At 39.1% G+C, this 56924-nt stretch carries 64 protein-coding genes, 2 tRNA genes and 1 pseudogene (2 of these 67 only partly in view); 23 read left to right on the forward strand and 44 right to left on the reverse strand.

What is annotated here, in order from left to right:
• The 9 genes from gyrA to BSEPE_RS06025 all read right to left on the reverse strand — a co-directional run.
• A protein-coding gene (gyrA, locus tag BSEPE_RS05985; protein ID WP_066045118.1) for a DNA gyrase subunit A crosses the window boundary here: on the reverse strand, positions 1-1826 show its 5' portion. It extends 754 nt beyond the left edge of the window; 1826 of the gene's 2580 nt are visible here — the first part of the coding sequence; the start codon lies at positions 1824-1826; its stop codon lies beyond the left edge, outside the window.
• Between the two features lie 107 nt (positions 1827-1933).
• Positions 1934-3001, reverse strand: coding sequence for a 3-deoxy-7-phosphoheptulonate synthase (locus BSEPE_RS05990; RefSeq protein WP_066045120.1), 1068 nt, complete (start codon positions 2999-3001; stop codon positions 1934-1936).
• Complete coding sequence (folE2, locus tag BSEPE_RS05995; RefSeq protein WP_066045121.1) at positions 2995-3792, reverse strand: GTP cyclohydrolase FolE2; 798 nt, start codon at positions 3790-3792, stop codon at positions 2995-2997. Before folE2 ends, BSEPE_RS05990 begins: the two co-directional genes overlap by 7 nt.
• Positions 3793-3800: 8 nt before the next feature.
• A complete protein-coding gene (gene queD, locus BSEPE_RS06000; protein WP_066045123.1) occupies positions 3801-4172 on the reverse strand; it encodes a 6-carboxytetrahydropterin synthase QueD in 372 nt (123 codons plus the stop codon).
• 80 nt (positions 4173-4252) lie between these two features.
• Positions 4253-6490, reverse strand: a complete 2238-nt coding sequence (parC, locus tag BSEPE_RS06005; protein WP_066045125.1) for a DNA topoisomerase IV subunit A — start codon at positions 6488-6490, stop codon at positions 4253-4255.
• Between the two features lie 36 nt (positions 6491-6526).
• Entirely contained in the window at positions 6527-9331 is a 2805-nt protein-coding gene (gene gcvP, locus BSEPE_RS06010; protein WP_066045127.1) for an aminomethyl-transferring glycine dehydrogenase, read from the reverse strand.
• A 131-nt stretch (positions 9332-9462) separates the two neighbouring features.
• On the reverse strand, positions 9463-9801 hold the full coding sequence (locus BSEPE_RS06015; RefSeq protein WP_066045128.1) for a histidine triad nucleotide-binding protein: 339 nt from the start codon (positions 9799-9801) through the stop codon (positions 9463-9465).
• Positions 9802-9812: 11 nt separating this feature from the next.
• Complete coding sequence (locus BSEPE_RS06020) at positions 9813-10940, reverse strand: NAD(P)/FAD-dependent oxidoreductase (protein WP_066045130.1); 1128 nt, start codon at positions 10938-10940, stop codon at positions 9813-9815.
• A gap of 2 nt (positions 10941-10942) precedes the next feature.
• Positions 10943-11371, reverse strand: a complete 429-nt coding sequence (locus BSEPE_RS06025) for a hypothetical protein (RefSeq protein ID WP_066045132.1) — start codon at positions 11369-11371, stop codon at positions 10943-10945.
• 41 nt (positions 11372-11412) lie between these two features.
• Here BSEPE_RS06025 and BSEPE_RS06030 point away from each other — a divergent pair, with 41 nt between their 5' ends.
• From BSEPE_RS06030 to BSEPE_RS06055, 7 genes are all read left to right on the forward strand, one after another.
• Positions 11413-11994 carry a malonic semialdehyde reductase gene (locus BSEPE_RS06030; protein ID WP_066045134.1) on the forward strand — a complete coding sequence of 194 codons (582 nt, stop codon included), beginning with the start codon at positions 11413-11415 and terminating at the stop codon, positions 11992-11994.
• Positions 11995-12273: 279 nt separating this feature from the next.
• On the forward strand, positions 12274-15330 hold the full coding sequence (locus tag BSEPE_RS06035) for a type I restriction endonuclease subunit R (protein ID WP_066045136.1): 3057 nt from the start codon (positions 12274-12276) through the stop codon (positions 15328-15330).
• Positions 15323-16630: a restriction endonuclease subunit S gene (locus BSEPE_RS06040; protein ID WP_066045138.1), complete on the forward strand. Its 1308-nt coding sequence runs from the start codon at positions 15323-15325 to the stop codon at positions 16628-16630. The genes BSEPE_RS06035 and BSEPE_RS06040 overlap by 8 nt, the downstream gene beginning before the upstream one ends.
• Entirely contained in the window at positions 16627-17283 is a 657-nt protein-coding gene (locus BSEPE_RS08155; protein WP_231893490.1) for an AAA family ATPase, read from the forward strand. Before BSEPE_RS06040 ends, BSEPE_RS08155 begins: the two co-directional genes overlap by 4 nt.
• Positions 17284-17342: 59 nt before the next feature.
• The gene (locus tag BSEPE_RS08160; RefSeq protein ID WP_231893491.1) at positions 17343-17690 is read left to right on the forward strand and encodes a hypothetical protein; all 348 of its coding nucleotides are present in this window, start codon (positions 17343-17345) and stop codon (positions 17688-17690) included.
• Between the two features lie 103 nt (positions 17691-17793).
• The gene (locus BSEPE_RS06050) at positions 17794-18816 is read left to right on the forward strand and encodes a virulence RhuM family protein (protein ID WP_066045140.1); all 1023 of its coding nucleotides are present in this window, start codon (positions 17794-17796) and stop codon (positions 18814-18816) included.
• Positions 18817-18825: 9 nt separating this feature from the next.
• The gene (locus BSEPE_RS06055) at positions 18826-20433 is read left to right on the forward strand and encodes a type I restriction-modification system subunit M (RefSeq protein WP_066045143.1); all 1608 of its coding nucleotides are present in this window, start codon (positions 18826-18828) and stop codon (positions 20431-20433) included.
• A 350-nt stretch (positions 20434-20783) separates the two neighbouring features.
• On the opposite strand, the gene BSEPE_RS06060 is transcribed toward BSEPE_RS06055, so the two are convergent.
• Genes BSEPE_RS06060 through BSEPE_RS06080 form a run of 5 tightly spaced genes read right to left on the reverse strand, consistent with a single transcriptional unit; the run spans position 20784 to position 23473 of the window.
• Positions 20784-21002: a hypothetical protein gene (locus BSEPE_RS06060; RefSeq protein WP_066045145.1), complete on the reverse strand. Its 219-nt coding sequence runs from the start codon at positions 21000-21002 to the stop codon at positions 20784-20786.
• Positions 21003-21011: 9 nt separating this feature from the next.
• Positions 21012-21479 (reverse strand): hypothetical protein, encoded by a 468-nt coding sequence (locus BSEPE_RS06065; RefSeq protein WP_066045147.1) that lies wholly within the window; start codon positions 21477-21479, stop codon positions 21012-21014.
• A gap of 12 nt (positions 21480-21491) precedes the next feature.
• Positions 21492-22400, reverse strand: coding sequence for an MBL fold metallo-hydrolase (locus tag BSEPE_RS06070; protein ID WP_066045150.1), 909 nt, complete (start codon positions 22398-22400; stop codon positions 21492-21494).
• Positions 22401-22403: 3 nt separating this feature from the next.
• Positions 22404-23021, reverse strand: coding sequence for a DUF4395 domain-containing protein (locus BSEPE_RS06075; protein ID WP_066045152.1), 618 nt, complete (start codon positions 23019-23021; stop codon positions 22404-22406).
• 11 nt (positions 23022-23032) lie between these two features.
• Positions 23033-23473, reverse strand: a complete 441-nt coding sequence (locus tag BSEPE_RS06080; RefSeq protein ID WP_066045154.1) for a hypothetical protein — start codon at positions 23471-23473, stop codon at positions 23033-23035.
• A 183-nt stretch (positions 23474-23656) separates the two neighbouring features.
• Between BSEPE_RS06080 and BSEPE_RS06085 the strand changes: the two genes are divergently transcribed.
• The gene (locus BSEPE_RS06085) at positions 23657-24217 is read left to right on the forward strand and encodes an undecaprenyl-diphosphatase (protein WP_066045156.1); all 561 of its coding nucleotides are present in this window, start codon (positions 23657-23659) and stop codon (positions 24215-24217) included.
• Positions 24218-24318: 101 nt separating this feature from the next.
• Here BSEPE_RS06085 and BSEPE_RS06090 read toward each other — a convergent pair whose 3' ends face one another.
• The 10 genes from BSEPE_RS06090 to kdsA all read right to left on the reverse strand — a co-directional run bounded on the left by BSEPE_RS06090 (position 24319) and on the right by kdsA (position 34593).
• Complete coding sequence (locus tag BSEPE_RS06090) at positions 24319-26502, reverse strand: YgiQ family radical SAM protein (protein ID WP_066045158.1); 2184 nt, start codon at positions 26500-26502, stop codon at positions 24319-24321.
• 2 nt (positions 26503-26504) lie between these two features.
• Positions 26505-27071 carry a Crp/Fnr family transcriptional regulator gene (locus tag BSEPE_RS08080; RefSeq protein WP_066045160.1) on the reverse strand — a complete coding sequence of 189 codons (567 nt, stop codon included), beginning with the start codon at positions 27069-27071 and terminating at the stop codon, positions 26505-26507.
• Positions 27064-28245 (reverse strand): BaiN/RdsA family NAD(P)/FAD-dependent oxidoreductase, encoded by a 1182-nt coding sequence (locus BSEPE_RS06100; RefSeq protein ID WP_083502989.1) that lies wholly within the window; start codon positions 28243-28245, stop codon positions 27064-27066. Before BSEPE_RS06100 ends, BSEPE_RS08080 begins: the two co-directional genes overlap by 8 nt.
• Complete coding sequence (locus BSEPE_RS06105; RefSeq protein WP_066045162.1) at positions 28242-29492, reverse strand: TlpA disulfide reductase family protein; 1251 nt, start codon at positions 29490-29492, stop codon at positions 28242-28244. The genes BSEPE_RS06100 and BSEPE_RS06105 overlap by 4 nt, the downstream gene beginning before the upstream one ends.
• A complete protein-coding gene (locus tag BSEPE_RS06110; protein WP_070104571.1) occupies positions 29482-29739 on the reverse strand; it encodes a hypothetical protein in 258 nt (85 codons plus the stop codon). The genes BSEPE_RS06105 and BSEPE_RS06110 overlap by 11 nt, the downstream gene beginning before the upstream one ends.
• Entirely contained in the window at positions 29732-30439 is a 708-nt protein-coding gene (locus BSEPE_RS06115; RefSeq protein WP_066045164.1) for an MBL fold metallo-hydrolase, read from the reverse strand. Before BSEPE_RS06115 ends, BSEPE_RS06110 begins: the two co-directional genes overlap by 8 nt.
• Positions 30436-30735, reverse strand: coding sequence for a YciI family protein (locus tag BSEPE_RS06120; protein ID WP_066045166.1), 300 nt, complete (start codon positions 30733-30735; stop codon positions 30436-30438). The genes BSEPE_RS06115 and BSEPE_RS06120 overlap by 4 nt, the downstream gene beginning before the upstream one ends.
• Positions 30735-31469: a 4-hydroxy-tetrahydrodipicolinate reductase gene (dapB, locus tag BSEPE_RS06125; protein WP_066045168.1), complete on the reverse strand. Its 735-nt coding sequence runs from the start codon at positions 31467-31469 to the stop codon at positions 30735-30737. The genes BSEPE_RS06120 and dapB overlap by 1 nt, the downstream gene beginning before the upstream one ends.
• A 71-nt stretch (positions 31470-31540) precedes the next feature.
• A complete protein-coding gene (gene recQ, locus BSEPE_RS06130; RefSeq protein WP_070104572.1) occupies positions 31541-33739 on the reverse strand; it encodes a DNA helicase RecQ in 2199 nt (732 codons plus the stop codon).
• A 20-nt stretch (positions 33740-33759) separates the two neighbouring features.
• Positions 33760-34593: a 3-deoxy-8-phosphooctulonate synthase gene (kdsA, locus tag BSEPE_RS06135; protein ID WP_066045170.1), complete on the reverse strand. Its 834-nt coding sequence runs from the start codon at positions 34591-34593 to the stop codon at positions 33760-33762.
• Positions 34594-34671: 78 nt separating this feature from the next.
• Here kdsA and trpC point away from each other — a divergent pair, with 78 nt between their 5' ends.
• The 5 genes from trpC (at position 34672) to BSEPE_RS06160 (ending at position 37224) form a co-directional block, all read left to right on the forward strand.
• Positions 34672-35469 carry an indole-3-glycerol phosphate synthase TrpC gene (trpC, locus tag BSEPE_RS06140; protein WP_066045172.1) on the forward strand — a complete coding sequence of 266 codons (798 nt, stop codon included), beginning with the start codon at positions 34672-34674 and terminating at the stop codon, positions 35467-35469.
• Complete coding sequence (locus tag BSEPE_RS06145; protein WP_066045174.1) at positions 35466-35876, forward strand: OsmC family protein; 411 nt, start codon at positions 35466-35468, stop codon at positions 35874-35876. The genes trpC and BSEPE_RS06145 overlap by 4 nt, the downstream gene beginning before the upstream one ends.
• The gene (locus BSEPE_RS06150; RefSeq protein ID WP_066045176.1) at positions 35869-36087 is read left to right on the forward strand and encodes a hypothetical protein; all 219 of its coding nucleotides are present in this window, start codon (positions 35869-35871) and stop codon (positions 36085-36087) included. The genes BSEPE_RS06145 and BSEPE_RS06150 overlap by 8 nt, the downstream gene beginning before the upstream one ends.
• A gap of 64 nt (positions 36088-36151) precedes the next feature.
• Positions 36152-36244: transfer RNA gene (locus tag BSEPE_RS06155), tRNA-Ser, on the forward strand.
• A gap of 200 nt (positions 36245-36444) precedes the next feature.
• Positions 36445-37224, forward strand: coding sequence for a thiazole synthase (locus BSEPE_RS06160; RefSeq protein WP_066045178.1), 780 nt, complete (start codon positions 36445-36447; stop codon positions 37222-37224).
• 32 nt (positions 37225-37256) lie between these two features.
• Here BSEPE_RS06160 and BSEPE_RS06165 read toward each other — a convergent pair whose 3' ends face one another.
• The gene (locus tag BSEPE_RS06165) at positions 37257-37496 is read right to left on the reverse strand and encodes a type II toxin-antitoxin system RelE family toxin (protein ID WP_066045180.1); all 240 of its coding nucleotides are present in this window, start codon (positions 37494-37496) and stop codon (positions 37257-37259) included.
• Positions 37493-37741 carry a type II toxin-antitoxin system CcdA family antitoxin gene (locus BSEPE_RS06170; RefSeq protein WP_066045181.1) on the reverse strand — a complete coding sequence of 83 codons (249 nt, stop codon included), beginning with the start codon at positions 37739-37741 and terminating at the stop codon, positions 37493-37495. The genes BSEPE_RS06165 and BSEPE_RS06170 overlap by 4 nt, the downstream gene beginning before the upstream one ends.
• An 84-nt stretch (positions 37742-37825) precedes the next feature.
• On the opposite strand from BSEPE_RS06170, the pseudogene BSEPE_RS06175 reads away from it, so the two are divergent.
• Positions 37826-38011: pseudogene (locus BSEPE_RS06175) on the forward strand (thiazole synthase); the annotation flags it as partial.
• Positions 38012-38064: 53 nt separating this feature from the next.
• Here BSEPE_RS06175 and BSEPE_RS06180 read toward each other — a convergent pair.
• From BSEPE_RS06180 to BSEPE_RS06190, 3 genes are all read right to left on the reverse strand, one after another.
• Complete coding sequence (locus tag BSEPE_RS06180; RefSeq protein WP_066045185.1) at positions 38065-38427, reverse strand: cytidylyltransferase; 363 nt, start codon at positions 38425-38427, stop codon at positions 38065-38067.
• A gap of 84 nt (positions 38428-38511) precedes the next feature.
• Positions 38512-39570 (reverse strand): hypothetical protein, encoded by a 1059-nt coding sequence (locus BSEPE_RS06185; RefSeq protein ID WP_066045187.1) that lies wholly within the window; start codon positions 39568-39570, stop codon positions 38512-38514.
• A 156-nt stretch (positions 39571-39726) separates the two neighbouring features.
• Positions 39727-40089, reverse strand: coding sequence for a DUF805 domain-containing protein (locus BSEPE_RS06190; RefSeq protein ID WP_066045188.1), 363 nt, complete (start codon positions 40087-40089; stop codon positions 39727-39729).
• A gap of 202 nt (positions 40090-40291) precedes the next feature.
• Here BSEPE_RS06190 and BSEPE_RS06195 point away from each other — a divergent pair, with 202 nt between their 5' ends.
• The 6 genes from BSEPE_RS06195 (at position 40292) to BSEPE_RS06220 (ending at position 45104) form a co-directional block, all read left to right on the forward strand.
• Positions 40292-41254, forward strand: a complete 963-nt coding sequence (locus BSEPE_RS06195; RefSeq protein WP_066045191.1) for an integron integrase — start codon at positions 40292-40294, stop codon at positions 41252-41254.
• Between the two features lie 7 nt (positions 41255-41261).
• Positions 41262-42335, forward strand: coding sequence for an aminotransferase class I/II-fold pyridoxal phosphate-dependent enzyme (locus tag BSEPE_RS06200; RefSeq protein WP_066045193.1), 1074 nt, complete (start codon positions 41262-41264; stop codon positions 42333-42335).
• Positions 42325-43032 carry an alpha/beta fold hydrolase gene (locus BSEPE_RS06205; RefSeq protein ID WP_066045195.1) on the forward strand — a complete coding sequence of 236 codons (708 nt, stop codon included), beginning with the start codon at positions 42325-42327 and terminating at the stop codon, positions 43030-43032. The genes BSEPE_RS06200 and BSEPE_RS06205 overlap by 11 nt, the downstream gene beginning before the upstream one ends.
• Before the next feature lie 37 nt (positions 43033-43069).
• A complete protein-coding gene (gene purE, locus BSEPE_RS06210) occupies positions 43070-43558 on the forward strand; it encodes a 5-(carboxyamino)imidazole ribonucleotide mutase (RefSeq protein ID WP_066045197.1) in 489 nt (162 codons plus the stop codon).
• Positions 43559-44671 carry a 5-(carboxyamino)imidazole ribonucleotide synthase gene (locus tag BSEPE_RS06215; protein ID WP_066045199.1) on the forward strand — a complete coding sequence of 371 codons (1113 nt, stop codon included), beginning with the start codon at positions 43559-43561 and terminating at the stop codon, positions 44669-44671.
• Between the two features lie 130 nt (positions 44672-44801).
• Positions 44802-45104, forward strand: coding sequence for a DUF3846 domain-containing protein (locus BSEPE_RS06220; RefSeq protein WP_066045201.1), 303 nt, complete (start codon positions 44802-44804; stop codon positions 45102-45104).
• Here the strand turns inward: BSEPE_RS06220 and BSEPE_RS06225 are convergent.
• Genes BSEPE_RS06225 through lpxK form a run of 5 tightly spaced genes read right to left on the reverse strand, consistent with a single transcriptional unit; the run spans position 45101 to position 48141 of the window.
• A complete protein-coding gene (locus BSEPE_RS06225) occupies positions 45101-45484 on the reverse strand; it encodes a glutaredoxin family protein (RefSeq protein ID WP_066045202.1) in 384 nt (127 codons plus the stop codon). The two genes, BSEPE_RS06220 and BSEPE_RS06225, sit on opposite strands and share 4 nt — an antisense overlap.
• Positions 45481-46344 carry a bifunctional methylenetetrahydrofolate dehydrogenase/methenyltetrahydrofolate cyclohydrolase FolD gene (gene folD, locus BSEPE_RS06230; RefSeq protein ID WP_066045204.1) on the reverse strand — a complete coding sequence of 288 codons (864 nt, stop codon included), beginning with the start codon at positions 46342-46344 and terminating at the stop codon, positions 45481-45483. Before folD ends, BSEPE_RS06225 begins: the two co-directional genes overlap by 4 nt.
• Entirely contained in the window at positions 46341-47075 is a 735-nt protein-coding gene (gene kdsB, locus BSEPE_RS06235; protein WP_066045205.1) for a 3-deoxy-manno-octulosonate cytidylyltransferase, read from the reverse strand. The genes folD and kdsB overlap by 4 nt, the downstream gene beginning before the upstream one ends.
• On the reverse strand, positions 47075-47236 hold the full coding sequence (locus BSEPE_RS07900; RefSeq protein WP_083502990.1) for a Trm112 family protein: 162 nt from the start codon (positions 47234-47236) through the stop codon (positions 47075-47077). Before BSEPE_RS07900 ends, kdsB begins: the two co-directional genes overlap by 1 nt.
• Positions 47233-48141, reverse strand: coding sequence for a tetraacyldisaccharide 4'-kinase (lpxK, locus tag BSEPE_RS06240; protein ID WP_066045207.1), 909 nt, complete (start codon positions 48139-48141; stop codon positions 47233-47235). Before lpxK ends, BSEPE_RS07900 begins: the two co-directional genes overlap by 4 nt.
• Positions 48142-48197: 56 nt before the next feature.
• On the opposite strand from lpxK, the gene BSEPE_RS06245 reads away from it, so the two are divergent.
• The 3 genes from BSEPE_RS06245 to BSEPE_RS06255 are packed head-to-tail and all read left to right on the forward strand — an operon-like array spanning position 48198 to position 50660.
• The gene (locus BSEPE_RS06245) at positions 48198-49433 is read left to right on the forward strand and encodes a lipoprotein-releasing ABC transporter permease subunit (RefSeq protein WP_066045209.1); all 1236 of its coding nucleotides are present in this window, start codon (positions 48198-48200) and stop codon (positions 49431-49433) included.
• Positions 49426-50097: an ABC transporter ATP-binding protein gene (locus tag BSEPE_RS06250; protein ID WP_066045212.1), complete on the forward strand. Its 672-nt coding sequence runs from the start codon at positions 49426-49428 to the stop codon at positions 50095-50097. The genes BSEPE_RS06245 and BSEPE_RS06250 overlap by 8 nt, the downstream gene beginning before the upstream one ends.
• Complete coding sequence (locus BSEPE_RS06255; protein WP_066045215.1) at positions 50094-50660, forward strand: hypothetical protein; 567 nt, start codon at positions 50094-50096, stop codon at positions 50658-50660. Before BSEPE_RS06250 ends, BSEPE_RS06255 begins: the two co-directional genes overlap by 4 nt.
• Positions 50661-50666: 6 nt before the next feature.
• Here the strand turns inward: BSEPE_RS06255 and BSEPE_RS06260 are convergent, their stop codons facing one another.
• The 10 genes from BSEPE_RS06260 to infA all read right to left on the reverse strand — a co-directional run.
• Positions 50667-51509, reverse strand: a complete 843-nt coding sequence (locus BSEPE_RS06260) for a lysophospholipid acyltransferase family protein (RefSeq protein WP_066045217.1) — start codon at positions 51507-51509, stop codon at positions 50667-50669.
• A 152-nt stretch (positions 51510-51661) separates the two neighbouring features.
• Complete coding sequence (locus BSEPE_RS06270; RefSeq protein ID WP_066045221.1) at positions 51662-52513, reverse strand: AMP-binding protein; 852 nt, start codon at positions 52511-52513, stop codon at positions 51662-51664.
• Positions 52489-52914 carry an AMP-binding protein gene (locus BSEPE_RS06275; RefSeq protein WP_157059394.1) on the reverse strand — a complete coding sequence of 142 codons (426 nt, stop codon included), beginning with the start codon at positions 52912-52914 and terminating at the stop codon, positions 52489-52491. The genes BSEPE_RS06270 and BSEPE_RS06275 overlap by 25 nt, the downstream gene beginning before the upstream one ends.
• Before the next feature lie 37 nt (positions 52915-52951).
• A complete protein-coding gene (locus BSEPE_RS06280) occupies positions 52952-53173 on the reverse strand; it encodes an acyl carrier protein (protein ID WP_066045225.1) in 222 nt (73 codons plus the stop codon).
• A complete protein-coding gene (gene panD, locus BSEPE_RS06285; RefSeq protein WP_066045227.1) occupies positions 53173-53541 on the reverse strand; it encodes an aspartate 1-decarboxylase in 369 nt (122 codons plus the stop codon). The genes BSEPE_RS06280 and panD overlap by 1 nt, the downstream gene beginning before the upstream one ends.
• Before the next feature lie 13 nt (positions 53542-53554).
• A complete protein-coding gene (locus tag BSEPE_RS06290; protein WP_066045229.1) occupies positions 53555-54688 on the reverse strand; it encodes a sodium ion-translocating decarboxylase subunit beta in 1134 nt (377 codons plus the stop codon).
• Positions 54689-54704: 16 nt separating this feature from the next.
• Positions 54705-56537 carry a sodium-extruding oxaloacetate decarboxylase subunit alpha gene (gene oadA, locus BSEPE_RS06295; RefSeq protein WP_083502992.1) on the reverse strand — a complete coding sequence of 611 codons (1833 nt, stop codon included), beginning with the start codon at positions 56535-56537 and terminating at the stop codon, positions 54705-54707.
• 2 nt (positions 56538-56539) lie between these two features.
• Positions 56540-56785, reverse strand: coding sequence for an OadG family protein (locus tag BSEPE_RS06300; RefSeq protein ID WP_066045231.1), 246 nt, complete (start codon positions 56783-56785; stop codon positions 56540-56542).
• 20 nt (positions 56786-56805) lie between these two features.
• Positions 56806-56890: transfer RNA gene (locus BSEPE_RS06305), tRNA-Leu, on the reverse strand.
• An 8-nt stretch (positions 56891-56898) separates the two neighbouring features.
• On the reverse strand, positions 56899-56924 hold the 3' portion of the coding sequence (gene infA / locus BSEPE_RS06310) for a translation initiation factor IF-1 (protein WP_066046156.1). The gene runs 193 nt beyond the window's last position; the window shows 26 of its 219 coding nt (coding positions 194-219); the start codon falls outside the window, past its right edge — the gene reads right to left on this strand; it ends in the stop codon at positions 56899-56901.

Genomic DNA, 56924 nt, shown 5'->3' on the forward strand with positions numbered 1-56924 from the left:
ACTTTGAGCCAATGCACCTTGCCCGTTGATGAAAAACACAGTACGGTGTCGTGAGAATTGGCAACGAACAATTGATCAACAAAATCTTCGTCCTTCATCTTTGTTGCCGCTTTACCTTTGCCACCGCGTCGTTGTGCTTGATAGTCGCTGAGCGATTGTGCTTTCACATAACCGCCGTGTGACAAAGTAACCACGCGTTCTTCTTGTGCAATTAAGTCTTCCAAAGTCAGATCAATCTTATTTTCTAAGATTTCAGTCATTCTGTCATTAGCAAAATTATCACGCACTTCAATTAACTCTTCACGAATCACTTGCATTAACTTTTCAGGGGTTTGTAAAATGTCCAATAAATATTTGATTACTTCTAATAATTCGTTAAATTCATCAAAAATTTTGTCTTTTTCTAACCCAGTTAAACGATGCAATTTTAAATCAAGAATCGCTTGCGCTTGTTTTAATGACAATTGATATTCGCCACTGGTCTGCAAACCCAAATCCGCTGGCAATTCTTCTGGCTTAAATAATGCCATATCGCGATCGCCAATTAAATCCTTAATAACGCTGCCTTCCCAAGTTTTTGCCATTAATTGCTCTCTTGCATCGGTTGGGCTTGGTGCAGCTTTGACTAAATTGATAATCTCATCAATATTGCTGAGTGCAACGGATAAACCTTCTAAGATATGCGCACGATTTCTGGCTTTATTCAACTCAAAAATAGAACGACGGGTAACCACATCACGACGATGGGCAATAAAGGCATCTAAAACCCCTTTGAGGGTCATTAACTTCGGCATACCCTTGTCAATTGCAACCATATTAATACCAAAAACCGTTTGCATTTCGGTCAATTTATAAAGATTATTAAGCATCACTTCAGGCACTTCGCCACGACGCAATTCAATCACCATACGCATACCGTCTTTATCAGATTCATCTCTCAAACCGGTAATACCATCAATCCTCTTCTCTTTAACCAATTCTGCAATCTTACCAATCAACTTGGCTTTATTCACTTGATAAGGGAGTTCGGTAACAACAATACTTTGCTTATCTTCGCCTTCAACATGAGAAACCGAACGCAAATAAATCTTGCCCTTGCCTGTCTCATACGCTTGACGAATACCTGATGCACCATTGATAATACCTGCCGTCGGAAAATCTGGCCCTGGCATAACTTCTAACAATTCATCAAGGGTAACATTTTCATTGTCAATGACTTTCAAACAGGCGTTAATTGACTCGCCTAAATTGTGTGGCGGGATATTGGTCGCCATACCTACCGCAATACCCGATGAACCATTCACCAATAAAGTTGGAATACGGGTTGGGAGTACACTTGGCTCTGATTCTGAACCATCATAGTTGTCAATAAAATCAACAGTTTTCTTATCTAAATCGCGTAATAATTCGTGTGAAAGTTTGGACATTCGAATTTCTGTATAACGCATTGCCGCCGCACGGTCGCCGTCAACAGAACCAAAGTTACCCTGACCATCAATCAAAATACTGCGCATTGAGAACGGTTGTGCCATACGGACAATCGTGTCATACACGGCCGTGTCACCATGTGGATGGTATTTACCAATCACATCACCGACAATACGGGCTGATTTCTTGTAAGCTTTGTTATAGTCGTTGCCAAGTACGCTCATCGCATACAAAACACGACGATGCACGGGTTTAAGCCCATCTCGAACATCTGGCAAGGCGCGACCAACGATGACACTCATTGCGTATTCCAAATAGGAATCACGCATCTCATTTTCAATAGTAACTATAGGGAAATTAGGTTCAAAAATTTCAGGATTTTCAGTGTTCTCAGACATACAAAAATAGCGTGATTAAATTGGTATTTATTGTACCCTAAATAGGTTAATTTTACAAATAAAATAGTCTGATTTGCACCACAAAAAAGTTATTGAAAATCAATGATTTATCTATTTCTTTTCTGGACTGCGTTCGACAGTGTTCTGAGTAATTTTTCAGTGTCATTCCAATCAATACAAGCATCGGTAATACTGACGCCATATTTGAGTGATTTTAAAGGTCCAACTGACTGATTGCCTTCATTTAAGTGGGATTCAATCATCACCCCTGAAATCTGCTTAGAGCCTTCACTAATTTGCTTGGCAATGTCGTCGCCAACTTTGATTTGATTTTTAAATTTCTTTTCGCTATTTGCATGTGAAAAATCAACCATCAATTGCTGTGGTAAATTTGCGACTGCCAATTGTTGAGCTGCCACTTTGACACTCTTACTGTCAAAGTTTGTGGCGCTCTTACCGCCACGCAAAATAACATGACAATTCGGATTACCAGAAGTGGTATAACGATTAATCAAACCTTTTTTATTAATCGACCAAAACATATGCGAACTACTGGCAGAAGTCACTGCATCAATAGCCACCTGAACGCCACCATCTGTGCCATTTTTAAAACCAACAGGACAAGATAAGCCCGATGCCAATTCACGGTGTGTTTGGCTTTCTGTGGTGCGTGCACCAATGGCACCCCAAGAAATCAAATCAGAGATGTATTGAGGGGTAATCAAGTCTAAATACTCAGTCGCTGTTGGTAGGCGTAATTTTGCTAAATCTAGTAACAATTTACGCGCCAAATCAAAGCCTTTTTCCATGTGATTGCTGTTATCTAGGTCAGGGTCATAAATCAACCCTTTCCAGCCAACCGTGGTGCGTGGCTTTTCAAAATACACGCGCATTACAATAAATAAATCGTCTTTGAGTTCATTTCTGAGTTTCGCCAATTTCTCAGCGTATTCTATCGCTGCTGTGGTATCGTGAATAGAACAAGGTCCAACAACAACAAGCAGGCGCTTATCTTTGCCTTTCATAATATCGGCAATCGTTTGTCGCGCTTCAACAATAAAATCAGATTCAGGCTTTTTTACTTCATGTCGCTTAATATACACCATTGGCGGGGTAATTGATTCCGCCTTAGTGATGCGAATATTGCTGATTTTTTTTAATATTTTTTTTAGCATTTCTCGTTTTCGATAACTGCGTAGGCCGAATGATTGTGAATTGATTCAAAATTTTCCGACTCTAAGCGGTAATAATCAATATTGTCATTTACATTCAAACCCACTGCAATATCACGCACCAAGTCTTCAACAAATGCAGGATTATCGTAGGCTCTTTCAGTGACAACCTTCTCATCTTCTCGTTTTAAGATTGCATACAATTCACACGATGCTTTTTCTTCTGCCAAGTCGATTAAATCCTCAATATGCAAAGATTTTCCTTCTGCAATTCTCGCCTTAATAGTAATATGCGAGCGTTGATTATGCGCACCATACTTAGAAATACTTTTTGAACACGGACAAAGACTGGTCACTGGCACCACTACTTTCACCATTACTTCGGTCTTGCCTTCGCTCAAAACACCGTACAAAGTCACCTGATAATCCATCAACGATTCCACACCTGAAGAGGGCGCTTTCTTATTGCGGAAAAATGGAAAATCAACCGCCACATGGACCCTATCTGTATCTAATTTTGCATGTACTTTATCAATAATCCGACCAAAATTACCGACATTAAATTCACAAGGACCGGCATTTAAAATCTCAATAAAGCGCGACATATGCGTGCCTTTTACCTGCTTCGGTAAAGTCACTGTCATAGTAAAATTACCCACCGTCGGATTTTTATTACCATCACGGTCGATGTAAATAATTGGGTGTGAAATATCTTTGATACCGACTTTATCAATAACAATTTGTCGTGTGTCTGCGTTATTTTGCGTATCAGGTAAATTACAAGTAGTAGTCATAGGGGTCCTTATTGTTCTGAATAAGCAACAGATGCTCTCGGTGTTTCCCAGATAATCACTTCAGAAACACGCACGGCTTGATTGTTAATTAATTTTCCCACTTCATGATACATATATTTTGCAATATTTTCAGCGGTTGGATTGAGTTTATCAAAAGGTGAAATCTCATTCAAATATTGATGATCCAGCCTTTTAACCACCTCTTTGGTTTGTTTTTTAATCACGCGAAAGTCAATCGCAATGCCATTCGCATCAAGTTCTTGTGCTTCAACAGACATCTCAACCCCCCAATTATGCCCGTGCAAGCGCGCACAATCACCAGGATAGTCTCGTAAGGAATGGGCTGCACCAAAATCGGTAACAATTTTTAAGACGAACATCGTATTCGGAAAAATTGGAAAAACAATTATTATACCTGCTACTTAGGCGTTATTACACCTTGAATTACTAAGTTGATTGCTTAATCAACCGCTTCAATTTTAGATAAGTTTTGATAGCCTTTTGGTAATAAGTTGCCACGCCTTGCACGAGTACCAATGTAATTGGTCAAATCTTGAAACTTAATGGTTAAATGGCGCTTACCGGCGGTTACTTTTAAGTTTTGAGTTTCTAATAAAACACAGATGCTGATGACAAATTCTGTACCATCTTTCATTTCTTTTGATGGGATTTGAATGAGTTTATTGCCTTTGCCTTTTGATAGGATTGGCAATTCTGAGATTGGGAATACCAACAAGCGCCCACGATTAGTGGTAACGGCAACGAATTGGTTTTCTAAATCATCAATCTTAATGATGGGCATTACTTTAGAAACACCCGGCAATGACAAAGAGGCTTTTCCTGCTTTTTTCTTTGACAATAAATCACCAATAGTGGCAATAAAACCATATCCAGCGTTTGAGGCTAACAAGATGTGTTGCTCGTCATTGCCCATAATAACATCAACAAACTCGGCATCTGTTGGTGGTGTAAGTCGCCCTGTCAGTGGCTCGCCTTGTCCTCTGGCACTTGGCAAGGAATTGGCGCTGAGTGAATAAGAACGCCCTGTTGAATCCAAAAAAATTGCATTTTTATTGCTGCGCCCTTTGGCACTGGTCAAGTAACTGTCGCCCGATTTGTAATTTAAAGCACCAGAATCAATATCGTGTCCTTTGGCACTACGCACCCAACCTTTATCACTGAGTACCACGGTAACATTTTCAGCAGGTAGCATATCATCTTCGCTAAAAGCTTGTGATTGCGTGGTGCTTGGTTTTATGCTTGAGCGCCTGTCATCGCCAAATTCTTTAACGATGGCTTTGAGTTCGTTTTTAATGTAGGTTTTTAAGCGGGTTTCACTTGATAACAGAAGTTCTAATTTTTCTTTTTCATCGGCTAATTCTTTTTGCTCGCCTTGGATTTTTATTTCTTCCAACTTGGCAAGATGACGGAGTTTTAATTCTAAAATTGCCTCCGCTTGTATCTCGCTGAGCTTAAAGTGCGCTATTAATACTGGCTTTGGTTTGTCTTCAGAGCGAATAATGGCAATGACTTCATCAATATTTAAGAACGCAATCAATAACCCTTCTAAAATGTGTAATCTGGCAAGAATTTTATCCAAACGATGGGTTAAACGATTGGTAACGACTTGCGTGCGATAAGTAAGCCACTCTCTCAACATTGGCAATAATGGCTTAACCTGTGGCCTGCCATCCAAACCAATGACATTCATATTCACACGGTAGTTCTTTTCCAAATCCGTGGTGGCAAATAAATGCGACATCAATGCATCAGCATCAACACGATTTGAACGCGGAACAATAACAATACGGGTTGGATTTTCGTGGTCTGATTCGTCACGGATATCCTCCACTAATGGTAATTTTTTCTTACGCATTTGATCGGCGATTTGAGTGATAACCTTAGAGCCAGAAGTTTGATACGGCAAATTTTCAACCACAATCTCACCTTTTTCCTTCTGATAAGTCGCACGCATTTTAATACTGCCGTGACCGGTTTCATAAACCTGCCTAATGTCAGCTACAGAAGAGACAATATCTGCACTGGTCGGATAATCTGGCGCTGGTATGATGCGCATAATTTCATCTAAATCGGATGATGGTTTGTCCAGTAATTGAATACAAGCATTGACCACTTCGGTCAAATTATGTGGTGGCACATCGGTTGCCATACCTACGGCAATACCCGATGTGCCATTAAGCAATAAGTTAGGCACTTGCGCAGGAAGTTGCTTGGGTTCTTGCAGTGAACCATCAAAATTATCTGCCCACTCAACGGTGCCTTGATTGATTTCAGACAATAATAAATCCGCATAACGAGAAAGTTTACTTTCGGTGTAACGCATTGCTGCAAAGGACTTCGGGTCATCTGGTGCACCCCAATTCCCCTGTCCATCAATGAATGGATAACGATAAGAAAATGGCTGTGCCATTAGCACCATCGCCTCGTAGCACGCACTGTCGCCATGCGGGTGGAATTTACCTAAAACATCACCGACGGTTCTGGCAGATTTTTTGAATTTTGCTGTTGATTTAAGTCCTAATTCGCTCATCGCATACACAATGCGTCGTTGCACAGGTTTTAACCCATCGCCCACAAACGGCAACGCACGATCAAGAATGACATACATTGAATAATCAAGATAAGCGCGCTCACTAAATTCTGCGACGCTTTGTTGTTCAAGACCGATTTGGCTCATTTTTTCCTAAAGAAATATACAAAAGTTCGGATTATTTTAACTTAAATTTTCAAACGCTTCGGTAGTAATACACGAACAAAATAAATTTCTGTCGCCGTACACATTGTCAATTCGCTTCACTGGTGGGAAATACTTATTGGCCAATAGCGACTCAACTGGGTATAAAGCATCTGTTCTTGTATATGGGTAATGCCACTCTCCTGCCATTTCTACGGCGGTGTGCGGTGCATTTTTCAGTGGATTATTGTCCTTATCCCACTCGCCAGAAATCACCTTTTGAATTTCACTATGAATACTGACCATTGCGGTAATAAACCTATCTATTTCGCGTTTTGATTCGCTCTCTGTTGGCTCAATCATCAGCGTGCCTGCGACGGGAAATGACATGGTCGGCGAATGAAAACCATAGTCCATTAAGCGTTTGGCAATGTCTTCTTCGCTGATACCACTTTGTTCTTTTAACGGGCGAATATCAATAATGCACTCGTGTGCTACCATACCTTGATTGCCACGATAGAGGATTGGAAAATAGTCTTTTAATTCATCGGCAATATAGTTAGCGCTAACAATCGCAATCTCAGTCGAGCGTTGCATACCTTGCTTACCCAGCAACTTAATATACGACCAAGAAATTGGCAAAATTGACGCTGAACCATACATCGCTGCTGACACAGCATTTGAATCTTTAATCAATGGGTCACCTGGCAAAAACTCCGCCAAATGTGCTTTAACACCGATAGGACCCATACCAGGACCGCCACCACCATGTGGAATGGCAAAAGTTTTGTGTAGATTGATATGCGACACATCCGCACCAAACTCGCCCATACGGGTAATGCCGACCATCGCGTTCAAATTCGCACCATCCAAATACACTTGTCCGCCTTTAGCGTGAATAATATCGCAAATATTTTTAATCTCTACTTCGAAAACGCCGTGAGTTGATGGATAAGTTACCATAATCGCTGACAAATTATCCGCATGCTTTTCTGCTTTTTGCTGTAAATCGTCAATGTCAATATTGCCAGACTTATCACATTTCACAATCACCACCTTCATTCCTGCCATTACCGCACTAGCAGGGTTTGTACCGTGTGCCGAGGAAGGAATTAGGCAAATATTACGCTGTGAATCGCCACGAGAATCATGATAGGCGTGAATAGCAAGTAGCCCTGCGAATTCGCCCTGCGAGCCTGCATTTGGCTGTAATGACACAGCATCGTAACCCGTCACTTGTGCTAATGCGCGTGCCAAATCTTTAAATAATTGTTGATAGCCCTGCGTCTGTTCTACAGGTGCATACGGGTGTAATTGCGAAAATCCTGGTAGTGAAATTGGATACATTTGTGTCGCTGCATTGAGCTTCATCGTGCAAGAGCCGAGTGCAATCATTGAATGATTAAGGGCAATATCTTTATTTTCCAAGCGCTTCAAATAACGCATCATTTCCGTTTCCGAGTGATACAAGCTGAATACAGGATGTGTTAAATACTCAGAATCTCTGGACATAGTCGCATCAAGATTTACTGAACCATAAGCCACATCAGTAATTGAAAATACCAATAACAACGCCGATAACTCCTCATCTGTCGTAGTTTCATCCACTGCAATTGTCAATTGATTATCACCCAACAAGCGTAAATTAATGCCTTTTTCTTGTGCTCGTGTAAACAGCGTTTGTGCTTTATCTGTATTAATCGTAATCGTATCAAAAAACGCATCGCTTACCAAATCAAAACCTACACTTGTCAAACTTTTTGCCAGCGTTGTGGCTTTCAAATGCACCTTGGTCGCAATGTTTTTCAGCCCTTTTGCACCATGATAAATGCCATACGCCGCCGCCAACACTGCCAACAAAACTTGTGCTGTACAGATATTACTGGTCGCCTTGTCACGACGAATGTGTTGCTCTCGCGTTTGCAACGACATACGCATTGCAGGATTACCCAGTACATCTTGCGATACGCCAATAAGTCGCCCTGGCACCATTCGTTTAAATGCATCACGGGTCGCCAAAAATGCAGCGTGTGGACCACCAAAACCCATCGGCACACCAAATCGTTGTGAATTGCCAATGGCAATATCCGCGCCCATTTCCGCTGGCGTTTTAATCAAAGTTAGTGCCAAAAGATCGCAGGCTACAATTGTCAAAGCCCCTTGCGCTTTTGCCTTGGCAATATCATCGCTTAAATCACGCACTTCGCCATTCGTCCCTGGTGATTGCATCAATACCGCAAAACAATCGGCAAAATCATTACCCTTAATATCTTCTACCAGCAACTCAATTCCCAACGGCTTCGCACGCGTTTGCAAAATTGTAATCGTCTGCGGATTGGTATTACTGTCAACTAAAAAATTATTCGATTTATTCTTACGATTGGCGCGTTTCGCCATCATCATCGCTTCCGCAGCAGCTGTTGGCTCATCCAACAACGAGGCATTGGAAATATCCATCCCCGTTAAATCCATAATCATTTGCTGGAAATTGAGCAACATTTCCAAACGCCCCTGAGAAATCTCCGCCTGATATGGCGTATAAGCCGTATACCAACCTGGATTTTCCAAAATATTCCGTTGAATAACGCTCGGCATCAAAGTCCCATAATATCCCTGCCCGATAAAGTTCGTTGCAATGGTATTCTGCCCCGCCAATTCAGTTGCTAATGCCAGCGTATCTCGTTCACTCATACCCTCATCCATGTCCATCCGATTGCCAAACAAAATCGACTTAGGTACCGTTTTAGATATCACAGCATCAACTGATTCCTGCCCAATAGCAGATAACATTGAAGCAATATCTGCCTCACTTGGCCCAATGTGCCTGTCTAAAAAATCACTCATAAAATAAGGGGATTTGTAAAATTCAAAGCGTAAATTTTAACCTTTTTTAGATAAAAAATACCCATTAAAAATTAACGGGCACTATTAGCAAAAAAATATTCTACAAGGAAAATGCAAAAGACGCTGTTAAATTAGCCTGGCGGCCAGTTTAACTGACGCCCACCTAAACAATGCAAGTGAATATGGTAAACCGTCTGACCGCCTTGTTCGTTGCAATTCATCACCACACGATAGCCATCTTCTGCAAAACCCAAATCTTTGGCAATTTTGCTAGCAGTTAAAGTTAATTTACCAACTAAGGTCGCATTATCTGCATCATTTAATGTGGCAATGTGTTTTTTAGGGATGACTAAAAAATGATGAGGCGCCTGAGCGCCGATGTCATGAAAGGCAAAGACATCGTCGTCCTCGTATATTTTTTTGGCGGGAATATCGCCTTTAATAATTTTACAAAATAAACAATCTGACATATTCTATCCTTTTACCTGTATTGGCGTAGGTACCACCAGCCAAATAGTTTTTTAGCAATGTGCATTAGGCGACAGTTTGGTAGCATTAAACCGCCTTTTTCTGTGCGGGAGATATACATACCTTTGTTGTTTGAATCAACGATACACATTAATTCAATTGCAAAAGTGTGGCTTGCCACTTCACCATTTAAAACATTAATAACATTTTTAGCAGCGGTAGCGGCTTGTAAATCTGCCATATGGGCTTGTTTTGGCATCCATTCTGGACCTGGAAAGGAACCTGAATCACCTGCGACGAAGACATTTTTTAGAGAAGTTTGACAGAATTTATCGGCCTTAACTAAACCACCTTCGCTACGACCTAATTCAGTATTATCAAACCATTTATTACCTGTCATTCCTGGCATAAATAAGATTAAATCGGCAGCAAATTCACCGCCCTCGGTCACGACTTTATCTACTGTAAATTGTTTCATCTTATGACCAAGATGCGTGTTAATATTACGATTTTTCATCTCTGACAATAAACCTGCAACCGCTTTTTCACCCAATCTTGCACCTGGTTTTTTTGTGGGCGTGAAAAAAGTCAGGTTAAACTTATCACGCCTGCCTTGTTGGCGAAGTTGCGTGTCCAAGCCAAACAAAAATTCAAACATCGGCCCGCCACGCATCGCACTTGGCTCTTTTGGATTACCTGCAAAACCAATGGCAATATTACCACCATCCATCGCTTTCACTTTATCACGGATTTGCTCCGCAGCACTCAAACCTTCACAAGGGGTGATGGCGTTTTCAATCCCAGGTAATTTTTTAATAAAACGACCGCCTGATGCAATAATCAAAGCATCGTCATCCACTCTAGCGCCATTTTTTAGTAAGACCATTCTGCCATCATTTTCTAAGCCGACAACCTCATTTTCCACATGACGAACATTCATGCGTCTAAAGAAATTATCCAATGGCACAATAATATCTTTTTTAGTCGCCGCGCCCGATGGCACCCAAATCAAACTCGGCATATAAACCAATTCTGCTTTTGGAGAAATTAAGGTAATTTCTGCTTGTTTGTCAGATTTTCTTAGTGTTCTAACGGCAGTTAAACCCGCAAAACCTGCGCCAATAATAGTAATTTTTTTCATCTTTAATCCTTTTCCACATTATGGCAAAAATGCCCCGCATCTGGTTCCTCTACACTGCGTGCAATATTATCAACGAACGCTTGTAATTCATCAAATTCTAACACCGTTAAAATCTTTGTAACAATTGATGGCTCAACCCGCAGTGTGCACATACTACCGTCCTTCAATTGCGTCTGCATACCTGCTGCATCCATCAATAAACCATCGCCTTCTTGCTCAAGTATGTCTTCCATTTTTTCTTGCAACTCATCATAAAGTATTTGTAATTCATCCAACACTTTGTCACTAGTATCGTCGGCAATGGAAATAATTTCACCTTGAATAGAGCCAAAACCATCATCACTTTCGGCTTGAAATCTTATATCAATTTTTGTTAAATGGTCTTTAAATTCTCCCGCAAGTACTGTGTCAAAAAATATATAATCTAACATATGCTAATTTCTAATTTTAAAAAAATATTAAGGATATTATAATGATAGACAAGAGTACGATGGAAACTTTATTTACCAAAGCGCGCAGTCATAACGGTTGGCTGGACAAAGATATTTCTGAAGAACAAATCCACCAAATTTACGACTTGATGAAATTTGGACCAACCGCCGCCAACACTTGCCCTGCCCGCATCACTTTCGTGCGTTCAGACGAGGCAAAAGCCAAACTCAGCCCACACCTTGATGAAGCCAATGTAGAAAAAGCAATGAGCGCACCTGCAGTTGCGATTATCGGTTATGACACAGAATTCTACGAAAAATTAGACTACCTATTCCCACATACCGATGCCAAAAGTTGGTACCAAGGCAAACCTGAAAAGATCACTGAAGTTGGCTTAATGAATGCCACTTTGCAAGGTGCCTACTTTATGCTTGCAGCTCGCGCTGTCGGATTGGATTGTGGTCCAATGGGTGGTTTCAACGCTCGCACCTTGGATGTCGCCTTCTTCCCAGATGGTAAAACCAAATCTATTTTCATCTGCGGCATTGGCTACGGCGACAGCACTAAAATCTTCCCGCGTTCCCCGCGTTTAAGTTTTGACGAGAGCTGTGAGATACTTTAGCATAAAGCAAAATCAAGGAGAAATGAAAAAATTAAAGCATTAAAATCTAGATAAATCAAAGTTTTTATGAGAAAAATACAGTAGATTCTAGAAAATATTTTTGAAAAACAGACAAACTGAAATTAAGGCAATAAATTATAAATTACGCAAAGGTCTCCTTTGTTGTTTTTCATCTAAAAAATCTTGTGCCGTTGGTACAAAAAGGATGACGGAAAAAGAAGAAATAATTAACACTGACCCCTTTATATACTGACCCCTTTATATAATTAAGAGTAAACAATGACAATAAGAGAGCAACAGATCGAAGATGCTTTAATTACCAAGCTAAAAGATCTCAAATACACCTATCGCGAAGATATCCGTGACCGCACTGCACTTGAGCAAAACTTCCGTGAGAAGTTTGAGGCGCTTAATCGCGTTAACCTAACCGATGCAGAATTTGCTCGCCTGCGTGATGAAATCGTCAATCCTGATGTCTTTACCGCCGCTAAAACACTGCGTGAACGCAACACATTCCAGCGTGAGGACGGAACCCCGCTACAATACACACTGGTCAATATCAAAGACTGGTGCAAAAACGAATTTGAAGTTATCAACCAGCTACGCATCAACACCGATAACAGCAATCATCGTTACGATGTTATTTTGCTTATCAACGGTGTACCCGTGGTGCAAATAGAGCTAAAAACCTTAGATGTCAGCCCACGCCGTGCGATGGAACAAATCGTTGAGTACAAAAACGAGTCAGGCAATGGCTACACCAACACACTGATGTGTTTTATGCAGTTATTTATTGTCAGCAATGAAAATAAAACCCGTTACTTTGCCAATAATCACAATCAGCATTTTAGTTTTAATGCCGATGAACGATTTTTGCCTGTTTATGAACTGGCAAGTGAAGACAATAAAAAGATTAATCACTTACATGACTTTGCCGATCACTTTCTCGCTAAATGCACACTCGGCCAAATGATTAGCCGCTATATGGTCTTGGTCGCCAGCGAGCAAAAACTGATGATTATGCGCCCATATCAAATCTATGCGGTGAAGGCGATTGTCGATTGTATCCATCAAAATCGAGGCAATGGCTATATCTGGCACACCACGGGCAGTGGTAAAACCCTCACATCGTTCAAAGCCTCCACGCTGCTGAAAGATAACCCGGACATTGATAAATGCCTGTTTGTGGTGGATCGCAAAGACCTCGATCGTCAAACCCGTGAAGAATTTAACAAGTTCCAGGATGGTTGTGTTGAAGAAAACACCAACACCGAAACGCTAGTGCGGCGCATGCTCTCAGAAGACTATGCCGATAAAGTGATTGTGACCACCATTCAAAAACTGGGGCTTGCTCTGGATGAAACCAGTAAACGAAATCAGGCGAATAAACAAAAAGGCAAACAAACTTACAAACAACGATTAGAGCCACTACGCAATCAGCGTATGGTGTTTATTTTTGATGAATGTCATCGCTCCCAATTTGGTGATAATCACCAAGCCATTAAATCGTTCTTTCCCAATGCGCAGTTATTCGGTTTTACCGGTACGCCTATTTTTGAAGAAAATGCCACATACAAAACCATTGACGGTACACAAGCCTCTTATAAAACCACCAAAGATATTTTTCAAAAGGAACTGCACCACTACACCATTACCAACGCCATAGAAGACCGTAATGTACTGCGCTTTCATATTGACTACTTTGGTGAAAAGCCAAAAACCATAGAATCTGAAGCAAGCGAAGATAAAAACGCCAAGACAGGCAAGAAGCCTAAGCCCCAAACTCAAAAAAACAAGCCACCTGCACCCGAAGCAGTGGTAAACGAAATTTTGGACAAACATAATGCTGCCACAAATCAGCGTCGCTTTAACGCTGTTTTAGCTACGGCATCCATTAATCACGCCATTGAATACACCAATTTATTCAAACAAGCACAGGCACAAAAACAAGCGGAAGACGAAAGCTATCGACCGTTAAATATCGCTTGCGTATTTTCGCCACCCGCCGAAGGCAATAAAGACGTGCAGCAAATACAAGAAGATTTGCCACAGGAAAAGGCTGATAACCAAACAGAGCCAGAAAAAAAGAAAGCGGCACTTAAAGCCATCATGGCGGATTTTAATACCCAATATGGCACCAATCACGGTATTAATGAATTTGATTTGTACTATCAGGATGTCCAGCAACGCATTAAAGATCAAAAATATAGCAACAAGGATTACCTACATAAAAACAAAATCGACATCGTAATCGTGGTGGATATGTTACTGACGGGGTTTGATTCCAAATATCTCAATACCCTGTATGTCGATAAAAACCTAAAACATCACGGCTTAATTCAAGCCTTTTCGCGTACCAATCGGGTACTGAACGATACCAAACCCCACGGCATGATTCTGGATTTTCGTTATCAGGAACAAGCCGTTAATGAAGCGATTGCGCTGTTCTCTGGTGCGAGCAGAGACAAGGCAAAAGAAATCTGGTTGGTTGACCCTGCGCCCGAAGTGATCAAGCAATTAGACGGTGCCGTTAGCCAACTGGAAAAATTCATGGACTCGCAAGGTCTTGCTTGCACGCCCGAAGAAGTCAACAACCTCAAGGGTGACGCTGCACGAGCAGAATTTATCAACCATTTTAAAGAGGTGCAGCGGCTAAAGACCCAGCTTGATCAATACACCGATCTAAGCGATGAACAAAAAGGCAAAGTAAAAGAGCGACTACCCGAAGAACAACTACGCGGCTTTAAAGGTATGTATCTGGAAACGGCACAACGCCTTAAAACACAACAAGGTAAGGGTGGTGGTGATCCTGATGACCCCATACAACAACTGGATTTTGAACTGGTGTTGTTCGCCTCGGCGGTTATTGATTACGACTACATCATGGGCTTAATTGCAAAAACCATCGATGACACCCCCAGTAAACAAAAAATGACCCGCCAGCAACTTATCGATTTAATCAGTTCAAGTGCCAACTTAATGGATGAACGTGACGATATTGTGGACTATATCAGTAGCCTGCAAGCAGGTGAAAAACTCAGTGAAAAAGCCATACGAGAGGGTTACGATAAATTTAAAGCAGAAAAATCTGCTAAGGAACTCGTCGCCATTGCAGAAAAACACGGACTGACCAGCGAAGCTCTACAAAGCTTTGTTGATGTAATTATGGATCGCATGATCTTCGACGGCGAGCAACTTACCGATCTGATGGAACCTTTGGAACTGGGTTGGAAGGCTCGACGCGAAGCAGAGCTTGCGCTGATGGAAAACTTAGTGCCGTTACTGAATAAACTAGCCCAAGGGCGAGATATTTCGGGGTTGGCGGCGTATGAGTAAGCTAGTAAAAAAAGAGTTAGAACCTGAGTTACGCTTCCCTGAATTTCTAGGTATGGGTAAGTGGGATAAAATAAAATTCATTGATGTTGCAGATAAAAAAATAAAGTGGAGTTTTATTGGAGGGCCATTTGGTTCAAATCTCAAATCTTCCGATTATGTAGCCGATGGTATTAGAATTATTCAGCTCCAAAATATTGGTGATGGTGAATTTAAGGGTGATTATAAAATATTCACATCAGAAGAAAAGGCAAATGAACTTTTAAGCAACAACATATATCCGAATGAGATTATTTTATCCAAGATGGGCGACCCTGTAGGGCGAGCTTGCCTGATACCCGATACACATAAACGGTATGTAATGTGTTCTGATGGAATACGTTTAGTTGTCGATGAGGAGTTGTTTAGCAAATATTTTATATACACACTTATTAATTCTGTTCAATTTAGAGCATTAGTAGAAAAGACGGCGACAGGTTCCACGAGAAAACGAATAGGACTTGATGATTTAAAAAAGTTACTAATGATCGTGCCTAAACGAGATGAACAACAAAAAATTGCAGATTGCCTGTCTTCCATCGACGAGTTAATCACCTCACACACCAAAAAATACGATGCACTCAAAGCCCATAAAAAAGGCTTGATGCAGCAACTATTCCCCGCCGAAGGCGAAACCGTCCCCAAACTGCGCTTTCCTGCGTTTCGGGATGCGGGGGAGTGGGAGGAGCGAAAGCTAGGAGAAGTTGCTTCGTTTTTAAAAGGAAAAGGTATCTCTAAAGCAGATATAACAACTGATGGAAAGCAACCTTGTATAAGATACGGTGAACTTTACACGCTATACAATGAAACAATAGAAAATATAAGTTCACACACAAATATAACAGCTAACAATTTAGTATTGAGCAAATCAAATGACGTAATTATCCCTGCTTCAGGTGAAACTCAAGAAGATATTGCTACAGCTTCATGTGTGATGGAAAGTGGTATTGCGCTTGGCGGAGACTTGAATATCATTCGCACTAAAATGAATGGTGTCTTTTTATCATATTATTTAAACAGTGCTAAAAAGTATTTTATCGCTCAAATGTCACAAGGTATTTCAGTCGTTCATCTGTATCCGAGCCAATTAAAAAATCTTGGCATCAATATACCTAAAATTATTGAACAACAAAAAATCGCCAATTGCCTATCCTCCATCGATAACCTAATCACCACCCAAGCCCAAAAAATCGAATCCCTCAAAGCCCATAAAAAAGGCTTGATGCAACAGCTTTTCCCTGCCACTGATGAGGTGACTGCATGACTTTAGAAACTATAGCATCTCAACTGAAAGAGTTTGATGAAAATATTATTCTTATCTTTGCTTTTAATGCTACAGGTAAGACCCGATTATCAGTAGCCTATAAAAATTTAACTAAAGATGTTGAAAGTGGTAAGCATACAGGGGTTTACTATAACGCTTTCAGTGAAGACTTGTTTGTTTGGGATAACGATGAAGAAAACGATGGTGTCAACGTGCATCTTAATATACTGCCAAGTAGCTTAAATCAGTTCCATAGTTTTTTGTATGAAGATGAGCAAGCAATTATGGACAAGTTGGCAATGTATAACCCTACATATCATTTTAGGCTTAATCCATATGATGATCTTGAAAAAGGTATCGAGTCTGTTACTTTCTTTGTTGAAGGTGATGAAGATGTCCCAATTAAAATTTCTCGTGGCGAGGAACGAATATTTGTATGGTGCTTTTACTTGGCACTGTTAGAAGTGGATGGTTGGGCAGGCGAACAAGATGCACATATCTTTATTGACGACCCTGTATCCAGCCTTGATGAACACAATATATTCATAACTGCGGATACTTTATTTCAGCAAATCGAAAAATACTATGATAAAAAGCGAATTATTATTACCACGCATCATATCGGTTTACTTTCGAATTTGGTAATCGCCTAACAAAGGGTGAAAAAAGTGGTCGTTACAAAAACTTGACTGGGGTGCATATATTAAAGCGAGTGGATGGGAATCTAACGCTTGAGCCTTTTAAAAAGAATGTTTTTCTTTACCATTTGCACTTATTTCAAGTTTTAGAAAAAGCAAAAAATGAGCAACTTTATACCTATCATTTTGCTTTATTAAGGCAGCTTTTAGAAAATATTGCATCATTTTTAGGAACAGGAAGAACGGGGCACACTTTAAAACTAATAGGTATTGAAAATGTAGATGGTGTAGTAAACGTGATAAACACACATTCTCATAAGAATATATATTATGATCAAACAGAAATAATGAATGAATCTGAACAAAACTATTTTAACGATGTGTTTGATAAGCTCGTTGAAAAGTATCAATTTAAATATTAGGTGCGAGAAACATGACCGAACACGACCAAAAAATCGAATCCCTCAAAGCCCATAAAAAAGGCTTAATGCAACAGCTTTTCCCTAATGCAGAGATGGTGGGCGCATGAGTGAGTTAAATACACCACAATTTATTATCTACCAGAGCGAAGACGGCCAAATCAAGCTGGATGTGCGTTTTGTTGATGAAACCGTGTGGTTGACCCAGGCTTTGATGGCGGAACTGTTTGGCACCAGCAAGCAGAATATTGGTCAGCACCTGAAAAATATCTTTTTAGAGCAGGAGCTTATTGAAGATTCAGTTGTAAAGGATTTCTTTACAACTGCCGCTGATGGCAAGCAGTACCGTACCAGGCACTATCATTTAGATGCCATTATCTCCGTCGGTTATCGTGTGCAAAGCCATACCGCTACCCGTTTTCGTCAATGGGCGACACAGCAGCTACGCGAGTACATTGTAAAAGGCTTTGTGCTGGATGATGAACGCCTGAAAAACCCTGACCAGCCTTTTGATTATTTTGAAGAGCTAACGCGCCGCATTCAGGATATTCGTACCAGCGAAAAGCGTTTTTATCAAAAAATCACCGATATTTATGCCACCAGTGTCGATTATGATCCCACCTTAGACACCAGTATTACTTTTTTTAAAACCGTGCAAAACAAAATCCACTGGGCGATTACTGGCAACACGGCGGCGGAAATTATTCATCAGCGTGCGGATAGCAATCAAGCCAATATGGGGCTAACCAACTGGCGTAGTGCCAAGGTGCGTAAGCAGGATGTGGTGAATGCAAAAAACTACCTGAATGAAGACGAGCTGCAAGCATTGAATAATTTAACAGAACAATATCTGATTTTTGCCGAAGGTCAGGCGATGCGCCGTATTCCCATGTCCATGAGCGACTGGATTGTGAAACTGGATGGGTTTTTAAGTTTGAATGACCGCGATATTTTAAACCATGCAGGCAAAATATCGCACCAGATGGCAAAACAACTAGCCGAACAGGAATATGACAAGTTTTATCAGCAGCGTAGGCAGCTTGAAGCAAAACAAGCTGATAAGCAGTTAGAACAGCTCATACAAGCCACTGAAAAAGTGGCTATACAGAATAAACTTAAAAAGGGGTAAGAAGCAGTTATGACCAAACACGACCAAAAAGAATTAGGCAAAACCTTGTGGGCAATTGCCGACCAATTACGCGGTGCAATGAATGCCGATGATTTCCGCGATTATATGCTGTCATTCTTGTTTTTACGCTATCTATCGGATAACTACGAAGCATCCGCTAAAAAAGAATTGGGATCAGATTATCCAAAACTTGCAGCCGACGACAAGCGCGCACCTTTAGCGGTGTGGTATGAACAAAATGCTGAGGATGTCCCCGCATTTGAAAAGCAAATGCGCCGTAAAGTGCATTATGTCATTGAGCCACAACACTTATGGAGCAGTATTGCAGAACTGGCAAGAACCCAGCACGATGATTTACTGCTTACCTTGCAGGCAGGTTTTAAATACATTGAAAACAAATCGTTTGAAAATAGTTTTCAAGGCTTGTTCTCGGAAATTAATCTGGATTCTGAAAAACTCGGTAAAAAATATGCGGATCGTAATGCCAAACTCTGCACCATTATTACTAAAATTGCTGAGGGCATTGCCGATTTTTCGAGTGATAGCGATGTATTAGGTGACGCCTATGAATATTTAATTGGCCAGTTTGCCGCAGGTTCGGGCAAAAAAGCCGGTGAGTTTTATACCCCACAACAATTGTCGTTAATACTGTCCGACATTGTCACTCTGGACAGTCAGGAACCCGCAACAGGTAAAAAGAAAAAGCTCAATAAAGTGCTGGATTTTGCTTGTGGCTCAGGATCGTTATTGTTGAATGTGCGTAAGCAGTTAGGCTCACACGGCATTGGTAAAATATACGGGCAAGAAAAAAATATCACCACTTACAACTTGGCTCGTATGAATATGTTGTTGCATGGGGTTAAAGATTCTGAATTTGAAATTCATCATGGAGATTCTTTGTTGAACGACTGGGATTTGCTGAATGAAATGAACCCGTCCAAAAAACTAGAATGTGATGCGGTGGTGGCGAATCCACCCTTTAGTTACCGCTGGGAACCGACGGACGCTTTAGGCGAAGATTTTCGCTTTAAAAGCTACGGACTTGCACCTAAGTCGGCTGCCGACTTTGCCTTTTTACTACACGGCTTTCATTTCTTGGGCGATGAAGGCACGATGGCAATTATCTTGCCCCATGGGGTGTTATTTCGGGGCGGTGCGGAAGCGCGTATTCGGTCAAAATTGTTAAAAGATAATCATATTGATACAGTAATCGGCTTGCCTGCAAATCTGTTTTTCTCTACAGGTATCCCCGTCTGTATTTTGGTGTTAAAAAAGTGTAAAAAGCCTGATGATGTACTGATGATCAACGCAAGCGAACACTTTGAAAAAGGCAAGCGGCAAAATAGCTTATTGCCAGAACATATAGAAAAAATCATTGATACTTATCAATACCGCAAAGAAGAGAAGCGTTATTCTCGTCGTGTTTCTATGGAAGAAATAGAGAAAAATGACTTCAACCTGAATATTTCCAGGTATGTCAGCACCGCCAAACCAGAAAAACAAATTAATTTGCTCGCAGTAAATACTGAGCTGAAGGAATTAGAGAAAAACATTATTTCTGCTACGGCTAAGCATAATGGGTTTCTTGAAGAACTTGGACTGCCTACAATACCATAGCCGAACCGCATTATTAAATTGCTTTATAACAAAAACATGCACTCGGACAAAATAAAGCTGCGTTCGTTCCTCACTACGCTTTATTTTGCCAGTGATGTTAAGAAATAATTGGGGTCAGTGTGCGGCTCCCCCATTCGACTGGACACTAAACTGATATTTTACGCACTATTTTTTACCTTCCAAATACTCTTTTGACCAACTAACGAGTGTTGCACTTATGATGTGAATTCAAGAAAAATAAAAATATTTTAGACTTTTTATCTTCTCACCCAAGCACCATTGGGCGCAATAAAATTGCAAAAAAATATAGCACCTGTTATCAGCAAAAAATAACTTGCGATTAAGTCGCTTTATTCCTCTTCTTTAACATCTTTATCAGCATCTTTTTTCGGCGGACAACCGTTATGCAACAGCCACTGGTCTTCATGGCCAATGGCTTTTGCAAATGCAGGAATTTCACACGCTTCTGCTGTTTTTTCCTTAACTTTGGCATTATCATCGCCAAAACCAAACAACGCCACGGCACTAATACTAAAAACTAACGCCAACAAAATAAATAATTTCTTCATAACCTTCTCCTATTCTTTATCTTCTACCAATGTATAAGCACCGTGACAAGCAATACAATTTTGCATAATCACCGATACTTGCTTTAACGAATAATCCACATCTCTCTTTGTCATAGCATCTTCATAGAGTTCAGCAAATTGTGAGTGAATATTTTTCGTAATCTTTTTAAAATGCAGTGGGGTTTTGGCAATAATTGATACCTGCTTTTCACCCTTAGTATCACCTGTCAATATTTTAGCAATTGCGATGGTTTTATCTATATCTTTATCTGCTGCTGCCGTGACCAATTGTTGCATATGTCCTAACAAGCCACGCATCTCGCCCAAGACAAAGTTACGCTCATCTTTAGTCAAAACAATCGCTGTTCGCCCATCTGCCGAACGCACCGTAGAACCCATTACCACTTGGTAGCCAACGCCAACAACAATGGTTGAAAGCACCACAATAATTACCCATAATGCTTTTATATTATTCATATTTTTCTCCTATTAAAAATCAAACTCCATTTGTTCAAACACCCATTGTGAATTTTTCCCAGTAAACGCTTCATAGTTTTTTAAATAACTAAATTTTGATTGGTCAATCTTACTGATATCCACCATACTGCCATCATTTTCTAAAATTTTTCCAACTTCTTTTTTTAAAAATGCTAAATAATCATAAGTATTATGTTTAGCAGTTGCTAAATCAGATGGATTACCATGACCTGGCACGATATGTTTTGGCTTAAAACTCGCCATTTTTTCAAATGTATGCATCCAACTTTGAAAATTCTTTGCAGGACCAATGCCCAATATCCTGTCATTGAAAACAATATCGCCAGTAAACATTGTTTTTGTACTCGGCATCCAAACCATAATATCGCCTACTGTATGTGCCCCGCCAAAATAATATAACTCTAAATGTATACCGCCAAAATCTAGTGTTTTATTCGCATCAAAAGTATCTGTTGAATAAAAAGGATGCGTGCCATCAAGGGCTTTTCCAATCAAGCGTTTAAGTTTACTCATATGAAAATCAGCCCTAGCAATCTGATCCTCATGTGTCTTACTTGATGAAATAATCTTAGCGCCCAGTTTGTGAAAATACTCATTGCCCAGCCAACGATGATCTTGTCCACCTGTATTAATGACAATTTTGATTGGCTTATCCGTTATTTTTTGAATCATCTGATGAATCTGCTGCGCACCCAGATAACTACCGCCTGAATCTACCAGTATTACGCCATCCTTTGTTACAATAAAACCATGCGTTGAATTGTTACCCAAATTCTCCTGTGATCTATCAGTCATCTCGCCTATTAACGCATACACATTGTCACTCACTTTTTGTATTTTCAACGCAGCCTGCGCAGTTGTCATACCGCCAAGCAATAGCAATAATATAATAATTCTCATTTTCTACCCCTTAATTAAAAATTTAATAATGTTGCCAAACGATAAATACAACAATGCTAATATTGACAGCAAAAAAATAATTTTTTGCATTGTATCTAACTTTTGAATCGGCAATCGACTCCTTGTTAAATCACATGATTCCCCTGGGCAATGTTGCGCACCACCATGGTGATAAGCATTATAAACCTTGCACCCTACGCAAATCCCAAACACCGATTCAAAAAACAACAACCCCAAACACAACGCACAAGTTAAAATATTGATGGGCCCACGAATATCGTTTAATACCACCAAATAAAACATAATTAATGCCAAGAAAAACCCGAATGCCCACGCCCATCTTTTCTGCGGAGCACCCACATATTCTGGTGTTTGATTATTCACCATCCAACGCCCCACCACCATTGATGGTGAATATTTTGGATTAATAAATACGCGAATGAAAAAATCAAACAAAAACACCGTTACCATTAACTTAGTTGGCTCATTATTACCTGTCAAAAATCCATTCAAAAATGCCATAAATGCAAAGAAAAATACAATCCCAGCCGCAGCCCGAACCTCCCGTTCATTCAAAACAAGCACCTCGTAACCCTCTACTTTTTCACCAAATCCAAACATAGCACCCCTCATTAATTAACCGTAAAAGCCTCATGACAAGCTAAACAATTTTTCATCAACTTTCCTGTCAATTCCGCTAAATCCTTCATATCATCTGCGTCATCCTCATCTACTTCTGCCGCATTAATAGCCAATTCCTCAAACATCATATGTGTCGGAGCGCCAATTTGTTCAAATGATACTGGGGTCTTATCTTTAACAGATTGCGGTGTTGCTCTCGCCATTCTATTACCAGAATAGCGCGCTGCTTTAATAATCATAGTTTTATTTCCCGTACCGATACCGAACACAATCTGCTGGACGCTCATTAACATTTGTCTCATTTCACTCAGAAATTCCACCTTTTCTTCATCATCTAAACCTAAATGATAACGCTGATCCGTTGCACCTACTGAAATCTGCATCATTCCCAATGTGCCAAATAATACTAAAAATAGGACTGTCTTTTTCATATGTTTTTCATATGTTTTTCAATGTTTTTCATATGTTTTTCATATGTTTTTCATATGTTTTTCAATGTTCAATATTTTATTAAGTTAAGAGCACATTGTACCGATTTTTTACCTAACATAATATGACTGAAATCATAACTATTAAAAAACACTTAAACAAGCTGTTTATATATAATAAGCAGCATGAATACATTCAACCAAGATTTATTTCTATTTCTTAACGCATTTACTGGCAAAAATACCTACCTTGACCAAATCATTCTGGGCTTTGGAGAAGTCACACCTTACGCATTCATCGTACTCATCATTGGCCTATTTTTCTTCACCAAACGCAAAAACGAAGCCATCTTTTCCACCTTTAGTACTGTCCTTGCCCTCTCCATCAGTAAAATCATTGGGTTGCTTTATTTCCATAACCGCCCTTTTATGGATCACATCGGCACCACTCTTAAAGCCCACGCCCTAGATTCCTCACTTCCCTCTGACCACACTACGCTCATCTTTGCCATCCTCTCCACCTTGTTACTCTTTAAATCTACCCGAAAAATCGCACTCATCTCCCTACCTATTGGCATCATCGGTTCATTTGCTAGGGTTTTTGAAGGTATTCACTACCCATTAGACATTATCGCTGGCATCGCGGTCGGACTCCTAAGTGCAGTTATTGTCTATCAATCTAGAGAAAGATTGATAATTATTAATGACATTATTTTCAAAGTTGAGAAATTTATATTTAGAAAATAAATACAACCTAAGCCCGGCTTACCTAAGCCGGGCTTAACAACTTAGTAAGGGAAATATTAAAATGATTTGCTTCGCAACCCAGTCTAATGACCATGCCTAATTTAATTCTTTTTCTTGAATTTTTTCACTTTAATGCGATGATGAAAATCATCACTAACTTTAGGCTTATGGTTGAAATTAGCAGTAAAAATTTTGCCAATATTGCCACCAGCAAACGGCACTAAACACGATTCCTTACTACCAATTAAATCGCTCCTGCCCATTTTCTTTAATGCTTCGCGTAATATTTCTTGATTTTTAGGGTCGTGATAACGCAAAAAAGCCTTGTGTAATTTTCTAGTTTGTGCCTTACGCGGCGTTGTTACCACCTCGGAGCTGTGTGTTATTTTTTTTAATGGGTTAAGTTCCGTGTGATACATAGCCGAGGCAATTGCCATAGGGGTTGGGATAAATGCTTGAACTTGGTCTGGTTTAAAATTATTTTCTTTTAACCATAATGCCAAATTCAACATATCCTCATCGCTCGTTCCTGGATGCGAGGAAATAAAATAAGGAATAAGATATTGCTCCTTGCCAGCTTGTTTAGAGTATCTTTCAAAGAGTTTTTTAAATTGATAATAAGCGCCAATTCCTGGTTTCATCATTTTTGACAAAGTACCATCTTCGGTATGCTCTGGCGCAATTTTAAGACGACCGCCAACATGATGAGTAACCAATTCTTTGATATATTCAGGGTCGCGAACAGCCAAATCATAACGCAAACCAGAGGCGATAAAAATACGCTTAACGCCCTCTAATTTACGCGCTCGCCTGTAAAGCTTAGTAAGTGGCTTGTGGTCAGTTCCAAGGTTTGGACAAATTCCAGGATACACGCAAGACAGGCGTCGACACGCCGCTTCTATTTTATTGTCCTTGCATTGCAACCGATACATATTCGCCGTTGGGCCGCCAAGATCAGAGATATTACCTTTAAAATCTTTATCGGTATCACGAATAGTTTCTATTTCACGAATGACAGAATCCTCAGAGCGACTTTGAATAATTCGTCCCTCGTGTTCGGTGATTGAACAAAAAGTGCAGCCACCAAAACAACCACGCATAATATTGATTGAAAACCGAATCATATCAAAAGCAGGGATTTTTAAATCACCGTATGACGGGTGTGGCTGACGCGTATATGGCAACTCAAATACGCTATCAAACTCCTCCATCGTCAATGGAATTGGCGGGGGATTAAGCCAAACATCACGATTACCATGGCGTTGCACTAAGGCTCTGGCATTACCTGGATTGGTTTCAAGATGAAAAACTCTTGAAGTATGTGCATAAAGATATTTGTCAATTGCCACTTGCTCAAATGATGGCAGGCGAATAACGCTAGTTTCGCGCTTCAAACCCTTAGTGCGCTGGTTAAAATCAATCACCTGGGCTGCGCCTTGATTTGGGTCAATTTTGAGCGTTTTAATTGGATTATTTGAATTATTTTTATCAGCGCAACCTTGACTATTTTTAGCAGAAGTATCGGCGTATGGGTCGGCGTATGGGTGCTTTAAACTTTTATCATCATCAATTTCACTAGAATCTAATACCGTCCAACCAGCAGGAATACCCTGACGCATAAACGCTGTACCACGAATATTAGTCATTTTTTTAATATTTTCACCAGCAGCGATTCGGTGTGCAACTTCTACAACGGCGCGCTCAGCATTGCCAAAAAGTAATAAATCTGCCTTGGAGTCAGGCAAAATAGAGCGACGAATAGTTTGCGACCAATGGTCATATTGAGCTATCCTCCTTAAACTTGCTTCAATACCACCGATAATAACAGGAATACCTTTAAAAGCCTCTTTGGCACGCTGAGTATAAACAGTGGTAGCACGATCTGGGCGTTTTCCAGCCATACCACCAGCAGTATAAGCATCATCAGAGCGAGGTTTTTTCTCGGCAGTATAATGATTAACCATAGAATCCATATTCCCGGACGCTACTGCGAAAAATAAATTTGGTCTACCAAGTTTTCGAAAATCAGCAGCAGAGTGCCAATCAGGTTGAGAAATAATCCCAACACGAAAACCTTGAGACTCCAGCAAACGCCCAATAATTGCCATACCAAAACTAGGGTGATCAACATAAGCATCGCCAGTTATGATAATAATATCGCAACTATCCCACGCCAAGTCATCCATTTCTTCACGCGACATTGGCAAGAGTTGTGCTGGGACTAACCCTTTTTTAGATGGCCAAAATTTGGAATAAGAATATAAATTTTTAGGCAGTGAGTACATATTTATCGTATTTTAATAAGGTGTTTTTTGCGACTAATTCTACCTTCTTGCTCAAGAATTTTCAAAGTGCGATAAAAAGTTTCATGTGCTAAGCCGAGTTTTTGTGCCATATCTTTGAGTGAATAGGAAAAATGGAATTCAGAATTTTCATCTACCTCGGAATCGAAAAAAGTTGTTACCCTGTTGTAGGCACTATTGATGCTTTTTATTTCGTTCAATAATCTCAAATCTCGCACTTGCTGGGTGTGGATTTTAAGCAAATCCATTGTGGCATTCGGGTGTTTTTGTAAATATTGCAAAACTGTTGATTTATCAAAAGATAAAACAGTGCAGGGGCAATCACAAATGGCGTGACAATGGTATTTATTGGCAAAAAGAGAGGCTTCAGCAAAGGTTTCGCGCGCGTAGGCAATGTGAATAACCAAGGGTTGCCCATCTGAAGTTTCTCGCACTAATTTGATTCGTCCTTTGTCAAGAAAAAAGAGACGATTAGCCTCTGAATTTTGTTGGAAAAGGTAGTCGCCTTTTTTAAAATTTAGGGTTTTATATTTTAGTATTTCTTTAAACATATTGCCCCGCTACCCAGCCCGAAGACCATGCCCATTGAAAGTTGTAGCCCCCTAGCCAACCAGTAACATCAACTGTTTCACCAATGAAATAAAGGTCTTTTTGTTTATTAGACTCTAGAGTTTTTGAGGACAACTCATTGGTATCTATGCCACCTACGCAAACCTCGGCAGTGCGCATACCTTCAGTGCCACTTGGAGTTAGCGCCCAATGATTGAGTTTTTTACCTAAAGTGATTAAATCTGCTTTTTTAATCTGATTAAGTGCGCTATCTGATAAAGGTTTGTCTAATAATGTATCTGCCAGACGAATCGCCAAACGCTTTGGAAAATAGGCATTTAAAACAGTTTTTAACTCAGATTTGGGGTTACTATCACGCATCTCTAACAGCCAATCGCTTGCTTTCAAATCAGGTAATAAATTAAATACTACGGTATCGCCTTTGCGCCAATAAGAAGAAATTTGTAACACCGCTGGACCACTAACACCTCTATGAGTGATTAAAATTCCCTCTCTAAAACTTTGATTATTACACGCCACGATTGCATCAATACTAAGCCCTGACAAATCTTTAAAATAACGCTCAATATCCGCTTGATGAAAGGTGAGTGGCACTAAGGCAGGCTTAAAATTGATGGATTTGTGTCCAAATTGTTTAGCAACTTGCAAACCAAAATCGGTAGCACCCATTTTAGGAATAGATGCACCGCCTGTGGCAACGACAAGAGAATCAGACTGGAAAGTACCTTGGTTGGTTGTGAGTACATAGTGGGTTTGATGGTCAATATTTTCAACGCTGGTGTTAAGTTGGATAGTGGCTTTTTGGCAGTTATCCAATAGCATTGACAACACCGATTTTGATTTTTCATCGCAGAATAATTGCCCTAAAGTTTTTTCTGTCCAATGTAGATTGGAATTTTCCAATAAAGCCATAAAATCCCATTGTGTATAACGAGATAAGGCAGATTTACAGAAGTGAGGATTGTTGGAAATATAGGCTTCTGGGGTAATATGTAAGTTGGTGAAATTGCAGCGACCACCCCCTGAAATCAAAATCTTTTTACCGGCTTTATCTGCCTTGTCAATAAGTAGCACCTTGCGCCCGCGTTGCGTAGCTTGCATGGCGCACATTAACCCTGCTGCACCTGCACCGATGATGATAACATCGTATTTCACAGCAAGGTCTTAATGGTATTAATGACGCTTTGATCATCCCATTCTAACGCCCCTCGAAAGCCATAACGAATAACGCCCTCTCTATCAATCAAAAAATTAGAAGGATAGGCATACACGCCCCATTCTTTGACGGCTTTTCCATTCTCGTCTAATAAAATCGGTAGCGTGAGTTTGAGCTTTTTGATAAATTTAACGATTTTGTCACGGGGTTCACCGACATTAATAGTGATGATTTTAAAATCTTTTTCGTTAAATTTTTGCTGTAGGCGCATTAAAGAAGGGATCTCCTTAATACATGGATTACACCAACTTGCCCAAAAATTAATCAGTAACACTTGCCCTTTATAATGACCAAGGCTAGCGACTTCACCGTCCAGTGTTTTTAGATTTAACGACATCCCTTGTTTGCCTCGATATACTTGTAAAACAGGCTCAACAAAGGTAGTTTTGGTGATGGCATTGATGTCTGCATTGGTGTGCATTATTTTTGGCACTTGTATGGTTTTCATTAATTGTATGGCTTGGTGATAAGTACTTGCCAAATGGTTTTTTGCCTTGATACCAAATTTTGATAAATCTCTAGATTTTTTCATGTGAAAGCCGTAACCCACACCTGTTAAACGATGCATAAAGACGGCACTACCACCATTTTTTAGCTGAGTGCCAATTTCTTTACTACGCATAAACTTAGTGCCGAATTGTGGTAATAAAATATAGATAGGCAGGTTGCTGAATTTGGCAATATTAATGTATTTTGCTGTGCTACCTAAGCCAGGTTTTCCGTCAATTAGGTGCGGGGAGTGAAAAATATGCCCCTTGAGTAAGGTCGAGTTCGGATGTTTTAATTGCCATTGGTAAGCGATTTTTAGGGCTAATTGTGCACCGCGTCCTGTGGTTAAAAAATAAATGCTTTTGAAGGATTTTTCTTTAGCAATGGCAATAATATTGACTAAATCATCAATATTAAAACGATTAATACTGCTTTTATATTTTGGAATCATATAACTATCGTGCAAGTCTAATGCCCACACATCGTAGCCTTTTGTGGTTAATTCTTTAGCAGTGGTTTGATAACCTTTGCCAAAACCACGCCCTGTTGGTAAATAGACCAATAAGGTATTACCATCTGACGGGTAAGCATCAACGCTGATAGTGTTGCCTGATGTCAATTCAATATCCAAATCTTGCCCTGCAAATACCAACGAGGTGAATAAAATGAAAAGCCAGCCGTAAAAATTACGCTTCATAATTGTAGATTTCGACTAAATAATAAAGCATTGTACCTTCAGACGAACGGGCTGGTCCGACGACTTTGGTAGCGTAGAATTTTTTGTCAGGATTGGCTTGTGCCATTGCTGTTTCTAAATCTTCAACAATTTCCACACTTGCCGCTGGTACTCGCTCTCGTTTTACACGGGGAATACGCACTACTGCAAATTGCTCTTTGGCAAAGTTTGCCCGTGGATGTGGATCTAATGAATAACCATTAATCATCAGCAACAATCTTGGCGCCACATACTTGATTTGCAGGCACCGCAACATGAATTTTTGCAGGCAGGGATAAATTCATCGCATTTACTCGTCTTACAAATTCAGCTTTATCTACATTATTACCAATCATTTCATTAAAGGTTTTTTCTTCCCAGATGGAACTCACTGTTCTGCCACCATAATCATGTGCGGGATAAACTAAAGTCTCTTTAGGTAGGGTAAATATTTTTTTAATAGAGTCATAGAGTTTCTCCGCTGACCCACCTTGAAAATCACAACGACCACAACTCCTAATCAATAACGCATCACCGGTAAAAACCTTATCGTCAATCACAAACGACATGCAGCCGTCGGTATGACCTGGTGTTGTCATGGCAATCAATTCATAGTCGCCAAAGGCTAAACGCTCAGCATCTTTTATTAAAATATCAGCGCAGGCAACTGGATTGGCTTCACCGAGAACGATTTTGGCATTTTTAAACTTCTGTTTAAGCGGGCAAGAACTGGTAATATGGTCAGCGTGTACATGCGTTTCAACGATGTATTTCAAATCCAAACCCAATTCTTCAATAAGCCCAATATCGCGTTGCTGAGTTTCATCAACTGCATCAATAATAATCGCCTCTTTGGTTTTTGAATCGGCCAATAAGTAGGTATAGGTTGAACTTTGTTTTTCAAATAAAGGACGGAAAATTAAACTCATGGTAACACCTTCTTAAATGGTTTGACAATGACACTTTTATAAGCACCCGATGCTAAATAGGGGTCAGCATCTGCCCAAGTTTGTGCATCCTCAAGGCAATCAAACTCTGCTACCACCAAAGAGCCTGTAAAACCCGCCTCACCTGGTTCATTATTGTCAATTGCAGGATGGGGGCCTGCCAAAATCAAGCGTCCTTCATTTTTTAAACGCTCTAAACGCTCAATATGCGCAGGACGCACGGACATTCTTTTTGCTAATGAATTTTCAATATCTTGCGAAATAATGGCATACAGCATTATGACAACGCCAGCACATCTTGCATTGAATGCAATCCTGCCGATTTATCATTTAGCCAACTCGCCGCACGCACTGCACCATTTGCAAAAGTCATTCTTGATGAAGCCTTATGTGTAATTTCAACGCGCTCGCCCTCCATAAAGAAACTCACGGTATGCTCGCCAACGACATCACCACCACGAATGGTAGAAAATCCAATCGTAGTTCTGTCACGAGGCTTTTCAATACCCTCACGACCATAAACTGCGCATTTGGATAAATCCCTACCCAAAGCATTTGCTACTACTTCGCCCATTTTTAAGGCTGTGCCCGAGGGTGCGTCGACCTTGTGACGATGATGTGCCTCAACGATTTCAATGTCCGAATCCTCTCCAATCACGCGTGCTGCCAACTCTAATAATTTCAACGAAAGATTAACGCCCACACTCATATTTGGTGCAAAAACAATCGGCATGGTTTTTGCAAAACCCTCAAGTTGAGCCAACTCTTCGTTGTTAAAACCTGTGGTGCCGATCACCATTTTTTTGCCGGCACGCTCACAAATTTCTAGATATTTCAGGGTAGCAACGGGACGAGTAAAGTCAATCAGCACATCAAACTTATCTAGTGCATCGTTTAAATTATCGCCTTCATCAAAAACCACACCCAATTCCACGCCATCATTTTGGTTAATCGCTTCGATAATGGTTTTTCCCATACGCCCTGAAGCGCCAGTTACTGCTATTTTTACCATTTTGCCTCTTTACATAAATTAGTTATTGAATTATACCGAAATTAGTTAATGAGTTAATTTTGCTTTAACTTTCACATTTTTTGATTAAGTTGTCTAAAAATTGACAGTTGCTTTTGAGCCTCCTCAATAGACCCTAGCTGATCAACACCCTGTAAAATCCAATCATTGATGTCTTTATCAATAGACACAGTTGCAAAAAGTTGCTGTTTTTTTGCTTCTTCAATCTCTCCTGCATCGGCTAATTTATTGATATGACCTAATATGGTAGAAACTGCCAATTCTCGTTGCTGATAGATGTCATCAATAGACAAATCTTGCCGAATAAGCGCCAAAGTTTCTTGATAAGTGATGGATAATTTTTTATCGGGTTCGTCTTCAGAAGTAACCTCTTGCGTGGTTTTTGGCGTGATATTTTCAGCAGATTCTAAAGCAGGATTTTTAGTCAATTCTTGGTTGTATTCCTGAGAAACACCCGCCTTCAAAGTGGATAATAAGGCTAAAAAACGCGCACCATATTTTTCAATTTTTATTTGTCCAACCCCATTAATCTGCAAGAAGCTGGCTTCATCATTGGGTAAAAAATACGCCATTTCTGTCAAAGTTTTATTATCAAAGATAACATAGGCTGGCATCCCTTCCTCTTTGGCAATTTCTGCCCTCAACGCCCTTAATTGCTCAAAAATTCCTGCATCGACTTGATATTCTTGTCTGGCAATTTTCTTGGGTTTCTCGTCTTTGTCTTGCGTTTGTAAATTACTTGCACGAATATCAACCATTTGCTCAGATTTCATTATTTCCATGGCAATATTCGTCAATTTCAAAACCTTAAAATCACCTATGATTAGCGCATCTATTTCTAGTAAACGGTCTCCAATAATTTTCCATGTGGCTCTATTGATGTCACTACCAATACCATAAACAGATAAATCTTGATGCCCATTATTTAATACTTTTTGATTTTTTGAGCCTAACAAGATATCAATCACATACCCCTGTCCAAAATTTTGCTCAGTACGATAAATCGCTGATAAAAACATCTTTGCCTGTTCGCTAATATCACTGCGTTCAACATCAGGGTTAAGACAGTTGTCACATTGTGTTTTACAGGCGTTCATTTCATCGTCAAAATAATGACTGAGTGCTTGGTGTCGGCAACCCTCAGAGAATGCATATTTTTTAACAAGGTTTAATTTATTATAGGCGGCGTCACGATAGGTTTCATCTTCAATATCGGCAATGAAATGCCCTAACAAACCTAAATCGCCTGTTGAGTACAGCAGTAAAACTTCACTCGGCAACCCGTCTCTACCTGCTCTACCCATTTCTTGATAATAGGCTTCCATGGTTTTTGGCATTGACATATGCACCACAAAACGGATGTTGCTTTTGTCAATCCCCATTCCAAAGGCAATAGTAGCAACCATAATATCAATATCGTCATTAACAAAATCGCTAAATGCTTGACGGCGCTCTTCGGATGACAATCCTGCGTGATAGGCCTTGGCTTTTAAACCCTGTTCTCGTAAAAAAGCACTGAGTGATTCAGTATTTTTGCGTGAGAGGGTATAAATGATGCCCCGTTCATTTTGATGACTTTGCAGGAAGTCTAATAGTTGCCCATGTCCATTCTTTTTTCTAGGTTTGACATTGATAAATAAATTATCTCTAAAAATCTTGCCACGAATAATGTTGTTTCTATCTTTAAATTGCAATTGATTGACAATATCCTTTTCCACTTGCGTGGTTGCCGTTGCGGTAAATGCAGAAACACCGATTTCGGGAAAACGATTTTTTAGCAAACCCAATTGACGATAATCTGCTCGAAACTCATGTCCCCATTCACTGACACAATGCGCCTCATCAACGGCAAAAAAAGCAATCTTTAGACGCTCTAAAAAATGCAAAAAATAATCATTTTGTAATCGCTCTGGCGCAACAAAAATAAACTTTATCTTACCCTCTCGTAAATCATTTTCTGCCTGAGTATTTTCTTCCATACTCTGCATAGACGACATCATTACCGCTTCAATACCCTTTGCCATCAAGCCGTGAACTTGGTCCTGCATCAATGCCAACAAAGGTGAAACCACCACCACAACGCCTTCCATTAGCAAGCCTGGTAATTGATAGCATAGTGATTTACCACCACCTGTTGGCAAAATTAATAAAACATCTTCGTGGTTAAGAATTTTGTCCACCGCGGACTCTTGTAACGGACGAAAGTCATCAAACCCAAAAATATCTTGTAGGATTTGATGCTTATCAGACATATTTATACAAAGGTCTTTTTTTAAAGTTGGTCTTCTAAAAACCCATTTTTCTTAGTGATATGGTCAATGTCTTGCAATGCTTTGAGCATTTCAGACATTTTATCAATCGGAATCATATTCGGTCCATCGCTGAGTGCCTCGTTAGGATTTGGATGAGTTTCCATAAAAAACCCTGAAACCCCAACCCCTGCCGCCGCTCTGGCGACAACAGGCACCATTTCTCTTTGTCCACCTGAAGTGCCACCTTGTCCGCCTGGCTGCTGTACAGAATGCGTGGCGTCAAAAACAATCGGCTGACCCGTTGAGCGCATACTGGATAATCCACGCATATCAGAGATGAGCGTATTGTAGCCGAATGAAGTACCACGGTCACATAAAGTGATTTGTTGATTGCCTGTTTCAAAGGCTTTATCCACTACATTTTGCATATCCCACGGCGCTTGGAATTGACCTTTTTTAATGTTGACAGGTATACCTTGTTTACAAACATTTTGAATAAAATTAGTTTGACGCACTAAAAAAGCAGGTGTTTGCATCATATCAACCACTGATGCCACCTCATCAAGTGGCGTATCTTCATGGACATCGGTCAACACAGGGATACCGATTTCGTCCTTGACTTTTTGCAAAATACGCAAACCTTCTTCAACACCAAGACCTCTAAAACTACTGGTACTGGTGCGATTAGCCTTATCGTAAGACGATTTATAGATAAAATTAATGTTTAATTCATCAGTAACTTTCTTTAAATAAGCGGCAGTTTCCATTGCCAACGCCTCAGATTCAATCACACAAGGTCCAGCGATGAGGAAAAATGGATGGTCTAGACCGACCTCAAAATTTAATAATTTCATACTTTAATGTTGGTTAAAAAACTCAGTGTTAATTATATTCGTTTAAAATAACCGATACCATATAAATTGAAAAACACTATGAGCGACACGCCCGACATTTTAAAAAAAATTATTGCCCGTAAAGAAGAAGAGATAGCCACTTGTAAAGAAAATATTTCTGTGCAAAAAATGTTAGATGCTGCTTATAAAAACCGCGATACACAAGATTTTTATCAAGCGTTAAAAGATAAAGCCGACTTAAAGCAGAATGCAGTTATTGCAGAAATTAAAAAAGCATCCCCCTCCAAAGGTGTATTGCGTGAAAATTTTAACCCTGTTGAAATCGCTCAAAGTTACCAACAGGCAGGGGCAGCGTGTTTGTCTGTATTGACTGACAAGGATTTTTTTCAAGGTGATAATCAATATTTGACCGATGTGCGACAAGCCGTCTCCATTCCTGTATTACGCAAAGAATTCATTATTGACCCCTATCAAATTTACGAATCCAGAGTGCTTGGCGCTGATTGTATCTTACTCATTGCCGCGTGTTTAAGCGACGAGCAGATGGAAGACCTTGCAATGCGTGCAATTGCGATTAATATGGATGTATTAGTTGAGGTGCATAACATAGAAGAGTTGCTACGCACACAGCAATTACGCCTGCCGATGATTGGCATTAATAATCGTAATTTGCGTTCGTTTGATGTGTCTTTAAATACGACGATTGAACTAATGAAAGCAGTGCAAGAAGACACTTTAATCATCACCGAAAGTGGCATTTTGACAGGAGAAGATGTTGCCTTTATGCGTAAAAATGATATTTATAGTTTTTTAGTTGGCGAGGCCTTTATGCGTCAAGACAACCCAGGTATCGCCTTGCAGGAGATGTTCAAATGAATACAGTAAAATGGATTAATGGGATGAATATGATTGGCAAATCTGCCAGTGGTCATACCATTGTTATGGACGGACCTGAAGAATTGGGCGGGCAAAATTTGGGTGTGCGTCCAATGGAAATGTTATTACTTGGCATGGGTGGCTGCACCACGGTTGATGTAGTCTCTACACTGAAAAAAATGCGTGAATCTGTGCGAGATTGTCGCGTGGAAATCAGTGCAGAACGCGCTGATGAGCATCCAAAAGTTTTTACCAATATCCATATGCATTTTATTATTGAAGGCAGCGACTTAAACGACAAAAAAATTAAAAAAGCGATTGCTTTATCCGCGGATAAATATTGCTCTGCTTCCATTATGCTAGGCAAAACTGCCACAGTAACGCACGACTTTGAAACCCATGAATAACTGGGGCTGGCTTGGCACGGTAACTGGCATAACGGGTGGAATACTGGTGGCACTAAATTTTGAATATTCAAAATTCGGCTATATTTTCTTTATGGTTTCTGCCATTAGTTGGGTTATTCAAGGGACGAGAAATAATGATAAATCTTTAATTTTACTTAATGCTGTGTTTATTTGCGTTAATGCACTGGGTATGTACCGTTGGTTTTCTTGAAAAATGATTAGAACCTTTAAACGCCTTTCAAAGTCCTTTATTTACAGTATAATGTTTCTCTTCTGGAGAGTTGGCCGAGTTGGCTGAAGGCGCGCCCCTGCTAAGGGCGTATAGGGTTTATCCCCTATCGAGGGTTCGAATCCCTCACTCTCCGCCATATTACTGCGTCTTTTTCCATTTCACGGCGTTGAACAAATAAATCCTCTTAATCACATAGTTTTATCTATGCTCAACCGAGTATTTATTCGTTCGCCTTGTGAAATGGAAAAATATTTGCAATACTTTTGTGGCCTTGTATCGACACCATTAAGAATAAGGTAAAATTCCCCAATTATTTCATTAAAAAATAAACGCATTATGACTGACACAGCTTTAATCATTGCAGGAAAAACTTACAACTCGCGCCTGCTGGTTGGTTCAGGAAAATATAGCGACCTTACCGAAACCAAACTGGCAACAGAAGCAGCAGAAGCAGATATTATCACCGTTGCCATTCGTCGTACTAATATCGGTCAAGATGCCAACGAACCTAACTTACTTGATGTTGTGCCACCAGAAAAATATACCATTTTGCCCAATACAGCAGGCTGTTATAGCGCCAAAGATGCGGTGCGCACTTGCCAATTAGCACGCGAACTTTTGGGTGGTCACAATTTGGTTAAACTCGAAGTATTGGGTGACGAAAAAACCCTTTACCCGAATATTGTAGAAACCTTAGCTGCTGCAAAAATTTTAGTCGCAGATGGCTTTGATGTGATGGTTTACACCAGTGACGACCCCATTATTGCCAAAGAATTAGAAAACATCGGTTGCTGTGCAATAATGCCCCTCGCTTCACTCATCGGCTCAGGACAAGGTATTGCCAATCCTGCTAATATTAAACTCATTAAACAAAACGCCAATGTACCCGTACTCATTGATGCAGGCATTGGCTGCGCATCAGATGCCGCCAAGGCAATGGAATTGGGCTGTGATGGGGTATTAATGAACTCAGCTATTGCCAACGCCAAAAACCCAGTACTAATGGCAAGCGCAATGAAGCACGCTGTTATCGCCGGTCGTGAATCTTTCCTTGCTGGCAGAATGATGAAAAAAGCCTATGCTTCCGCTTCATCACCTATGGAAAATTTAATTTAAGTTAGGTGGAATGATTTGTTAGACGATCTGCATTACTTATAAATATCACCTCTACTATCAACTTTTAATATTTGTATTTTCTCTTCATTCATATGAAATAAAATTCTATATTTTGATATTCTTATTCTATAAATTGGAGGTGTGTCATTACCTGTTAATCTTTTAACATCCCCATTTGGTAAATTTTGAATCGCATTAAATATTTTTTCTTGAAGTTTTTTATCATATTTGAAAAACTTCTTTTCAAAAGTTTTAGAAAATGATATCTTCATAAGTTAAATTTATTTTTAAACTCTTTATTTGAAGTAAATTCATCACTTGCTAATATTGATAAAATTTCTTTTTCATCATCTGCTTCTAATATTAAATTAGTTTGTTCTTTTATTTTAGTGTTTTTTGAAAGATATTCTCTAAGACTTTCTCTAATCATGGCGGATATTGATTTCTTTTCTATAAAACCTACTGCTCTAGCCTGTTCATATAGCGCTTCATCTATTGTTAAATTTAATCTATGCATAATTATTTCCTTTATAGTGATGTATTGATGTATTATATCATAGACTTTTTAGCAGTCGAACTTTTTAATTTCGGTCAAAATGACAAGACAATGGAATTGGGCTGTGATGGGGTATTAATAAACTCAGCCATTGCCAACGCCAAAAACCCAGTACTAATGGCAAGCGCAATGAAGCACGCTGTTATCGCCAGTCGTGAATCTTTCCTTGCTGGCAGAATGATGAAAAAAGCCTATGCTTCTGCTTCATCACCTATGGAAAATTTAATTTAAGTCAGGTGGGATGACTATTGGGTGATTCCAAATAATTAACGCCCTTTGTCTTTTTATTTCCTTTGAAATTGGGTTACGATGTTTTGTTTTATTTTAGTGGATGAATTTCTTGGACTGTATTTTATTTGAACTACTTTTTTACCTTGTGTGTTGAAATAATTTTCCACATCTTGATTATGAGGCTTCCTACCCCAGTCTTCTCCAATAACAAAAATATCTGCTTTAACCTCTTTACAAACAGAAAGATAATCCAGCTCATGGTACGGAAGTACGATATCCACACAGCGAAGTGCTTTGAGCATTTCAATACGCTGTTCAAGTGGTATGGCAGGAACATTAGGTTTGTATAATTTAACCACCTCATCAGAAGCAACACCCACAGCAACCTTACTGCCTAACGCCTTGCTCAGCGGCAGTTTAAAGGGGCGCGTTTTTGCGTAAGCAAAAAAAGTGACGCTTTAAACTGTCCGCTGGAGCTATTTGTTATGCCATATTTAGGATTAATCATCTTTATCCCAATCTGCGTTGCCATCACAGTGATTACAACCAGCCCAATGACTATGTTCCATATCACCAGTGTTAGGCTCGTTACACCAGCCACACCGCTGAAGTGACTCAAGAACTAAAAAACAACTTGCACAAACATATTTATCATTTTCGGTTCTAACAACGGTATGATAGCCATCGCAATCACTACAATTACCCATATCCCAAGAGTCATCACCATCCATTGCTGCAACATGGGCAGCACCATCATCTATTTCAGATGCTAAATCTTCTGGCTCGAATCTCTTACCGCAATTGTCGCATTGCCCAAAACCCTCGTTTTCGAAAACTACTTCTGTGGAGCAATCAGGGCATTCAATTTTGATGCATTTTTCAGAGAGACCGCAAACTAAACAGTTTGCATTATATATTTCTTTCAACTCATCTTCGTGCTCTTGTGAGTCAAATCCACAAGAAGGACACGACTTAAATATTAGCCCGCTTAGTTTTTTATTTTTTATATCAGATGATATCTGGTCATAAATAACTTGTAAAAACGAATGTGATTTCCTTAACTCTTTATCAATATTAGCTACACCTGTTTTCCATGGTTCAAATACTTCACGCCACCGTTCAGTAATTAACTTGTGCAAAAAATACCATGCGGTTAATTGTTGTTTAACTATATCTCTTAGTTGTTCTTCATTTTCTTCTTCACTGTGCGCCTCATGAAAAAAGTGAACCATTTTATTTCTGTGCTTTGTTATTTCACGAAAAACCGACAGTTCTTTGGTTAGACCGCTTCGCACTATCTTTGTTAATCTATCTGATGCACCATCAAGCGAAACAGATTGAAAATTACCTGAAACAAATTTATTCCAATCTGGTTCTTGCCTGTGAGAAATGACAAGAGTCCAATGCTCCGCCATAAGTCTTGCTTTAAGGAATAATTCGACAGCAGCATGAAAATGGATAACAGAATACTTTGGTTGCTCAGTTAACTCAGAAATAGCCTTTTCTAGGAAGTCTAATCCATTTTTTACAAGTCGCTCTAACATTACATCCTTATTCATTTCTACCCTTTTGTTTTTTTGGCATAACGGCAATCTTGAGGGACAAGGTAAATTAACGGCTTTGTAATTTGATATTTCAAATATCTAAATGCGACACTTAAAAGCTTGATATTTTCGCCACTTTTACCTTGTTCCTCTCCTAGTATTTGTTATAGTTTATTCTGTAGGTGTTATAACTTTTGGATTTTCTCCGTATTGATTAGCTTCTTCATCACTATCTTTTGTAGTCCAAATAATAATTAATATCCAACCTAAAATAGGTACAATAGCAATTAATTGCCACCATCCACTTCTGTTAATGTCATGCAGTCTTCTTATCATAACACCAATATATGGTAATAAAACAGCTAATGCATAAATTAATCCTATTATTCCAAGCCCACTTCCTATTACTGCATCTAATATGCTACAAATAATTGTAGCTATTATATTAAATAATGTGAAATACCAATATTCTGACCTTGTTGCTCTACCATTAAAAACGGTATATTTTTTCAGTACTTCTAAATACCAATTCATTTGTTCTCCTGTTTTGTTTTTTTCTAAATAATTACATTTTAAGCTCATCTTGAACTATAACTATTTATTAAGGTTATAATTATACACTAACTTTAATAAAAATATAATTAAATTAAGTATAAAATACTAAAAACATAAAATACGCTTAATATATAATTAAAAACGAATATAATAATGTATATATTTATATAAAAGTATAAAAATGGCAAAAAAATTATTAGAGGTTGTTAGAGACAAAATCCGTTTAAGGCATTATAGTTATCAAACTGAAAAAACTTATCTTGGCTGGATAAAGAGATACATTTTATTTCACGATAAAAAGCACCCAGAAAAAATGGGTAAGATTGAGATTGAAGCATTTTTGACTGATTTGGCCGTTAATCGCAAGGTTTCTCCATCAACGCAAAATCAGGCATTTAATGCTTTGTTATTTTTGTATGAAAAAGTTTTGGAAATTTCCATTAAAAATGAAAATATCTCTGCTTTGCGAGCAAAAACTAAAATTCATATTCCTGCTGTTTTGACCAAAGACGAAGTTAAAAATGTGATTTTTAACAGCAAAGGGGTTTATCAATTAATGCTTAAACTTATGTATGGTTGTGGCTTGCGGATGAGTGAATTGTTGCGTTTGCGGATTAAAGATATTGATTTTGGTTTTGATAAAGTTTATATCTGGGATGGTAAAAGTCAAGAAGATAGGGTGTTGCCCTTGCCACAAAAAATTAAGGAAGATTTGCAAATTCATATTGAAAATGTGCGGAAAACGCATAAACAAGATACGATTGACGGCTTTGGCTATGTTAATTTACCTTTTGCACTTAATAAAAAATATCCGAATGCTAATACTGAGTTTAAATGGCAATATTTATTCCCAATGAACGCAATTTCACAAGACCCGAGGGGTAAGAGGAAAATTCGCTATCATGTGTTGTCTGCTACTTTTGGCAGGAATATAAAAACAGCGGCGCGTTTGGCGTATATTGATAAAAAAATATCCGCCCATACTTTTCGCCATTCTTACGCAACACATTTATTACAAAACGGTATTGATATTCGCACAATTTCTGGGCTTTTGGGGCATAAAAATCTACAAACTACGATGATTTATACGCATATTGTTAAAGAATTAAATCAAAATATTGTTAAAAGCCCGTTAGATTTTTAAAAAATTTATGAACTTTACACAGCAACTTACTCATATTAAAAACCAACACCTTTACCGGCAAGTGAAAATTGCCGATGGGTCTTGTGTGGATTTTTGTTCGAATGATTATTTGGGGTTAAAAAATCACCCAAAAGTGATTAAGGCGTTTAAACAAGGGGTGGATAAATTTGGTGTGGGCTCGGGGGCGTCGCATTTAATTAATGGACATACGACGGCGCATCAAGAATTAGAAGAAGCGTTATCGGATTATATAGGGGTAGAAAAAACCCTATTATTCTCAACTGGGTATATGGCAAATATTGGTGTGTTTTCTGCGCTCAAAAGTGAATTGGATTGGGTCTTGCAGGATAAGCTCAATCATGCGTCACTCATTGATGCCAATCATTTGATTGGCTTGCCACTCAAGCGCTATTTGCATACTGATATTGCATCACTTGAGAAGAAAATTGATAGGCAAACTGGGCAAGGCTTGATTGTAACCGATACAGTATTTAGCATGGATGGAGATCAGGCGGATATTATTGCACTCGAAAAAGTTGCAAAAAAATCTGATGCACTACTTATGCAGGATGATGCCCATGGATTTGGTATTTTTGATACAAATATCCCGAAAAATTCTATTTATATGGCAACTTTAGGTAAGGCAGCAGGCGTTATGGGGGCTTTTGTGGGGGGAAATATAGATTTTATTGATTTTTTGGTGCAAAAATCACGCCCTTACATTTATACTACAGCGATTGCACCTGCTTTATGTGTGGCAACGCTTCAAAGTTTAGAACTGATTAAAAGCGGCGAGCAAAGGGCCAAATTATTAGAAAATATTGATTTCTTTCAAAAGTTTTCACACTCACTATCATTACCGATTTTGCCATCAGATAGTGCAATTCAACCTTTAATAATTGGCGACAACAAACAGGCTTTATTGCTTAGTCAGACACTACTTGAAAAAGGCTTTCAAGTAAGTGCCATTCGCACGCCAACGGTTGCCAAAAACGCAGAAAGATTGCGCATTACTTTGAATGCCAATCATACACAAAAACAAATAGAACAGCTGCTTAGCGAAGTAAAATATGCTTTATAGTCGCACCACTGGCACAGGTAAAGACTTAGTGTTACTACATGGTTGGGGATTTAATAGTGATTTGTTTAATGATTTAATTGCGCGTTATCAAAATCAGTATCAAATAACGGTTATTGACTTACCCGGGCATGGGCGAAGCAGTGTGGTGGATGGCGATTTAGATAAATGGTGCGATGAGATTATCAAGCTATTGCCTGACAATCCAATTTTATTAGGCTGGTCTTTAGGTGGCTTGTTGGCGATTAATATTGCCAACAAGGTTAATGTATCTCAACTGATTTTATTAGCCTCAAGCCCTAATTTTGTCACAACTGTTGGTTGGCATTATGGCATTGATGCGAAAAATTTTCATCAATTCTCGGATACATTGTCGTTGAATTTATCCAAAGGATTAAAGCGCTTTGTCAGTTTACAAAGTCAAAACAAAACGCAATTAAAATCCCTTAATCAGTCCATTGATACCTTGCCTGCAACGACTATAGCACTTAACCAAGGGTTAAAAATTTTATTACAGCGTGATTTACGCCAACAATTTGAGCAATTAGATATTCCGATACAGGTTGTCTTGGGTAAACAGGATACCTTGATACCAATTGAGATTGCCAAATGGTATAAACAAAAAAATACCTCGGTAACAATATTAAATACTGGACACCTGCCTTTTCTACATCCAGACTTTGAATTGCGTATAATTTAATAGTCTCTTTAATCATATAAAAACTTTGGAGCAAGAAATGAGTGCAGTTGTTGGGGTTATTATGGGGTCAAAATCTGATTGGCCGACGATGAAAAATGCAGTAGAAATGCTGGAAGAATTTGGCGTAGCGCACGAAGTCAAAGTGGTCTCCGCACATCGCACCCCTGATTTAATGTTTGACTATGCATCAAGTGCATTGGAGCGCGGGTTAAAAGTGATTATTGCGGGGGCAGGAGGTGCAGCGCACCTGCCAGGTATGGTAGCGGCAAAAACCATTGTTCCTGTCTTGGGCGTTCCTATTCAATCGCGTGCGTTAAGTGGTCAAGATTCTTTACTTTCTATTGCACAAATGCCAGGTGGAATTCCTGTTGGCACGCTCGCTATCGGCGAAGCTGGGGCTAAGAATGCAGGCATCCTAGCAGCACAAATAATTGCCAATGGAGATGAAGCGGTAAAAGCAAAAGTGCTTGCCTTCAGAGCTAAGCAAACGCAAGATGTACTTGACAATCCTAACCCAAGCGATTAAATGAAAGTTGGCGTTTTAGGTGCGGGTCAATTAGGCAGAATGCTTGCGATTTCAGGCTATCCTTTGGATCATCAATTTGGTTTTTCAGGTAACAGCAATGAGGAGCCTTCATCCCTATTAGGACATATGTTTATTGGCGATGATAGTGTTAATTCTCTAGTGGATTTTGCTGATGTCATTACCTATGAAAGTGAAAATACCGATGTGGAAATCGTTAAAAAAATTGGCAAAAAAGTGACCGTTTATCCCGGTGAAAAATCATTGTTCATCACCCAACATCGAGGTCGAGAAAAAGCCTTATTCGACCAACTTAATATTCCTTGCGCCCCTTATCAAATAGTCAGCTCTGAGCAAGATTTAAAAAATGCCGTAAATACCATTGGATTACCTGCGATTTTAAAAACAACAACCGAGGGTTATGATGGTAAAGGTCAGTTTTTAATACATGAAAAAAGTCAAATTACCAAGGCCTGGGAAAGTATGAATGGTGCTGAATCAATTTTAGAAGGCTTTGTGAATTTTAAACGCGAGCTTTCTCTGATTGCTGTGCGTGATACCAATAATAATCACAAATATTACCCTTTAGTTGAAAATACGCATCATGACGGTATTTTGCGCCTGACCATTGCCCCCGCTCAGGCGATTGACCCCGAAGTGCAAAAGACGGCTGAACACTATATGCAAACTTTGCTCGATGAAATGAACCATGTTGGCGTACTAACCATTGAGTTGTTTGAAACGAACAATGGATTGGTTGCCAATGAAATGGCACCTCGTGTACATAATTCTGGGCATTGGAGTATTGAAGGGGCAAATACCTCGCAATTTGAAAACCACATTCGTGCAATTACTGGTCAGCCACTTGGCGATACCACGCCGACACACCCACTTTCTGCAATGGTAAATATCATTGGTAAAATTGGTAATATTGACACAGTTCTAAATATGCCCAATGCACATTTGCACTTATATGACAAAGTAGAGCGTGCAAATAGAAAGTTAGGGCACATTAATATTACTGCCAATTCTGAGCAAGGATTAAACAGTAGTATCCAACAACTACAGGCGTTTTTACCTAATGAGGCCACTGTATTAACCCATCACAACTTATGAAACACATAAAACAGCACCTTTTCCACCCAAAAACTCGTCAAATAACCAGCTATTCTCCTCATCTTTGGATGAAAAATGCACTATTTTCTGTATTCCCTAAGTCGCACTGGGTTAATGCAGTGGTCTCCTAATGTCTGAAGTGAAATACAAATGGCATCAAGCAATGCTTTACAAAGTGACTGGCGACCCGATTGCCATCAAGCCTCTTGAGGGTGCGGAGGAATTCAGCAAAGCTGAATTAGAAACTTTTATAGGGGGTTACTTAGGTTTCATTAAACAAGGAAACGGCATGTTAGTCATCAACGATGATGGCGAAGCCTTAGGTTTGCCTCAAAATGAAATGGCAGGCAAGAATGGTTACGCCCTATTTGGCAATGTCATTTTTGTGCCTATTGACAATTCTGAAAACACACTAAATATAACAACCCACTAATTTTTTTGACCAAAACGCTTGTCTAAATAGGCAATGATGTCAGAGGTTTCATGCATCCACTCGACTTTGCCATTTTCAGTAATTTTTAAACACGGGACTTGGTGTCCGCCAGTTTCTTTAATGAGTTCCGCTCTGGCGGCACCTTTTCTGTCTTGTGCATCTTGCTTGGTAATTTTGAGATTTAAGCGTCTAATAGCTCTTCTGGTTTTAATACAAAATGGACAGCCGAAGAATTGATATAATTCAATATTTTCTGTTTGTGCATCAACTGATTTTTGCTCTTCTTCGCTGCGTTTTACTTTTCCAACTGGAATTAACCAACTAATCAATGCAATAATTGCACCCAAACCATTTCTAAACGCTTTTAATAAAATTTTCATTTTTTCTCCTTTGCTTGATAAGCCGTTAATGTATTTTCCAATAATGTGGCAATAGTCATTGGACCAACGCCACCTGGCACGGGAGTAATCCATCCTGCGACTTTTTCAGCGCTGTTGAAATCAACATCACCAACCAATTTAAAATTCCCATTTTCTTCTATGCGATTAATACCCACATCAATCACAATCGCACCTTTTTTAATCCATTTACCTTTGATAAACTTAGGAATGCCAACGGCGACAACGATTACATCAGCATTTTTAAGTTTGTCTGACAAATTAGTTGTTTTGCTGTTACAAATCGTCACAGTGGCGCGGGCGTTTAAAAGCTCCATTGCCATTGGCCGCCCGACAATATTGGACGCCCCGACTACCACGCAGTCTTTACCCATCAAATCAATACCTATTGTCGCCAACATTGTCATTACACCTTTTGGCGTACAAGGGCGCAGGTGTGGCTTATTTTGCATGAGTTTGCCGATATTTTCACTGTGAAAACCATCAACATCTTTGGCTGGATTAATGGCTTCAATGATTTGATTAGCATCCAGATGTGCTGGCAATGGCAGTTGCACTAAAATACCATCAATATTACTATCCTCATTTAATTGTTCAACCTCTGCCAATAACTCTACTTGCGTAATATCGGCAGGTTTATTAATTTTTTCAGCATAAAAACCGACTTCCCTGCAGGCATTGTCTTTATTACGCACATACACCTTCGATGCAGGATCATCACCTACCAAAATCACTGCTAAGCCCGGCTTGCGTAAGCCGGGCTTAAGATTGAGTTGTGCCACTTGTTGTTTGATATTTTTTCTCAAATCTTGGGCAATTTGCTTGCCGTTTATAATAGTCATTTCAGCGCCTCTCTTACTTTTTCTAAATCTTCTGCTGTATCCACACCAAACCCTGTTGGAGCACAGGCTTTACTCACATGAATACCAAAGCCCTCATTCAGTACCGTGAGTTGTTCTAATTTTTCTACTTGTTCATAACGCGAACTGTCCATGGTTAAATATTGTTTGATAAATCCACAGCGATACGCATAAATACCAATATGTTTGAAGCACAATGATGCATCAAAATCAACCTCATCACGAAATGCGGGAATTGGTGAGCGCGAAAAATACAAAGCTTTGCCGAATTTATCAAACACCACTTTCACACAATCTGGGTCTAAATATTGCGCCTTATCAATAACATTCTCACACAAAGTTGCCATTTGCATTTGTGAATCGGCTAAATTTTGTGCCACTTGTTTAATCACTTGCGCATCCAACATCGGCTCATCACCTTGCACATTAACAATAATTTGCTCATCATTAATATTTAAGGTCTCTAACACTTCAGCAATGCGCCCTGTGCCTGAAGTATGGACTTTGCTAGTCATACAAGTGGTAGCACCAAAATTTCTTGAAATTTCTTCGATTATGGTGTTATCTGTCGCTATTATGACACTATCTGCACCACTTTTAATGGCATTTTCGTAAGTGTGTTGAATCAGGGGTTTGCCGTGGATGTCTTGCACCAATTTTGCACTCAAACGACTTGAAGCATAGCGCGCAGGAATAATGACTGAAAAACCCATTAGGTTATTTTACGCGCCTCTTCAATTAACAAGACTGGAATGCCATCAACAATCGGATATGCCAAACCGCTTTCTTCACAAATCAATTCGTCATCGACTTGTTTCAATGGTGCTTTGCTTTGCGGGCAGACCAATAATTTTAATAAGGCTTCATCTATCATATTTTCTCATCAAGTTGTTTCAAAAAATCTCCGCTTAACTCGGCTTCAACCTGTAAATACCACATTTGCTGCGTTGCGAATTGTTTACATTTTACACAATCCTTGGCAGTCATAATAATAGGATGTGTGTCTTTAAAATCTAAATCTGATTTAATAAAAAGATGGTGATCGGCAAAAGGATGTTCAATCAAATCCACGCCTAAATCATACATCACAGTAAAAAACTTACTTGGCTTGCCAATCCCCGCCACGCCATGACAAGTTTGTTTTTTAAAATAGTCTAAAGGCTGGACTTCCTGGGTTTTTAAATTGATAAAAGCAAGTGGCTTTAAAACACTTTGCAAAACAAAATCCACTTTGTCCAACCTTGCAATCGATTCTCTTAAGGGTCCAGCAGGCAATAAAAAACCATTACCAAATCCATTTTCCACACAAATTTCTATCGCTCTACCCATTGCATAATGTTGTAGTCCATCATCACTAATGACAATATCCACGCTGTGATTGTCAATCAAATCTTGCACCGCCTGCGTGCGCTTTTTATTCACCATCACTACCGCGCCCGTTTGCGTCGCAATCAGCAAAGGTTCATCGCCTGATAGTTCAACTGCTGTGGTTTCTTTTACCAATAAACTCCCTTGTTGATGTATGCCGCCATAGCCACGCGAAACCACGCCAACTTTTTTACCTTGGGCTTTAAAATACTCAACCAATGTCATCACAATTGGTGTTTTGCCAGTACCACCTACAGTAATATTACCCACCACAATCACTGGCACATCAAACTGATGTGTCTTCAGTATGCCAAAATAATATAAGACTTTTCTAATAAGCGATAGCAGGTAAAAAATTGCCGAAATCGGCAATAATAAATAATTAATTAACCCGCGTTTATTTAAATCCACTTCTTTCTTATTTTTTCTACTTTTAAAGGTGCTAATTATGACAAAATATTAACCCTATGAGTATCGAATTTAAAATTTCTAACCAATATTTACGCGCCAATCATAAAAAAGGCTTTGTGTCCTTTATCTCTGGCGTCTCTATTGTCGGCTTAATACTTGGAGTAATGACACTCATTACAGTGTTATCAGTAATGAATGGCTTTCATAAAGAGCTGCGTGATAGAATATTAGATGCCATTTCACATTCTTACATTACCGAATATAGTGGTACAGTAGAAAATTGGCAAGCATTGCAGATAAAAATTAACCAACATCCAAATGTCATCAGTACTTCACCTTATATAGAAAAATACGGCTTACTCAATACTACATCCAACTCACAAGGCATTAGCGTCAGAGGAATTAAAACTGAGTTAGAAAAAAAGACCTCTGTTTTATTAGATAAAATGAAATCTGGTAGTGCCACTTTGGATAAATCTAGCATTTTGATTGGCGCAGGTTTAGCCAGTCAATTAGGTGTAATGGTTGGCGATAAAGTAACCTTAATTACACCGCAAGTATCCTCGAATATTCTTGGTATGCAGCCAAAATTTAAACGCTTCACTATTAGCGGTATTTTTGAGGCGGGCATTGCAGAATATGACAACAATTTAACCTTTATCCAACTACGACAAACGCAATTGTTATACGCAATGAAGGGCAAAGTATCGGGTATTCGATTAAAAGTAGATGATTTATTTAATGCCAAAAAAATCACTGCTGAAGTGGTTAACGACATAGGGCATGGGCAATATTACGGCGTTGATTGGACACAACAAAAAGCCAACTTTCTGCAGGCACTTAACCTTGAAAAACAAATGATTAGTATTATCCTATCTCTAATGATTGCTGTCGCTGCCTTTAATGTGGTGTCAATGATGGTAATGGTAGTGACCGATAAAAAAGCCGATATTGCCATTCTCAGAACCATCGGTATGACGCCGAAACGCATTGTGAAAATCTTTTTTTATCAAGGTATTACGATTGGTGTTATTGGTATTATTATTGGCACAATATTAGGCATTGCATTAGCACTTAATATTGAAGTTGTAATTGCAGGCATTGAGTCAATACTGGGCTTTCAATTTTTTCCTGCCGATGTCTTTTACATCAGTCGCTTCCCTTCCGAAGTGCACTTGGTTGATATAATTAAAATTACCTTTGGTGCTTTTATTTTAGTGGTTCTTGCTTCTATTTACCCCGCTAAACGCGCTGGAAAACTGCAAATATCAGAGGTGTTAAACCATGAGTAAAATAATTGAATGTAGAGAAGTTGGCTACCAGTATAGCAATGGAAAAATTAAAACAACGGTATTGGATTCACTTAATTTAACACTTGAACAAGGGGAATCCCTCGCTATTATTGGGCAATCGGGTTGTGGAAAATCTACACTACTTAATCTATTAGGTGGCATCAGTCAGCCGACTACGGGCAAAGTCCTTATTAATAACAGTTGTTTATCGCAAATCAACGAAGAGAAAATCACACAACTTCGTGCCCAACATTTGGGTTTTGTCTATCAATTCCATCACTTGCTAAAAGATTTTAGTGCTTTAGATAATGTAGCAATGCCGCTATTAATTCGTGGCGACGATAAATCTACAGCCATCAAAAAAGCCAGCAAACTACTCACAGATATTGGCTTACAAAATAGACTAAATCACCGCCCTGCCGAATTATCAGGTGGACAACGACAACGGGTTGCAATTGCCCGAGCATTAATTAACAACCCGAGTTGCTTATTGGCAGATGAGCCAACGGGCAATTTAGATGCAAAAAATGCAGAGGAAGTGCTAGCGTTAATGATGGCACTTAATCAACAACAAAAATCAGCATTAATTCTTGTCACTCACGACATCAATATTGCCAAAAAAATGGATAGAGTTTTAACCTTAGAAAATGGAAAATTAGTATGAATATACACCAAATACAAATATCTTATTCTGATCAAGAAGACCGACTACTAATGAGTATCAATAGCACAGAAAATGAAGAGATGCGCTTATTTCTTACCCGACGCATTGTAACCTCATTTTTGGATATTCTCAATCAGACCATCAGCCATTCTTTATTGAATAAACCAGAATTAAATAATATGGAAAAATCTGCCTGCGAACCAGACAAAGAATTAACCCCTCAACAAATGCAACAACAGATGGCGCATCAAGCAAAACATCAGCACATTGTTGATGAAAGTGATTACGCCACACCTTTTAACACTGGCAATAAATTCCCGATGGGAGAAGTCCCTATTTTAGTTGTAAAAATTACCATTAATATCCATCAGGATAACAATGTCTCTTTTGTTTTTGTTAACACCGATGGAGAGGATATTAACTTTAACCTTAATCCACAATTACTACACAATATATTAGATTTACTGGCTAAAGTACTACCAAGCACTGAATGGAATATTGGATTATTAGATAAAAATAACCTGCTTATTGCAGAATCTGAAAAAAACCTAATTTTGCACTAATTGCGATTAGGTTTTTTTTACTTGGCAATTTTTAAAGCGATTATAAACCCAAAACCATTGTTCTGGATTTTGCAATATTACCGCTTCCATTTTGCGTGTTAATGCATAAGTGAGCTGCTCTATTTTTTGACCATTGGTTAATTTAGGCGCAAATAATCCCTCTACTAACTCAATATTAATAATATATTCATTGGCATTTTTACCTGGTAATGAATAAACAAAATACAAAGGTCTGTTACTCAATATAGATAATGAAGGCGCAGTCTTGGGAATGGTGGTTTGAAACCCTAAAAAAGATGTTGGCAAACCTGTATTTTTTAAATCACCATGAACAAAGATACTTTGCCCTTGGCTTAAGGCTTTGACTAATTGAAAAAAAATACTTTTAGACTTTTTAATATAAGGAATATCTAAATACTGCAAAATACGCAGCCCAAGTTGGTGCAGAGCCGGGCTTTTTTTTCCTGCGCCTATGATTGTGCAAACCTTGATGCCACTTTGTTTTAATGCGTATGCTGCGCTGTCAGCCTTACCCATGTGTATTGAGGCAAAAACCGCACCATTATCCGTTAACTGTTCTATTGGCATAGGCGCATTAATCGTATAATTAATATTCTTAATATCAAGAATATTAATCACATTACTAACAACATTAACAATACAAAGGCGTGCCAATGCGCATATTTCTTGTTCAGATAGCTGATTAAAAATAACCCTCATATCTTTACAGATGCGTCCTAATTTAGCGCGCAATAAAAGCCAAATCAAACCTTTAATAAATACCGCACGGATAAACTTAGGTGCTTTCAATAAACCCCATAGCAATGCCAATAAAATTCGTTGCGCCATATTAAAAATCCAAATATTGTTTTAATAATTGTTGATTATCTACTTTTAAATTATGTGTTAGCGGAAAAGCGGCATAAAAAATATATTCACTGGGTACCATATATTTAGGCAATCTAGATTGAAGGTAGTTACTAATTGTGTCTGCATCACCCTTATTTGTTTGTATAAAGGCAAGCCAAGCGAATAATTCTCCCATCACGCTCTAATGGCAAGGTTCTAACATTAGAAACACCTTTTAATTGTCCAATAATATGATTGATTTCACCTAAGTCAATGCGATGCCCATTGTATTTAATCATATTATCCTGGCGCCCGACAAAAAATAACATATCGTCTTGCTGATACGCCATATCTCCAGTGGCATAATAACGCATGCCTTCTTCATTAACCGTAAAACTATCGTTATTGGCATTCAAATAACCAATAGAGACGCTGCCCCCGCTAATTAATAATTCACCTATTACATTATCTTTAACAATGCTTTCGTTTTGATCATCAATATGACATATGGCATTGGTTCTACCAATAGGAAGTTGCTCGTAAGTCTTTAATATTACTTGATCAATTTGGATGCTGCTGACCATAACAGTCACCTCTGTTGGACCATAAGTATTAAACAATTGCAAGTTGGGAAAATTAGAAAGTAGCGCATTTGCCATTTTTTTTGGCAATACTTCGCCACAAAAAATCATTAAGTCTAAATCGGGGAAATTCTGATGATTAAATGTTTTATCAAAAGCAAAGGCAAAGGCAAAAGAAGGGGTTGAGGTCCAAACACTGCAGCAATACGCCGACAATCTACTTTTAAATAACACCTTATCAAGGATGGTTTTATTGTCCATTAAAACCAAACTGGCGCCTAAACTTAGCGCATTAACCAGCTCAAATATGGATAAATCAAAACTTAACAACGCCTGATTCATAAATACTTGATTGGCGGATAAAGAAAAATTTATCTGCGACCATGCAATAAAACTGTTTAAATTTGAGACATTAATTTGCACCCTTTTTGGCTCCCCTGTGCTACCAGAGGTAAAAATAATATAAGCCAAGGGATCACATCTTGATTGTTTTGAAGTAATGCTTCTTTCTTACCAAATGGCGTTATTAAATGAGATGCCACATCAACCAACAGCCCCCGACCTAATTGCTGTTTTATTTTATCAATACGTTTTTTAGGATAACTAATGTCAATTGGAACAAAGGGGGTTTTAAGTATTAAACAGGCAAGTATCAAAACAATAAAATCAGCCTCTTTATGCCCATACAAAATAACTGGCATCATTAGCCCATTTGTTTCTTGGCGCAGTCTATTAACCTGATCATCAACTTTTTGCTTTAATTGAGACCAGCTAATATCAATATCTGAAGCGGCAACTGCCAATTTATCTGCTTCTTTTTCTATTGCAAAAAAATCTCTTTTATTAAAACAAAAAAAACATTTACATTTTACCTAATAAGTATTGATGCAATTTATTGATACTATCAAAATTTTGCTCACTTACCTCATCTAAAGCAACACTAATACCTAATTCTTTCTCTATCTCAAGTATCAGTTCAACAATGATTACAGAATCAATAAGTCCAGATGAGATTAATGCCTCATCCTCATTGACTTTTTTAACAACTAACTTTTGAACAATGTTTTTAATGGCTGCTTTCATTAGCCTATACGCGTGCTTACTCTAGTTAAAGTATTATTAGCATCAACATAGCACAGAGTTGGGGTATGATTTTTAACTTCAGTTTCATTGTAAACGGCATACGAAGCAATAATCAATAAATCGCCAATATCTGCCTTATGCGCCGCCGCACCATTGACTGAAATCACACCAGAATTATCCTTGCCACGAATGGCATAAGTGGTAAAACGATTGCCGTTCTTGATGTTGTAAATTTGGATTTGTTCAAAATCACCAATACCCGCTGCGTCTAACAAAATACCATCAATCTCACACGAGCCTTCGTAGTCTACTTCGCTGGCAGTAGTGGTAACACGATGAAGTTTGGATTTTAAGAATGTTCTTTGCATTGTTAAGGGGGTTTTAAGACAAGAACTGAATCATAATGCCTGCAGCAATGGCAGAACCTATCACACCTGCTACATTTGGACCCATTGCATGCATTAACAAAAAATTATGTGGGTTAGCTTCTAGCCCTACTTTATTAGAAACACGGGCTGCCATCGGCACCGCAGAAACGCCAGCCGACCCAATTAAAGGATTGATTTTATTGTCTTTACTAAACACATTCATCAGTTTTGCCATCAGCACCCCACAAGCAGTACCAATAGCAAAGGCAATCATACCAAGTATCAAGATTCCCAGCGTCTCTGGCTGCAGAAATTTATCCGCCATCAATTTAGATCCAACCGCCAAACCTAAGAAAATGGTCACAATGTTAATCAATGCGTTTTGCGTGGTGTCACTTAGACGGTCAACCACACCCGACTCTTTCATTAAGTTACCAAAAGCAAACATACCTAATAACGGCGCTGCATCTGGTAATAATAACGCCACTAACATCAACAACATAATTGGGAAAATAATTTTTTCTTTTTGTGACACTTCTCGTAGTTGCACCATCTTAATTTGACGCTCTTTTTCAGTGGTCAACAATCGCATAATTGGTGGTTGAATTAACGGCACCAATGCCATATAAGAATAGGATGCTACTGCGATTGCACCAAGTAAATCTGGGGCTAATTTTGAGGCAACATAAATACTGGTCGGTCCATCGGCACCACCAATAATACCGATTGCTGCAGCATCCGTTAAACTAAAATCAAAAAGACCTACAGCGGTTAAACCAATCGCACCTAATAAAGTAACAAAAATACCGAACTGCGCAGCAGCCCCCAAAAGTAACATTTTAGGATTGGCGAGCAGAGGCCCAAAGTCCGTCAATGCACCCACACCCATAAAAATAATAAGTGGAAATGCACCAGATTTAATCCCCACTTCATAAAAAAGGTGCAAAATACCGCTACCTTCTGCAATACCTGCACCTGGAATATTCGACAAAATCGCACCAAACCCAATCGGCAGTAATAACAAAGGTTCAAAACCTTTAACAATCGCCAAATAAACAAGCAACATGCCGATAACCAGCATTAACGCTTGCCCCCATACTATTTGTTGTAAACCTGTGTTTGACCAAAGTAGATTTAAATGATCCATGATAGAATTCCCTTCTTTACGCCAGCGTTAATAAAGTTTGACCAACGGTCACTGTATCACCCTCTTTAATGCTAATATCAACAACAACGCCGTCTCGGGCTGCTCGGATTTCAGTCTCCATTTTCATGGCCTCTAAAACAACCAACACATCGCCTTCATTGATTTTTTGATGCGGCGCCACCATTACTTTCCAAATATTACCAGCGAGTGGTGCGCCAATTTCTTCAGCACCCTCTGTAGGAATCTCTTCAACAATCTCTTTATCTACTGGTGCAGTCGCTACAGAAGTATCTTTATCGGAAGCTGCTTTCATAGAAGTAATATTACCACCTGCACACACTTCAACTGTATAAGAATTACCTTTCACTGAAACCGTATAAGTGCCCTCTTCTGTTGAATTATTAGCAGTCTCTCTGACCTGCGGCATAGGTTCAAAGAAATCAGGGTTATTACGATTCTCTATAAAACTGATACCCACTTGCGGAAATAAGGCATAAGTCAATAAATCATCAATTTTATTATCGGCAACCTGCAACTCTTTTTCTACAACAAGTTTGTCAAATTCTTGCTCAAGGATGTGCATTTCTGGTGCAATGTTATCCGCTGGACGACAAGTAATTGCCTCACCGCCTTCCAATACTTTATCCTGTAAACCCTTATCAACAGGGGCTGGTGTTGCCCCGTATTCACCTTTCAAAATACCAGCTGATTCTTTAGTAATGGTCTTGTATCGCTCACCTGTCAACACATTTAATACTGACTGCGTGCCGACAATTTGCGAAGTGGGTGTGACTAATGGAATGTAACCCAAATCTTTACGCACTCGTGGAATTTCAGCCATCACAGCATCCATCTTATCGAGCGCATTCTGCTCTTTCAATTGGGCTTCCATATTGGTCAACATACCACCTGGCACCTGTGACAATAGAATTCTTGAATCCACGCCCTTTAGCGAGCCTTCAAACTGCGTGTATTTTTGACGAATTGGTCGAAAATAAGCATCAATTTCTTCCAATTTCTCCATATCCAACCCTGTTTTTCTTGGTCCATTTTCTAAAATAGATACCACCGCATTAGTCGCCGAATGTCCATAAGTCATACTCATAGAGCCAATTGCTGTATCTACACGGTCAATACCAGCTTCAACCGCTTTAACAATCGTTGCTGTTGACAAACCTGTGGTCGCATGTGCGTGTAATTGGATTGGAATATCGACAGTCGCCTTCAATTCTTTCACTAAATCATAAGCATCGTAAGGATGCAACAAACCTGCCATATCTTTAATGCATAAAGAGTTCGCACCCATATCTTCTATGGTTTTTGCCATATCAATCCAAGTTTGTATTGTATGCACAGGGCTGACAGTGTAAGAAATTGTGCCTTGCGCATGCTGACCCATTTTAACGGTCTGGTCAACGGCTGTTTTTAAATTACGCATATCGTTCATTGCGTCAAAAATACGGAAAACGCCAACACCATTTTCAACACAGCGCTCAACAAATTGTCGCACCACATCATCACTATAATGACGATAACCCAATAAATTTTGTCCTCTCAATAACATTTGCTGAGGCGTGTTTGGCATCACTGCTTTGATTTCACGAATTCTGTCCCAAGGGTCTTCGCCAAGATAACGGATGCATGAATCAAAAGTTGCACCGCCCCAAGATTCCATTGACCAGTAACCAATCTTATCAAGTTTGTCTGCAATCGGCAACATATCATCGATACGCATTCTAGTCGCAAATAAAGATTGATGTGCATCACGAAAAACCAACTCAGTAATTTCTACTTTCCTGGTATTTTCAGAGACCTCTTTCTTTGTCATGTTTTTAAAAAAATTCAACATAATTACGCCCCTCTGTGCATTTTAATTGCTTTTTCAATCGCAAACTTAGTCTCTTCATCCATTTCATCTGCCATTATCTTTTTGACAGAATTTTCTGACTTATCAGCAGATGCTCGTCCATTTGTTTTTTCTATAATGGTTGACATTAACTTGATGGCAAATACCAAAATAGCCAAAAACAAAAATACAAAACCCATCCCAAAGAGGGTTAAATTAAGTGCTTCTGTTATTAAGTTTGTCTGCTCCATATTTTTCACTTTTTATAATTTGGTACCGATGGACGGGGTCGAACCGTCACTCCTTGCGGAACTGGATTTTGAATCCAGCGTGTCTACCAATTCCACCACATCGGCTTGATTTTTTATTTATGTCTAAAAGTAATTCTAC

Origin of the sequence: endosymbiont of Bathymodiolus septemdierum str. Myojin knoll, assembly GCF_001547755.1 — a bacterium.
In the GTDB taxonomy this organism is placed as follows: Bacteria; Pseudomonadota; Gammaproteobacteria; order PS1; family Pseudothioglobaceae; genus Thiodubiliella.

Excerpts from the sequence above, each read along its gene's own strand:
- BSEPE_RS06065 (WP_066045147.1), bottom strand. The coding sequence starts at position 21,479 with ATGAATAATATAAAAGCATTATGGGTAATTATTGTGGTGCTTTCAACC.
- BSEPE_RS06245 (WP_066045209.1), top strand. The coding sequence starts at position 48,198 with ATGAGTATCGAATTTAAAATTTCTAACCAATATTTACGCGCCAATCAT.
- BSEPE_RS06195 (WP_066045191.1), top strand. The coding sequence starts at position 40,292 with ATGGCAAAAAAATTATTAGAGGTTGTTAGAGACAAAATCCGTTTAAGG.
- recQ (WP_070104572.1), bottom strand. The coding sequence starts at position 33,739 with ATGTCTGATAAGCATCAAATCCTACAAGATATTTTTGGGTTTGATGAC.
- gcvP (WP_066045127.1), bottom strand. The coding sequence starts at position 9,331 with ATGAGTGATTTTTTAGACAGGCACATTGGGCCAAGTGAGGCAGATATT.
- BSEPE_RS06030 (WP_066045134.1), top strand. The coding sequence starts at position 11,413 with ATGATAGACAAGAGTACGATGGAAACTTTATTTACCAAAGCGCGCAGT.
- BSEPE_RS06225 (WP_066045202.1), bottom strand. The coding sequence starts at position 45,484 with ATGAAAATTTTATTAAAAGCGTTTAGAAATGGTTTGGGTGCAATTATT.
- BSEPE_RS06120 (WP_066045166.1), bottom strand. The coding sequence starts at position 30,735 with ATGCTGTATGCCATTATTTCGCAAGATATTGAAAATTCATTAGCAAAA.
- BSEPE_RS06150 (WP_066045176.1), top strand. The coding sequence starts at position 35,869 with ATGAATAACTGGGGCTGGCTTGGCACGGTAACTGGCATAACGGGTGGA.
- BSEPE_RS06015 (WP_066045128.1), bottom strand. The coding sequence starts at position 9,801 with ATGTCAGATTGTTTATTTTGTAAAATTATTAAAGGCGATATTCCCGCC.
- BSEPE_RS06080 (WP_066045154.1), bottom strand. The coding sequence starts at position 23,473 with ATGAAAAAGACAGTCCTATTTTTAGTATTATTTGGCACATTGGGAATG.
- BSEPE_RS06160 (WP_066045178.1), top strand. The coding sequence starts at position 36,445 with ATGACTGACACAGCTTTAATCATTGCAGGAAAAACTTACAACTCGCGC.
- folD (WP_066045204.1), bottom strand. The coding sequence starts at position 46,344 with ATGACTATTATAAACGGCAAGCAAATTGCCCAAGATTTGAGAAAAAAT.
- panD (WP_066045227.1), bottom strand. The coding sequence starts at position 53,541 with ATGCAAAGAACATTCTTAAAATCCAAACTTCATCGTGTTACCACTACT.
- BSEPE_RS06250 (WP_066045212.1), top strand. The coding sequence starts at position 49,426 with ATGAGTAAAATAATTGAATGTAGAGAAGTTGGCTACCAGTATAGCAAT.
- BSEPE_RS06200 (WP_066045193.1), top strand. The coding sequence starts at position 41,262 with ATGAACTTTACACAGCAACTTACTCATATTAAAAACCAACACCTTTAC.
- BSEPE_RS06215 (WP_066045199.1), top strand. The coding sequence starts at position 43,559 with ATGAAAGTTGGCGTTTTAGGTGCGGGTCAATTAGGCAGAATGCTTGCG.
- BSEPE_RS06035 (WP_066045136.1), top strand. The coding sequence starts at position 12,274 with ATGACAATAAGAGAGCAACAGATCGAAGATGCTTTAATTACCAAGCTA.
- BSEPE_RS06145 (WP_066045174.1), top strand. The coding sequence starts at position 35,466 with ATGAATACAGTAAAATGGATTAATGGGATGAATATGATTGGCAAATCT.
- BSEPE_RS06300 (WP_066045231.1), bottom strand. The coding sequence starts at position 56,785 with ATGGAGCAGACAAACTTAATAACAGAAGCACTTAATTTAACCCTCTTT.
- parC (WP_066045125.1), bottom strand. The coding sequence starts at position 6,490 with ATGAGCCAAATCGGTCTTGAACAACAAAGCGTCGCAGAATTTAGTGAG.
- BSEPE_RS06165 (WP_066045180.1), bottom strand. The coding sequence starts at position 37,496 with ATGAAGATATCATTTTCTAAAACTTTTGAAAAGAAGTTTTTCAAATAT.
- BSEPE_RS06185 (WP_066045187.1), bottom strand. The coding sequence starts at position 39,570 with ATGAATAAGGATGTAATGTTAGAGCGACTTGTAAAAAATGGATTAGAC.
- BSEPE_RS06105 (WP_066045162.1), bottom strand. The coding sequence starts at position 29,492 with ATGAAGCGTAATTTTTACGGCTGGCTTTTCATTTTATTCACCTCGTTG.
- BSEPE_RS06075 (WP_066045152.1), bottom strand. The coding sequence starts at position 23,021 with ATGTTTGGATTTGGTGAAAAAGTAGAGGGTTACGAGGTGCTTGTTTTG.
- kdsA (WP_066045170.1), bottom strand. The coding sequence starts at position 34,593 with ATGAAATTATTAAATTTTGAGGTCGGTCTAGACCATCCATTTTTCCTC.
- BSEPE_RS06090 (WP_066045158.1), bottom strand. The coding sequence starts at position 26,502 with ATGTACTCACTGCCTAAAAATTTATATTCTTATTCCAAATTTTGGCCA.
- BSEPE_RS06110 (WP_070104571.1), bottom strand. The coding sequence starts at position 29,739 with ATGATTAATGGTTATTCATTAGATCCACATCCACGGGCAAACTTTGCC.
- BSEPE_RS06060 (WP_066045145.1), bottom strand. The coding sequence starts at position 21,002 with ATGAAGAAATTATTTATTTTGTTGGCGTTAGTTTTTAGTATTAGTGCC.
- oadA (WP_083502992.1), bottom strand. The coding sequence starts at position 56,537 with ATGTTGAATTTTTTTAAAAACATGACAAAGAAAGAGGTCTCTGAAAAT.
- BSEPE_RS06190 (WP_066045188.1), bottom strand. The coding sequence starts at position 40,089 with ATGAATTGGTATTTAGAAGTACTGAAAAAATATACCGTTTTTAATGGT.
- BSEPE_RS06040 (WP_066045138.1), top strand. The coding sequence starts at position 15,323 with ATGAGTAAGCTAGTAAAAAAAGAGTTAGAACCTGAGTTACGCTTCCCT.
- BSEPE_RS07900 (WP_083502990.1), bottom strand. The coding sequence starts at position 47,236 with ATGATAGATGAAGCCTTATTAAAATTATTGGTCTGCCCGCAAAGCAAA.
- BSEPE_RS06220 (WP_066045201.1), top strand. The coding sequence starts at position 44,802 with ATGTCTGAAGTGAAATACAAATGGCATCAAGCAATGCTTTACAAAGTG.
- BSEPE_RS08155 (WP_231893490.1), top strand. The coding sequence starts at position 16,627 with ATGACTTTAGAAACTATAGCATCTCAACTGAAAGAGTTTGATGAAAAT.
- BSEPE_RS06115 (WP_066045164.1), bottom strand. The coding sequence starts at position 30,439 with ATGAGTTTAATTTTCCGTCCTTTATTTGAAAAACAAAGTTCAACCTAT.
- kdsB (WP_066045205.1), bottom strand. The coding sequence starts at position 47,075 with ATGGGTTTTTCAGTCATTATTCCTGCGCGCTATGCTTCAAGTCGTTTG.
- BSEPE_RS06260 (WP_066045217.1), bottom strand. The coding sequence starts at position 51,509 with ATGGCGCAACGAATTTTATTGGCATTGCTATGGGGTTTATTGAAAGCA.
- BSEPE_RS06205 (WP_066045195.1), top strand. The coding sequence starts at position 42,325 with ATGCTTTATAGTCGCACCACTGGCACAGGTAAAGACTTAGTGTTACTA.
- BSEPE_RS06050 (WP_066045140.1), top strand. The coding sequence starts at position 17,794 with ATGAGTGAGTTAAATACACCACAATTTATTATCTACCAGAGCGAAGAC.
- BSEPE_RS06290 (WP_066045229.1), bottom strand. The coding sequence starts at position 54,688 with ATGGATCATTTAAATCTACTTTGGTCAAACACAGGTTTACAACAAATA.
- BSEPE_RS06055 (WP_066045143.1), top strand. The coding sequence starts at position 18,826 with ATGACCAAACACGACCAAAAAGAATTAGGCAAAACCTTGTGGGCAATT.
- BSEPE_RS06020 (WP_066045130.1), bottom strand. The coding sequence starts at position 10,940 with ATGAAAAAAATTACTATTATTGGCGCAGGTTTTGCGGGTTTAACTGCC.
- folE2 (WP_066045121.1), bottom strand. The coding sequence starts at position 3,792 with ATGACTACTACTTGTAATTTACCTGATACGCAAAATAACGCAGACACA.
- trpC (WP_066045172.1), top strand. The coding sequence starts at position 34,672 with ATGAGCGACACGCCCGACATTTTAAAAAAAATTATTGCCCGTAAAGAA.
- queD (WP_066045123.1), bottom strand. The coding sequence starts at position 4,172 with ATGTTCGTCTTAAAAATTGTTACCGATTTTGGTGCAGCCCATTCCTTA.
- BSEPE_RS06025 (WP_066045132.1), bottom strand. The coding sequence starts at position 11,371 with ATGTTAGATTATATATTTTTTGACACAGTACTTGCGGGAGAATTTAAA.
- BSEPE_RS06070 (WP_066045150.1), bottom strand. The coding sequence starts at position 22,400 with ATGAGAATTATTATATTATTGCTATTGCTTGGCGGTATGACAACTGCG.
- BSEPE_RS06280 (WP_066045225.1), bottom strand. The coding sequence starts at position 53,173 with ATGAAAGCAGCCATTAAAAACATTGTTCAAAAGTTAGTTGTTAAAAAA.
- BSEPE_RS05990 (WP_066045120.1), bottom strand. The coding sequence starts at position 3,001 with ATGCTAAAAAAAATATTAAAAAAAATCAGCAATATTCGCATCACTAAG.
- dapB (WP_066045168.1), bottom strand. The coding sequence starts at position 31,469 with ATGGTAAAAATAGCAGTAACTGGCGCTTCAGGGCGTATGGGAAAAACC.
- purE (WP_066045197.1), top strand. The coding sequence starts at position 43,070 with ATGAGTGCAGTTGTTGGGGTTATTATGGGGTCAAAATCTGATTGGCCG.
- BSEPE_RS08080 (WP_066045160.1), bottom strand. The coding sequence starts at position 27,071 with ATGTTTAAAGAAATACTAAAATATAAAACCCTAAATTTTAAAAAAGGC.
- BSEPE_RS06085 (WP_066045156.1), top strand. The coding sequence starts at position 23,657 with ATGAATACATTCAACCAAGATTTATTTCTATTTCTTAACGCATTTACT.
- BSEPE_RS06255 (WP_066045215.1), top strand. The coding sequence starts at position 50,094 with ATGAATATACACCAAATACAAATATCTTATTCTGATCAAGAAGACCGA.
- BSEPE_RS06170 (WP_066045181.1), bottom strand. The coding sequence starts at position 37,741 with ATGCATAGATTAAATTTAACAATAGATGAAGCGCTATATGAACAGGCT.